Genomic DNA, 57,174 nt, shown 5'->3' on the forward strand with positions numbered 1-57,174 from the left:
TGCGGGTGCCGGAGTACTCGCCGATCTCCTCCTCCGTCAGCGAGGTCCGCTTGACCAGCTCGTGCTTCCACTGCCGGGCCGAGACGGTGTTCGTGACGAGGATCAGCGTGGTCGCCTTGGCCATCGCCATGGCGCCCGCGCCGACCAGCGTCTTGCCGGCGCCGCAGGGCAGCACGACGACACCGGAGCCGCCGTGCCAGAACCCCTCGACGGCCTGCTGCTGGTACGGCCGCAGCGCCCAGCCGTCCTCGACCAGGTCGATGGCGTGCGCCTCGCCGTCCACGTACCCGGCGAGGTCCTCGGCCGGCCAGCCCAGCTTGAGCAGGGTCTGCTTGATCTGCCCGCGCTCGGAGGGGTGCACCGCCACGGTGTCCGGGTCCAGCCGGGCCCCGACCAGGGGGGTGATCCGCTTGGACCGCAGGATCTCCTCCAGCACGGGCCGGTCGGTGCTGGTCAGCACGAGCCCGTGGACGGGGTGCTTGGACAGGGTCAGCCGCCCGTAGCGGGCCATGGTCTCGGCGACGTCGACCAGCAGGGCGTGCGGCACGGGGTAGCGCGAGAACTCCACGAGCGCGTCCACGACCTGCTCGGCGTCGTGCCCGGCGGCGCGGGCGTTCCACAGTCCGAGCGGGGTGATCCGGTAGGTGTGGATGTGCTCGGGGGCACGCTCCAGCTCGGCGAACGGTGCGATGGCGCGGCGCGCGGCTCCGGCCAGCTCGTGGTCGACCTCGAGGAGGAGGGTTTTGTCGCTCTGGACGATGAGAGGCCCGTTCACACGCGTCCCTTTCCTGCGTGGGGTGGACCGCCCGGACGCGGACGGCCAAACCTCCAGTCTGCCGCATCGCCCCGCGGCCCGGGCGGTTCGCGGGTGGCCGGGACGGTCGCTCTACCCGCCGAGGTGGGGGAGGGGGCCGGTCGGGTACGGGGGCTCGGCGGGGAGCAGGGCACGCGCGGCGTCGGTCCGGCCGGACCGGACCAGGCCGTGGATCTCCTGCGCGAGCGGGGTGACGTCGCGGATGGAGACGGTCCAGGCGTCGGCGTAGGCGCGGGACGCCGGGCCGGACAGGCCGAGCTGGAGGGAGCGGTACGGCAGCGGGTTCAGGTGCAGGTCGCGCTCCGGGTCCCACTGCACGCGGACCGGCGAGCGGGTCAGCGCCTGCCGCCACGCCGCGCGGTCGGGGTGGGTGCCGGGCTCGAAGTGGGACAGGCAGGCCCCCGCGAGGGCCCGGTCGAAGCCCTCGCGGGTGATCTCGACGGCCAGCACGGTCTCCTGGTCGGCCTTGGTGGCCCAGCCGCAGCGGTACATCATCCACAGGAACGAGGGCTTGACCCAGGTCATGCGCTCGCGCTTCCAGGCGGCCGGGAACCGCCCGTCCCGGGCCGCCGGCAGCCCGAGGGCGGGCGCGTACGCCTGGTAGACGGTGACGGTGGAGTCGGTGTGGGCAGCGCGGACCGCGCGCCCGGGCTGTACGGACATGGCCCCACAATGCGGGCCGCCGGCCCACGGGGCGAGCGCTTTTCCGCCAGCCCGGCCGACCGGGCTTGCGCACTTCAGCAGCCGTTCCGACGGGTGGACGTGGGACGCCCCGTCCACCGGTGCGACGGCGGCCGGCCCCGGCCATACGGGGCCGTACTACGTCGAAGGGCCCGGCCGGTCGCAGTGGATCGGCGCGGCCGCCACGGCGCGGGAGGCGGTGTCGATCGTCGTCGGGTGGCCGGCGGACAGGGCCCAGGCCCAATACCAGTGACCTAAGTCACCGCGCAGGCGGCCTTTTCCCCTGACCGCCTGGCGGCAGCCCTCATAGACGGGTTGCGCGAGATAGCCCGCCACCCGCTGCCCCTACGCCGACGTCGCTCGAACGCCCGCGTCGGCAAACGCAAGATGTCCGACTTCGGCGCCGAACGCGCCACACGCCGGCTCTGGCCGCAGCCCACACTCGACCCAGTCGAAGCCATAGCCATCGCCCCGCACCACACAACGGCCCGATCAACCCACCAGTGAAAGTCGCACGAGTCTCTGATTCCTAAGTCACTGGCATTGAAGCTAGGGGCGAGAACCCGGCTCCACGCCGGCGCGGCGGCGCGAGACGGCCGACGGGCCGTGCTCCGGCGCACTCCCGGCTGGTCGTGCCGTCCCCACTCAACAACCACGCAGGTCAAAGCCCCCGGAGAAGAGCCGCACCCGTCTGCGAGTGCTGTGTGCCCGGGTCGCCGAGGGGTGCTCACAGCCCCGGCGAGCCGCACCGCCGGGCAGCGGGACGCCGGGCGGCAACCCGGGCCACCCTCAGCAGGGGTGGCCCGGCGGCCAGGCCGGTCCGTACCCTGTGCAGCCCGGCTTTCCCGGGCAGCCGCGATAGCCGGGTGTCCGGGCACTGGGAGGGCCCGGCCTACGCGGGGCGACGCAGACGCGCCTCTTTGGGCCGGGGCCTTGGCTCGGGCACTGCATGGCGTCTTCTGGGCGGCTCTCCTGCTGCCATCCCGGAAGCGTGGTGCTGTGCTGGGCGCCAGGCCTGGGGGTCTGAGGGTGCGCGAAGGCATCATGCCCTGAGGCACGTGCATGGGCCCGGGATACTGGGCGAACAGCGCGGGAACTCCGTAGGCCCACCAGACGATGGGCAATATCCTTCTCCAGGAGATCTCAAGAGAAGGGAAACTACGGAACCCCGAAGCGCTTTCGTTCATCATTCGAACGGAAGCAGTTTATCCCCCCGACGGGGCAGTCCACCCCCCATGGGGCCAGCACACCAGCCGGAGAGCAACCGCACATGTCGTACTCACCCGACGGGCAGTATCAGCCGCCGTACCGGCCGGAAGGACAGTATCCGCAGCAGCCGCAGCCGCCCTACGGTGGACAGCAGCAGGGCCAGCCCCAGCAGGGCCAGCCGCAGTACGGACGGCAGCCCCAGGGCCAGCAGCAGGGCCGCCCGCAGGACCAGACGCAGCCGTACGGCCAGCCGGCCTACGGCCAGCAGCAGGCCCCTCAGCAGTCGTACGGCCAGCAGGCCGGCCGCCCGCCGTACGGGCAGCAGGCCCAGCAGGCCCGCCCGCAGTACGACCAGCCGCGCTACGACCAGCAGGCGTACGACGACCAGGCCACCCTGCCCCACCAGCCCGTGTACCAGCGGCGCTCCCACGAGCAGCCCGCTCAGGGGCAGCCCGCGTACGACCGGGCCGAGCCGCAGTACGAGCACGAGTACGACCAGGAGCCCCCGCGGCGGAAGTCCAAGACCAAGCGCTGGGTGATCGTGGGTGCCACCCTGGCGGCACTCCTGGGCATCACTTCGCTCGTGATGTACCACTTCGAAATACCTCCTTTCACCGACAAGGGCTCGGCGGTGAGCTTCGGCACGCCTCAGCCTGGCGGGGGCGCTGCCAAGCAGGCGGTGAACTCGAAGATGCTGATGCCCACGGGCCCGGCAGCCGAATTCAAGAACGCGAAGACCCTGGACGACGGCACGCATGTCGCCGTCACCACCGTCACCGGCAAGAAGTCCGGCTTCACCGGCAAGGTCTGGGTCTGGGCGCCCAAGGAGTACAACGACCCGAAGTTCGCCAAGAGCGGCTTCCCCGTCATGATCGCCCTGCCCGGCGGCCCTGGCTATCCCGCCAACTACTGGATGGACCCCGGAATGGGCCTCCAGCCGAGCATCAGCAAGTGGTACAGCGAGGGCAAGAGCAAGCCCTTCATCCTGGCCATGCCCGTGCTGAACCCGGGGCCGGACGACAAGGGCATCTACTGGGACGCGTCCGACATCCCGGGCCAGCCCAAGATGGACACCTGGCTGACCGAGGACGTCCCAGACCTGATGAAGGAGAACTTCCGCACGATCAAATCGCGTGACGGCTGGGCCTTCATGGGCTCCTCCACCGGCGGCTTCGCCAGCCTGAAGGCCGTGCTGAAGTACCCGGACAAGTTCAAGGCCGCGATCGCCTCCGGCCCGGACATCGTCCCGGACTCCCCGCTGTGGAAGGGCCACGACAAGGAGAAGAACGAGAACAACCCCAACCTGCTTTCCAAGGCGCTCATCGACAAGAAGGGCGCGCTGGACGTCTACATCGCCTTCCAGGTCGGTGACAACGAGAACAACAAGGACACCCTGCCGAACGTGCAGAAATACATCGCCACGTACGGCAACAAGGGGCCGATCCACACCACACTCAGAATCATCCCGGGCGGCCAGCACAACGCCAAGACCTACGTGCCGAACATGGGCCTGGGCCCGATCGAGTTCATCAGCCAGGTCATGGAAGGCCCGGTCGAATAACCGGACATCCACCTTGATCTTTAAGCTCGCCGGTCACCCGGCTTGCTGATCCTGGTTTGTGACTGAAACAGAAGGGCGGCCGTTTCTTCACGCTTCGAGCATCGAGCAACGTCGCGTGAGGGACGGCCGCTGGCGGAGAGTCTCGCTCCTGAACAGTCCGCTGACACCGGGCTGGGCATCCTGTCCCGCGTTCGCTTCCAGTTCTACGGCTGCCCTTACTCCCGGACGGATGCGCTGTTCAAGGCCGCCGAGCTGACACTGACGGCCGAGCGCCGACACAGGCACGGGCGATGTACGACGCGGTCACGGCTGGCTGGAGCCGCGCGCCGTCTGCGTAGTCTGCCCGCCCCCTCGCCGAAGCGCTCGGCCGCCCCTCACCGAAGCCCTCCGCCGCCCCGGAGAGCGGCCCAGCGAGCCCCGTCGGCTCACCCCGGCCCAGGTCCGCCCGGGGTTGCGGCACTCCGCCCGGAAACCACCCGCCCCGCGGCCGTTCCCCAATCCCGCCAGGCCAGGCCCTCGATGTCCGGCAGCCTCGCGAATCCGCAGGCCGACCGCACCCTGCGAGCTCGGGAGGACCGTGAAACGAGCCGCAACCCTCACCGAACACATCCGCTTGAAGGAACATGATCGTTCTACCGGTCTGGCAGGGTCCCGGAGCCCGAATCGGGCGATGTTGATCACCAAGCGAAACAAGCCCTAGCATCACCCCCGCGACGTCGGAGGTGCCGGCGTCAGGAAAGAGATGACAATGCGCATCCGTAACGTCCTCAGCGCCGCCGCCGTGGCCGGTACCGTTCTGACCGCGGGCCTGGCGACCGCCGGCACGGCCTCGGCCAGCGGCCTGGGCGACTGCCAGGGCTGGAGCCCCGCCGCCGTCTGCCTGTACTACAACTCCAGCTACAACAGCTACGGGGCCGTCTACCACCAGCAGTCGAACATATCGGACTACTCGGGCGTCACGTTCGCAGAGGGCGCCTGGGGCAACGTCGGCGCCGGCACCGTGGTCAAGAACCACGCCGCAGCGGTCGACAGTTACTACGGCGGCACCTTCACCGTCTACTACAACAGCGGCTACAACTGCAGCTACGCCTGCCAGAACATCCCGGCCTACGGCACCGCGAACCTCAACTCGACGATGAAGAACAACAACGCGTCCGGCCAGTTCCGCTGAGTCGGGCTGATTCTCGTCTGAGAAGTGACAGCTGAGAAGTGACAGCGGTCTCCGACCTGTGCACTGGCCGGAGACCGCTGCAGCCAAACCCACGGCAGCCGTCCACGCCCGCCGTCTCGCCGTACAGAGAGAGATCACGCCCGTGTTCAGCCGCTCGCGTCGCTCTACAGCCTTCCTGCTCGCCCTGCCGCTGCTCCTGGCCGGCTGCACGAGCGCCGTCGCGGGCCCGCAACGCGGCACCGACACACCGAGCCGCGTGGTGGTTCCGCCCCCGGCGTCCGCCACGCCCATGCTCGACTCGGCAAACGACCAACCGCTCCCCCTGGACACCTATCTGTTCAATCCGGAGCAGATGTCCACGGTCGCGAAGGCCCAGGCGAAGCTCAGCACGAGCTGCATGGCACGCTTCGGATTCAGCTACGCGCCCCCGGCAGCACCCCAGCCGACTCGCGGCAGCGATGCCCCGACCACGCGCGGGGACGGCCGTTACGGGCCGCAGAATGCCGCCTTGATGGCGAAGTGGGGTTACCACTCGGAGGGCGGCGACGTCGGCGCGGGCTGGTCGCCTCCCAGGCTGGAGATGAGCCAGGAAATGACGACGGCGCTGCTGGGTTCGTCCGACATGAAGCAGAAGTACGGTCCCGGCGGACAGGTCATCAACGGCCAGAGGGTGCCAGACCACGGCTGCATTGGGGAGAGCGTCAAGGAGCTGACCGGCGCGGTGGACGGCAAGGTGGGTGATGCGGAGTTGGCCGAGGACCTCAAGTTCCGTACGCTGCGGGACTCTCAGCAGGACTCCCGGACCCAGGCGGTGTTCGCCCAGTGGTCGAAGTGCATGAAGGAGAGCGGCTTCGGCTACCCGGACCCGGTGGCCGCGATGGGCGACAAGGAGTGGTCGGGCGCCCCCACGCCCACGCCGCACGAGATCCAGGTGGCGACGGCCGACGCGGCCTGTCGGCACAGGACGAACCTGGTCGGCGTCTGGTACACCGTCGACTTCGCCTACCAGCAGCAGGCGATCGCCGAGAACGCCACCGCCATGGCGCAGATCAAAACCGCCCTGCAGGCCCAGGTGAAGGCCGCCACCACGGCGCTGAACGGCTGAGCCTCGCCCCAGCTCACGGGCTGAGGACGGCCCCCGCAGCCGGGATCCCCGGTGGCGGCGAACCGGAGCCAGGCCGCGTGCATTCGCTGGCCAGCGCCTGCGGTGGGCCCGGCCAGCCAGGCGGACCCGGGCACGAAGTTCGCACGTGCGCAGCTTGCGGTCCGCGCCCCATCGGGTCGATCAGGGCTTGGTTTCCGTCGCGCAGGTCGACCGCGCACCACTGGGGCGCCTTGGTGATGGTCCTGGCGGCCCAGGTGCGGTCCGGCACGTCGATGGCCTTGGCCTTGGCCTAGACCTGGTCCTCCGCCAGTTCCGCCACGCCCGTGATGCGGTGGAGGGCGAAGGTGCGGACCTCGTCCGCCGTGTGGTCGTAGCCGGTGACGAAGCCGCCCTCCACCCGGACCGGGGCGATGACCCGCTGGCTCGCCGCGCCCTCCGCGTTCACGTAGCCGATCCAGACCGCCGAGCCGGTCAGCGCGGCCGCCTGGACCGTCGCCAGGGTCTCCGCCGCGCTCGTGCGCGGGAGGTCGCCGGGGGCGCCGCCCGCGGGGGTGGTGGCGGGGTCCTTGCGGACCGCCGTCGCCGCCAGGTCGCCCGCGCGGATCGCCCGTACGGCCGCCCCCAGCAGGGTCGCGTCCGGTACCGGCGGGCCGTCCGGCACCGGGGCGGGCGCCGTGCGCGCCGGGGCGCGGTGCCCGTCGGCCCGGGCCACCAGGACGTCGCCCGTACGGGACTCCGCGGCCGGGGCGTAGCCCATCGCGCGCAGCCCGGCCAGCAGGGCCTTCGGTTCGGCCTGCGCGGCCAGCACCGTCGGGGCGAGCCGCCGCAGCCCCAGCCCGGCGGAGCGCTTGTCGGCCAGGATCTCGTTCAGCATGCCGTCGTCGTCGCAGCGCAGGTACGACGAGGCGGCGCCGACCCGCAGGTGCCCGTGCCGCCGGGCCACGTCGTCGATGAGGTACGACAGCGGCTGCGGGACCGGGGTACGGCTGTGCTCGGCGAGGAAGGCGTGCAGGTCGACGGCGGTGTGCCCGGCGTCCAGGGCCCGGCGCACCGAGCCCGGCGTGAAGCGGTACACCGTCGCGCCGCCCTTGGACTCCACCTCCGCGAGCACCGCCAGGGTGTCGCCGAGCGGCCGTCGCAGCGGGCCGGGGGCCACGGCCGTCAGGTCGGCCTGCAGCAGGACGTGGTCCACCGGCTCCGGCAGCTGGGGAGCGAGCTCCGGCGCCGGGTCGCGGCCCTCCAGCAGGGCGCGGCCGAACGCGCTGAGCGCGCCACGGCCGGTGACGCCGAGGACCTCCGCGTCGGTCAGCGTCCACTGCGCGAGGCGGGCGCGCAGGTCGCTCTTGCCGCGCGGCGGCCGCTCCCACGCCAGCCGGGCGAGCAGCGCGTCCGGGTCGGGGGAGCCGCCCTCGGGCAGTTCGGCGAGGAGGCCGAGGACCCGGTGGCGCACCTCGGGCGCGGCGGAGCGGTCGAGCTCGGGGCCGAGCGCCGACAACGTACGCCCCCTGCTGTCCTGTTCGCCGACGAGCCCGGCCGTGCGGGTGGCCGGCAGCCATGCCCGGGCCAGCGCCGACCAGCGCTCGGCGGGCGGCAGTTCGAGCCAGCCGTCGAAGGCGGGGGTGGGCGCGTACCGCTCGTCCGCCTCGGCGTCACCGGCCACCAGCCCGGCGCCGTAGGCGAGTTCGGCCCAGAACGCCGCCGCCTGCTCGGTGGTGTCCAGGGTCGCCGCCGTCCGCTTGAGGTCCCGTACGGACAGGCCGCCGGCCCGCAGCACGGGGGGACCGGTGTGCTCCCAGGACTTGACGAGCTCCTCGACGGTGGACAGCGCCGCCAGCGCCTGGCCCGCCGCGTTCGCGTCCACAAGCTGTGGACGGTGCTCGCGGTGCAGCCGCACGGCCGGTGCGACGGGCTCCGTCACCCGGTGCGCGAGCCCGCCGCGCAGGTGCAGGGCCACCTCGCGGGGCAGTACGACGGTGCGCGCCGACGCGGGCAGCAGCAGGCCCCGGTCGCGCAGCCAGCGCACCGGCGGCGTCGGGTCGGGGGTCACCTCCCCGTACGGCGGCCCCCACACGAGCCGCCCCAGCACCTGGTGGGCCTCCGCCGGGGCCTCGTCCAGCAGCGCCGACATCCGCTCCGGGTCGGTGAACAGGGCGGTCAGCGCGGACACGGCGGAGACCGGGTCGTGGGTGGCGGGCAGCCCGGCGGTCGCCACGATCTCCTGGATCCGGGTCGGTGACATCCCGGAGGTGGCTTCGGCGACGGTCGGCCCCAGCCCGGTGGGCGAGGGGCGGGCCGGGGACGGGGCGAGCAGCTCCCGGGCGGTGCGGACCAGCCGGATGCGGTCGTCGTCGCCCCACACCAGGGCCTGGTCGCGCAGGGTGCCCAGGGCCCGGGGGAGGGCGGCACGGGCGCCGTTGTCCTCACAAGTGCTGCCGGTGTCGCCGGCCAGCAGCGACTCCAGCGCCGGGTACGGGCAGGGGTCGGGGGCGACAGCGAGGGCCTCGGCCGTCTGGAGGGCGAACCGGTCGAGGCGGTCCAGGGCGCGGACCACGGAGGCGCGGGTCCCGGCCCGGGTGGCCAGCTGCGTGACGTCGCCGGGAACCGGGGTCAGCAGGTCCGGGCGGGCGTGCAGCAGCGCGGCCAGGGCCACGTCGTCGCGGGCGCGCAGCGCCTCGGCGAGGGAGCGCGGGGCGGTCGCCGCGGTGGTGCGGGGTTCCGCGGTGCGGGCCCGGGCGCTGCCTGGCTCCGCGGTGCTTGGGTCGGGCACGGTCGCCTCCTGGTCGCGTCGGCCGGTCCGTCGGCCGGTCCCCATCCGGTCAACGGTATCCGCTGCGGTCTCCGTTGCGCCGCCAGCGGCTCCACGGCGTACGCGCTACCTTCGGGTCAGACGGGACGGGAGGAGGCGGGGCGTGGGGATCGAGAGCGACCAGCTGGTCTACGAATACCTGAGCAGGGTCGGGGACTTGGCGCAGCGGCGGCAGCTGTCGTCGGGGGACCGGATGCGGCTGGTGGCGGGGCTGCGGGACGAGATCGACCGGCGGCGCGCCAAGTACGAGCCGGAGACGCCGGCGGCGGTGCGGCGGATCCTGGAACGGATCGGCACGCCGGAGGAGGTGCTCTCCGCGCTGCCGGGCCCGGCGGGGGAGGCGGCGGGGGCCGCCTGGGCGGCCGGGGCGGCCGGGGCGGCGGCGACCGTGGTGCCGGCGGTGCCGGAGCAGCGCGGCGGGGGCCGCGGGGGCCTGCGGGGGCTGCGCAAGCAGGTGCCGGAGCCGAGGCCGGCGGAGAACGTGCCGCCGCACCTGGCGGGGCTGGACGAGCTCGGCGACGGTGACGGCGCCGAGCCGGACTGGTGGCGGCTGGGGCCCGGCGGGTACGGGGCGGGGCCGCAGGTGGAGGGCTTCGCCGGGGGGATCGAGTTCCCGGACCGGTTCTCGGAGGACGAGGAGGAGCCTGCGGAGGCGGCCCCCGTCGCCGGGACGCCGACGGCTCCGGCGTCCCGGGTGCGGGTGGTCGTACGGGCCCTGCGGGAGCGGCGCGCGGCGGCGGCGGTTCCGGCGCCGGTTCCGGCGTCGGCCGGGGACGTGGTGGTGGCGCCGGTCCGGCCGAAGCCGAACGCGTTCCTGCTGCTGGCGGCGGTGGTGCTGGTCGTGGGGGCGGTGACGGGGTACTGGCTGGTCCTGGCGGCCGGCTTCCTGCTCGCGTACGCGTCCCGGGTGCTCGGGCCGACGGAGCGCAAGGCGGTGGTGTTCGGGGTGCCGGGCGCCGTGTTCGCGGGGGCGGTGGTGTGGCTGTGGGGCCGGCACACCGGGCGGTGGGGGGAGGCGCTGGGGGACCAGGAGCTGGGGGCGGTGTTCCGGGACATGTGGCCGTGGCTCGCGCGGGGGGCGGGGGGGCTGGCCGCCGTTTACCTGGCGTGGCGGGCCCGGCGGGCCTGACGCGGTTCGGCTGCGCCGGGCTTTGCGGGATACCGCCCCGCGCCTCAATCGCCGGCGGGGCTTGATTTGGCGGCCCTGAGGCGGTTGGGCGGCGGTGCCGTTGCGCGGAGCGGCCCCGGCTGCGCCGGGCTTTGCGGGGCTCCGCCCCGCGCCCCGCGCCTCAATCGCCGGCGGGGCTGGATTTGCCCCCGGCGGGGCTAGTTTTTCGGGGGTGGAATTCGGACTTAACGGCTGGTAAGCGGGGGTGGGGTTTCCGGTTAGTTCGACACGGCGTCATGGATCGCTTGAGGCGGCCTATAGCGGTGAGGGGGTTCCGGCATGACAAGGGGGGATATTTCATCCCCCGGCCAGCCGGGGCCAAGGCTGCGTACTCCCCGGTCCGACCCGTCTCGGCACAATGGCTCCCATGAGTTCCGAGACGCCCCCCACCGCACCCCCCGTCCCGCCGTTGACGGTCGGTTTCGACCTCGACATGACTCTCATCGACTCCCGCCCCGGCATCAGAGCCAACTACCTGGCGCTCTCCGCCGAGACCGGCACCTTCATCGACGCCGACGAGGCCGTCACCCGGCTCGGGCCGCCGCTGGAGGAGGAGATCGCCCGGTGGTTCCCCGAGGAGGAGATCCCGGCGATGGCCGACCGGTACCGGGAGATCTACGCGACCCACGCCATCCACACCACCCCCGCGATGCCCGGCGCCCGCGAGGCGATCAAGGCCGTGCAGGGGCTCGGCGGGCGGGCGATCGTCGTGACCGCGAAGAACGAGCCCAACGCCCGCATGCACCTGGAGCACCTCGGCATCGAGCCCGACGCCGTCATCGGCTGGCTGTGGGCCGAGGCGAAGGCGGAGGCCCTGCGCGAGTACGGGGCGCAGGTCTACGTCGGCGACCACGTCGGCGACGTACGCGGCGCGCGCGCCGCCGGTGCGGTGTCGGTGTCCGTGCCGACCGGCCCCTGTCCCGAGCCGGAGCTGCGGGCGGCCGGCGCCGACGTCGTACTGGCGGACCTGACCGCCTTGCCGGAGTGGCTCGCGGAGTACGTCCGTACCCGCGAGGTCTGACCTCAGCCGGCGGCCCGGGACGCCCGGGCCGCCCTGCGCTGTGCGGAGGCGGAGCGGACCACGCCCGCCGCCGCGACGGCGAACCCGACGCCCATCAGCATGCACACCGCCCACGCGTAGGACGGGAACGGGGCGGTGCCGAGGAACAGCGGCGCCATCGTCACGAGCGTGGCGACGGCACCGACGATGAACAGGATGCCGCCGGCCCTGATCAGTCCGTCGCCCGGCCGGGGCGCGTCGTCGTCGTGATCGGTATGAGGAGTAGCAGTCACCTCACCAGGGTAGTTCCCTGGCCGAAGCAGCGGTGCGGGAAGGACCGGGTAACGACTTGTCACCCGTTTCCCGACCATTAGCCTGGAGGTGGCGGGTCAGGGGACCCGCTGCACTGCTGTCCGGAGCCGTCGCACGGCTCTCCGGACCCGACACGTACAAGAACAGAGGACGGACGTGCCTACCGGCAAGGTCAAGTGGTTCAACAGTGAGAAGGGCTTCGGCTTCCTCTCCCGCGACGACGGCGGCGATGTCTTCGTCCACTCGTCGGTGCTCCCCGCCGGGGTGGACGCCCTCAAGCCCGGCCAGCGCGTGGAGTTCGGCGTGGTCGCCGGGCAGCGAGGTGACCAGGCACTCTCGGTGACGGTGCTGGATCCGACACCCTCCGTCGCGGCCGCGCAGCGCCGTAAGCCGGACGAGCTCGCCTCCATCGTGCAGGACCTGACGACCCTGCTGGAGAACATCACTCCGATGCTGGAGCGGGGCCGCTACCCCGACAAGACGCACGGCACGAAGATCGCGGGACTGCTGCGGGCGGTCGCCGACCAGCTCGACGTGTGAGGTGACCCGACGTCCGAGGTGACGTGACGCCGGTGCCCCGCCCCCCGTACGAGGGAGCGGGGCACCGGCGTTCGTGGCTACGGGAAGCGCAACGCGTCGGGCGCGATGGCCGGAACCAGACCCTCCGCGGCGGCCCTGGTCAGCAGCCCGCGGACGGCCGCGTACCCGTCGTCGCCCAGGTCCGCGGTGAATTCGTTGACGTACAGCCCGATGTGCTGGTCGGCGACCTTCGGGTCCAGCTCCTGTGCGTGCGCGCGGACGTACGGCCGGGACGCCTCGGGGTCGTCCCAGGCCATCCGCACCGACGTACGGGCCGCCTCGGCCAGCGCGCGCAGCGCGTCAGCGCCCAGCGAGCGCTTGGCGATGATCGCGCCGAGCGGGATGGGCAGGCCGGTGCTGGACTCCCAGTGGGCGCCCATGTCGGCCAGACAGTGCAGCCCGTAATCCTGATAGGTGAACCGGGCCTCGTGGATGACCAGTCCGGCGTCCACCCGGCCGTCGCGCACCGCCGGCATGATCTCGTGGAACGGCAGGACCACGACCTTGCCGACCGGCGCGGGGAGCACGTCCGCCGCCCACAGCCGGAACAGCAGGTAGGCGGTGGAGCGCTCGCTCGGCACGGCGACCGTCTTCCCGGCGAGGCCGGCGAGGTCCGGGCCGGGCTCGCGGGTGAGCACGAGAGGACCGCAGCCGCGGCCGAGCGCGCCGCCGCAGGGCAGCAGCGCGTACTCCTCCAGCACCCAGGGCAGCACGGCGTAGGACACCTTGAGCACGTCGAGCTCGCCGCGCTCGGCCATGCCGTTGGTGACGTCGATGTCCGCGAAGGTGACGTCGAGGGCGGGCGCGCCGGCCACCCGGCCGTGCGCCCAGGCGTCGAAGACGAAGGTGTCGTTGGGACACGGCGAATAGGCGATGCGCACCGGCCCGCTGCCGACGTCAGTGCTGCCGCTCATGTTCTTCTCCCCAATGGACGAGTACGGGTCCCAGCGCGCGGAAGCCGTCGGCCAGCGCGGCCAGGGCGTCCCCGATCCGCCAGGCGTCCCGGTCGCGGGGCCCGACGGGGTTGGACACCGCGCGGATCTCCAGGACGGGTACCCCGTGCGCGGCGGCGGCCTCGGCCACGCCGAAGCCTTCCATGGCCTCGGCACCGGCGAGGGGGTGTCGGGCGGCGAGCTCGGCGGCCCGGGCGGCGCTGCCGGTGACGGTGGAGACGGTGAGTACGGGTGCGAGCAGCGCGCCGGTGGCCTCGGCGGCCCGGGCGGCGAGCTCGGCGGGCGGCAGGTGCACGCTGCGGCCGAAGCCGAGCGCGTCCACCGGCACGAACCCGGCGGGCGTCTCGGCACCGAGGTCGGCGGCGACGAGCGCGTCGGCGACGACGAGGGAGCCGGGCGGGGCGGCGGGGGCGAACCCGCCGCCGATGCCGGCGGAGATGACGATCGAGTAGGGGGCCAGCGCGAGCGCGGTGGCCGTGGCGGCCGCGACGGCGGCCGGCCCGACGCCGCCGACGAGTACGTCGGCGGCGAGACCGGGCAGGTCCCGGCGGTGGATCGGATAGCCCCCGGGCAGGGTGCGCGGCTCCGGAGTGACCGGGTCCGGATGAGGGGTGAGACCGGCGGTCACGGAGTCTGCCTCCGCGGCCACGGCGGTCACGATGAGCGCGCGCACGGTGCGGCTACTTGAGCTTGACCTTGAAGGTCCAGACGGCGAGCGGCTTGCCGCTCGGGTCGAACTGGACGAAGCCCAGCATCTTCGAGGCGGGGGCCTCGCCCTGGCCGCCGGTGGCGAAGACGTCGGCGCCCTGGAAGCTGCGGTAGGTGTTCGCGGACGGCTCGGTGATCGGCTGTCCGTCGAGGACCGCCTGCCACTTGTTGTCGTCCTTGACGACGTCGGGCTCGACGCCGAGGCGCAGCGTGTCGCCGCGGCCGTACTCGATGGTCTTGGCGTGCTTGAGGTTGGTGAGGCAGTTCTGGACCCTCTCCGCGGAGAGCTCCTCGCCGCTGCCGGGGCGGCAGGCGGCCTCGGAGGACACCGTCGAGCTGCCGACGGTCACGGTCGCGAGCGGCGTCGGCTTGGTGGTGTCGCAGGCCGAGAGGAAGAGGAGGCCGGCGGACACGGCTCCGAGGGCCGCGACGCTGCGGTGGGCCCTACCCGGGAAAAGCGGTGCGGTCATGAGCCGAAGGCTATCGGGCCGGTGGGCTGCGCCGCCGCACGGGGGTATGTGGCGTGGCTCGCGCGACGGGGGCGGGGCTCGGCTGCGGCCCCGTCGCGCGGAGCGGCCCCGGCTGCGCCGGGCTTCCCGGGGCTCCGCCCCGTACCCCGCGCCTCAAACGCCGGCGGGGCTGGATTTGCCCGGCACCCCGCGCCGCAAACGCCGGCGGGGCTGGATTTGCCCGGCACCCCGCGCCGCAAACGCCGGCGGGGCTGGATTTGCCCGGCGGGGCTGGAATGGGACCGGGGCCTTACGCCACCCGGGCGCGGGGGGAGTCCGGGTGGTGGCGGGGGGTGGGGAGGATGCCGCGGAGGGCCATCGTGGTGCCCGACGCGACTATGGCCGCCGCCACCGACATGCCCAGTACGCCGTTCAGCGGCAGCACGATGCCGATCCCGCCGCCCAGCACCCACGCCATCTGGAGCAGCGTCTCCGACCGGGCGAAGGCCGACGTGCGGACCGACTCCGGGACGTCCCGCTGGATCATCGCGTCCAGGGAGAGCTTCGCGAGGGCCTGGCAGAAGCCCGCCGTGGCGCCCAGGACCGCCACGAACAGCCCGCTGAAGAACACCGCCGCCAGCACCGCGACCCCCAGGGTCACCGACAGCACCGCCGCGATGATCGTCTCCGGCGCCCGGGCCCGCAGCCACGCGCCCACCGCCGTACCGCCCGCGTTGCCGACGCCCGCCGCCACGCCGACTATGCCCAGTGACACCGCCGCGCTCTGACCCGCCAGGGGGTGCTCGCGCAGCAGGAACGCTAGGAAGAAGATCAGGAACCCGGAGAGCGCGCGCATCGCCGCGTTCGCCAGCAGCCCGCACAGCACCGGCCGGCTGATCGTCCGCAGCCCCGGCTTGCGCGAGTGCGGCTCGTGGGTGGACAGCCGCGCCCGCCGTTCGCCCTTCGCCTCGTCCACCTTGTGCGGCAGCGTGAACGCCGCGAAGGTCCCCCAGATGAAGATCGCGCACGCCCCGTATAGCGGCCACGGCGGGCCGATGGCCTGGAGCCCGGCCCCCACCGGCGCCGCGGCGCCGGTGGCCAGCAGGCCGGCCAGGGTGACCCGGGAGTTCGCCTTGACGAGTGAGAACTTCGGCGGGAGCAGCCTCGGCACCACCGCGCTGCGCACGACCCCGTACGCCTTCGACGCGACCAGGACGCCCAGCGCCGCCGGGTACAGCTCCAGTCCGCCCGTGGCCACCGCGCCCGACATCATCACCGCCAGCAGCGCCCGGGCCAGCATCGCGCCCGCCATCGCGGCCCGCCGTCCGTGCGGCAGCCGGTCCAGCAGCGGACCGATCACCGGGGCCAGCAGGGTGAAGGGGGCCATGGTGATGGCGAGGTACAGGGCCACCCGGCCGCGTGCCTCGTCCGTGGGGACGGAGAAGAACACCGTCGACGCCAGGGCCACCGTGATCATCACGTCGCCGGCCCCGTTGATGGCGTGCAGCTCGATCAGCTTGCCGAGACCCGATTCGCCCGCCCCGTGCGCGTGCGTGGCCCGCCGGATCCCGCGCGCCGTACCGGTGAAGGGGAGGTGCAGGGCACGACCGACGGCCCGGCCGGCCCGCCTGGCCGGTCCCGGGCCGTCGGCGGACGACCGTACGGGTGCCACCTGGCCATAGTGCCCCACTCGGCCCTCACGGACCCCTCCCGGCGCGTTTCGGGCACCTGGCCGGTCTTGGGTTGTCCGCGAATCGGACCTTGCATGTGGGCCGAAGCCGCCGGAGGAGGTAGCGTGCGTAGCGCGCCACCGGCGGTTGCTCTTGGCCGCGCGCCTCTTCGCGATCCCGCAGAATGGATTGCAGGTAGGTGCGCCCGAGGCCGATCGGGTGCGGACGTCGACGCGGCCCTCTGGTCCGCTCCGCCCGCGCTACGTACGGACAAGACCGACGGGTCGTTGTGGACGACAGTACGGACGGCGCACTCGTGAGACGGCGTAGGAGAGAACGAGACCTGTGAGTGCTGCGACGACGCGAAGCCGTACCCCCGACCGCCTGTGTGCCGAGGCGGTAGACCTCGCCCGTGCGGCGGCCGAGGAGGCCGCCGCCCCCGGAGTGGTGGGCGAGCACGTCTCGGTCGTCTCCGAGGGCGACCGGGTCGTCACCCACTTCTTCGAGTGCAAGGACCCCGCCTACCGGGGCTGGCGGTGGGCCGTCACCGTGACGCGCGCCTCCCGCGCGAAGCTCGTCACCCTCGACGAAACGGTGCTGCTCCCGGGCGACGACGCACTGCTCGCCCCCGAATGGGTGCCGTGGAGCGAGCGGCTGCGGCCGGGCGACCTGGGTCCGGGCGACCTGCTGCCCACCGAGGCCGACGACCTGCGGCTGGAGCCGGGCTGGTCGGGCGAGGACGCGCCGCCGCCGAACTCGGTGGTCTCCGAGGAGATGGCCGAGCTGGTCGAGGCGGAGGACGCGGACGTCACCGACCGGACGGTGGTGCCGGTACGGGGCTCCATCACCTCGGTCGCCGAGGAGCTCGGCATGCGCCGGGCGCGGGTCCTGTCGCGGTACGGGCTGCACAGCGCGGCGGACCGCTGGGACGAGGGGTTCGGGGCGAAGACCCCGATGGCCCAGGCGGCGCCCGCGTCGTGCGTGTCGTGCGGGTTCCTCGTGGCGATCGGCGGGTCGCTGGGTCAGGCCTTCGGGGTCTGCGCGAACGAGTTCGGCCCGGCGGACGGCCGGCTTGTGTCGCTGTCGTACGGCTGCGGCGGCCATTCGGAGGCCGCGGTCATGCCCAAGCCGTTGCGGCCGGCGCCGCCGGTGCTCGACTCGATGGCCTCGGACGAGTTCCTGCTGCGGCCCGCCGAGGACACGGGGTCGGTCCCGGTCTCGGACCTCCCGCCGGCGGACCTGGGCCACTCGTAGCCGGACCTCGGTCCGGGCGGACCGCCCGGACCGAGGTCCGGCCCCGGCCCGCCCGCGAGTGCGGGTCCGGCCGGGGTGGGGCGTGCGGATCGGCGGGTCAGCCTGAGACGGTCTCGGCGGGGACGGCCGGGGACTGCGTCGGCCGGGCCCCGTACGCGGCCGGAGCGGGCTCCGCGGCGACGCTCTGCCGGGCTGCCGGAACGGCCGGCGCGTGCCGCAGCCTCCGTACGAACCAGGGCGTCCAGTTCTTGAGCTTCATCGCCGGCGACTCGATCAGGTGCCAGGACAGGGCCGCCAGCGCCACCGTGCCGGTCATCGCCAGCAGCAGGAAGACGGGTTTGCCGTACTTGGCGTAGCCCAGCATGGCCAGTGCCTGCTCCACGGTGAAGCCGTAGATGTAGATGCCGTACGAGTAGTCGCGCTTGCGCCCGATCTTCTGGAAGGGGCGGGGCAGCCGCACCGCGAGCCACAGCAGCAGGTAGGCGAAGGCGGGGTAGCCGAAGACGAAGACCCCGCCGAAGACCAGTGTGGCGCCCAGGACGAGGACACAGATCAGCGCCAGGCTGTCGTTGACGGGCAGCCGGTCGCGGTACAGCTGGAACGTGGCGCCGATCAGGAACACGAAGAGCAGGTGGACGACGAAGTGCACTGTCATGGTGCCAAGTACCGGTACCTGGACCGTGGAGCCCATGTCGCCGGGGATGCCGCGCAGGGAGGGGGCGGTGAGCCAGTCGCGCAGGATGAGGCTACCGAGCGCCGCGGCCACCAGAGGGATGAACTTCCTGGCCCGGCGCAGGACACCACCCGCCGCCAGCAGGCCCACCATCACATAGCAGAGGATCTCGTACTTCAGCGACCACAGGGCTCCGTTGACGCCCTGGTCGAAGTTGGTCCCCCGAGCCTTGCCTTCGGCGAGCACACCGGATATGTCCCAGTGGGTGCTGATGGAGGTGTTCCACATGCCCTGGAGGTAGCTGAGGGGCCCCTCGGGGTGGTTCCAGTAGCCGTTCGTCGTGCCGTGCAGCCAGTAGTAGAGCGCGGGGATGATGAGCAGTGCGGAGACGAGGAGCGAGCCCCACAGGCCGGGCATGATGCGCAGGGCGCGGTGCCAGGCGTAGCGGCCGGCGGTGGTCCGCGCACCACTGCCGGTGATCATGAAGCCGGACAGGACGAAGAAGCCGATGACGGCCATCTTTCCGACGTCGACCTGGTGTCCGCTGTACCGCCAGAGCGGGTCCAGCGGCCCCCAGCCGATCGGCCACAGGTGCGAGAGCACGACCGACGAGGCGAGGATCAGACGCAGCACGCCGAAGCTGTTGGCCCTCGGTGAGTACAGCTCACCGAGGGTTCCGCGCTGGCCGGGCAGGACAGGTGCGCTGCGTGACATAGGAGGAGTCAGACTTCCTGAGAGGGGGGCGTCGGGGGGACTCGCTCGGCGTGCGGGCCTACGGGATGCCCAAGGATCTTACCGAGGGGACGGCGCCGGCCTCCTGCCGGGACGGTCAGATCCGGGACGTGGAAGCGGCGCCCCACAGTGCGGCGACCGCGTCGCGCAGGCTGCGGACCGGCTTCCAGCCCAGCGCCCGTTCGGTGGCGCTGATGTCGAGCTGGTGCCACTCGGTCTCCGGGCCGGCGCCGTCAGGGGCGGGGACCTCGGTGACGCGCGTCGGTATGCCGCTCTCCTCGATCAGCAGCTCGACCAGCTCCCGGGCGGACGTCGCCCGGCCGAGGCCGAGGTTGAGCACCGTCGGGCAAGGGGCCGCGGGGGCGACGGCGGCGACCATGGCGTCTATCGCGTCCTGGAGGTGGAGGAACTCGCGCTGCGCCGTGAGCGGCATCAGTGACAGCTCGGCGGTGGTGCCGGCAGCCTGCGCGTCGGCGAGCTTGCCGGCCATGACGCCCAGCAGGCTGTGCGCGGGCTGCCCCGCACCGACGACGTTGCCGAGGCGCAGGACGACGGCGTCCAGCCCTTTGTCGCGGACCGCCTCGGCGATGAGGTCGGTGGCCTGCAGCTTGAGCCGGCCGTAGACCGTCGACGGCCACGCGGGGGAGTCCTCGGTATAGGTCTCGCCGACGGGGAAGAGGCCGTACTCGTGGACTGTGCCTATCTGGACCAGCCGCGGCGCCGACGCCATGGTGTCGAATGCCTCAAGCAGCCGGCGGACCACGCCCAGGTTGGCCGGGACCATCTGTTCGTCCGTCAGGCCCCAGCTGCCCCCTGCCGCGTTGATGACCACGTCGATGCGGTGCTTGGTGAGCAGCCCCGCCAGCTCGGCCGGCGGGTCGACGGTGAGGTCGAATGCCTCGAACGCGCCGGGCAGCGCCGCAGAGGGCGTGTTGCGGGCGATGGCGAGCAGGGTGTGGCCGCGCTCGTCGAGCGTGGTGCACAGGGTCCGGCCGATGAAGCCGGTGGCGCCGAGTACGGCCACGCGGGGCAGGGGCGGGCTGGTGACGGACATGGGCGTTGGCTCCCGGCGGTCGGTCGAAGAGTGGGCGGTCGGTGCCTGGGGACGGGGCCCTAGCGGTGGTCGGCGCCGGCGACGTGCCGCAGCAGGGTGCGGGCCCCCTCGCGCTGCTTGTTCTTCAGCGCGCCGGGCAGCATCGTCAGCGCGTGGATCCGCGAGGACAGGTGCAGCCGGGACGCCTTGGCGGCCTTCGCCCAGCCGTGCTCCTCCAGCCGGTCCGCCACCTCCATGAAGAAGCGGTTGGCCTCGGCGAAGCGAACACCGGTGAAGGCCTGCTGAGAGGAGATGCTGACCGCGTGCCGGCGGTACTGGAAGCACAGGGTGTCCGAGACGAGCATCTGCTCACCAGCCTGGAGCAGGTCGATCACGAGAGCCAAGTCCTGGGTGACCTCCAGGTTGTCCCGGAAGCCGACGTTGCGGACGGCGGCGGTGCGCCAGCAGATGGACGGGAAGAAGAGCCAGTTCCCGCGCAGCAGACTGGTGGCGAGCTGCTCGCCGCCCATGAGCAGCTCGCCCTTGAAGCGCGGTGCGTACAGCCGGCGCTTGGACTGGTCGACCAGCCCTTCCGTGGGCCTGCCGTCACTGTCGATCACCTGGACACCGGGCTGCACCATGCCCAGCCTCGGGTGCTTCGCAAGCGCGGTCCGCACCGTGGCCACGTACTCGGGCAGCATGATGTCGTCGGTGCCCATCATGACGAAGTGCTCTTCGCGGACCAGGCCGAGACACTTGCGGAAATTGCCGGTGACGCCGAGGTTCTGCTCGTTGCGCTGGTACGACACGCGCGGGTCGTCGAGCTCTGCGAACCAGCCGGGGACCTCGGGCTCCTTGCCGTCGTCCACGACGGTGAGCCGCCAGTTCGGGTCGCTCTGGGCCAGGACGCTGCGCACCGCGGCCTGCATCAGGGCGACGTTGCCGTAGTAGGGCAGCATGATGTCGAGAGTTTTCATGTGCGGCGCACCAGGTGTTCGGGAGTGACGGAAACGGGCTGGGCTCAGTTGTCGTCGCCGTGGGCGGCGCGCAGCGACCGGCGGTAGCTCAGGCAGTCCTCGTAGTCCGGCAGTAGACCGGACTCGATGGCCTGGGCGAGGGAGGGGGCGGCCGCGTCGCGGGCCGACAGCTGTGCGGCGGCGCCGGCCGGCCAGTCGATGCCCAGGCCGGGGTCGAGCGGGTGCACCGCGTGCTCGGCGGAGGGGTTGAAGGTCTCCGAGCAGACGTAGGACAGCGTCGCGTCGTCCGAAAGCGCGCAGAAGCCGTGCCCCAGGCCCTCGGAGAGGTAGACCGCGCGGCGGTCCATGTCGTCGAGGCGGACGAACTCGTGCGCCCCGAAGGTCGGCGAGCCCACCCGCAGGTCTACGACGACGTCGAGCACGGCGCCGCGCACGCAGGTCACGTACTTGGCCTGGCCGGGCGGGACGTCGGCGAAGTGCACACCGCGCACGACGTCCTTGGCCGACACCGAGAGGTTGGCCTGGGCCAAGCGCAGCGGGTGGCCGACGGCCTCGGCGAGGTGGTCGAAGCGGTACCACTCCATGAACAGCCCGCGGGGGTCGCCGTGCTGCTGCGGGGTGATCTCCCAGGCGCCCTCGATGGAGAGCTCGCGGAACTTCATCGGCCGTTCTCCTCGTCGAGAAGGTCCAGCAGGTACTGGCCGTAGCCGCTCTTCAGGAGCGGCTCGGCGAGCTCGCGCAAGCCTTCGTCGGTCACGAAGCCGGAGCGCCAGGCGGTCTCCTCGATGCAGCCGATCTTGAAGCCCTGACGCTCCTCGATGACCCGGACGAATTCCGAGGCCTGGACCATGGAGACGAAGGTGCCGGTGTCCAGCCACGCCGTTCCCCGGTCCAGGACGGTGACCTGAAGGTCTCCGGACTGCAGGTAGGCGTCGTTGACAGCCGTTATCTCCAGCTCGCCGCGCTCGCTCGGGCGGATGGTCCGGGCGATCTCCACGACGCGGTTGTCGTAGAAGTACAGACCGGGCACCGCGTAGCGGGACTTGGGCTTCTCCGGCTTCTCCTCGATGGAGATGACCTGGCCGTCGGCGTCGAACTCCACCACGCCGTACGCGCTCGGGTCGGCGACCGGGTAGGCGAAGACCATGCCGCCCTTGGGGTCGGTGCGCTGCGCGAGACGCGTGCCGAGGCCGCTGCCGTGGAAGATGTTGTCGCCGAGGATCAGCGCGACCGGCTCGTCCCCGATGAAGTCCGCGCCGAGCACGAACGCCTGGGCGATGCCCTCCGGGCGCTCCTGGACGGCGTACTGGAGGTCGAGGCCGAGCTGCGAGCCGTCACCGAGGAGCCGCTGGAACTGATCCTGGTCCTGCGGCGTCGTGATGATCAGGATCTCGCGGATCCCCGCCATGACCAGGGTGGAAAGCGGGTAGTAGACCATGGGCTTGTCGAAGACGGGAAGAAGCTGCTTCGACACGGCTCGGGTCAAGGGCCAGAGGCGGGAGCCGGTGCCGCCCGCCAGGAGAATTCCACGCATGGGTGCCACCATACGTCGCGCGTCTTGGGGGCCGTTAACCCACAAGGCGTACGGCGGGACGGCCGGGGACCCTGCCGGAGGGCCGGGCGGCCGGCCGGCCCGAACGGCCCAGTAGACTGAAAAACACTATGCGCATTCTCGTGACCGGTGGTGCCGGTTTCATCGGCTCGCAGTTCGTCCGCTCCCTCCTGTCGGAGGATCCCGGGGCCCGGGTGACGGTCTTCGACAAGCTGACGTACTCGGGCGTCGAGGAGAACCTCGCCCCGGTGGCGAGCCACCCCGGCTACGCCTTCGTCCGCGGCGACATCTGCGATGTGGAGGCCGTCGACCAGGTGATGCCCGGCCACGACGCGGTCGTGCACTTCGCCGCCGAGTCCCATGTGGACCGCTCCATCGCCGGCGCGGGGCCCTTCGTCATGACCAATGTGGTCGGCACCCAGGTGCTGCTGGACGCCGCGCGCAAGCACGGCGTCGGCCGCTTCGTGCACGTCTCCACGGACGAGGTTTACGGGTCCATCAGCGAGGGCTCCTGGACCGAGGAATGGCCGCTAGCGCCAAACTCCCCCTACTCCTCCTCCAAGGCGGGCTCCGACCTGCTGGCGTTGGCCTACCACCGCACGCACGGCATGGACGTGGTGGTGACCCGGTGTTCCAACAACTACGGGCCTTACCAGTTCCCCGAGAAGGTCATCCCGCTCTTCACCACCAACCTGATCGACGGAAAGCGCGTCCCGCTCTACGGCGACGGTGGCAACATCCGCGACTGGCTGCACGTGTCGGACCACTGCCGCGGCATCGAGCTGGCGCTGCGCAAGGGCCGCGCCGGCCACGTCTACAACATCGGCGGCGGCGTCGAGCTCACCAACAAGGAGCTCACCGGCCTGCTGCTGGACGCCGCCGGAGTCGGCTGGGACATGGTCGACCGGGTCGAGGACCGCAAGGGCCACGACCTGCGTTACTCGCTCGACATCAGCAAGATCAGCGAGGAGCTCGGCTACGCGCCGCAGGTCACCTTCGAGGAGGGCCTGGCCTCGACGATCGACTGGTACCGCGAGAACCGCTCCTGGTGGGAGCCGCTCAAGGTGAAGGCCGCCCAGCAGTCGTGAACACACCGGATGCCTCGGAGACCGCGAAGAGGTCGCCGCTGGCAAGGCTGCTGAACACCCTGCCGCCGGGGACCCAACTGGTGATCGGCGGCACGGTCGTGCTCGGGGCCGCCTCGTACGTCCACCTCATGGCGGCGGGCCACAGCCTCGACACCGACGGCATGGCCGCGCTGTCGGTGCTGTGGACGATCCTCATGTCGGTCGGCATCGGCCTGTTCTTCCCCGTCGAGCAGGAGCTCACCCGGATCGTCGCGGCGCACCGCGTCGGCGGCCTGGGCGTCTCCGGCGTGCTGCGGCATGTGACGGGCCTCACCTTGGCGATGATCGGCCTGCTGGCCGCATCCATGGCCGTCGCCGCGCGGCCGCTGGCGGACACCTTCTTCAACGGCCGTCTGGACATGGTCCTCGCCTTGGCGCTGGCTTTCGTCACCATGGCGGCGAGCAACGTGGCCCGCGGAGTGCTGGCGGGTCTGGGCCGGTTCGGCCCCTACGGCCTGCAGCTCGGCATCGACGGCGTCCTGCGCATCGGCCTCGCCGTGGTCTTCGCCCTTCTGGGCGTCCGCTCGCCGCTGGCCTTCGCACTGATCCTCGTCGTGGCGCCGCTCGTCTCCGTCCTGGCCACCCTGCGGCCGGTTCGGGCCGGTCTGGAGCGGGGCCCTGCCGACAGCTGGGCGGGACTGCTGGGCGCTCTCGCCCCGCTGGTCGTCTCCACCTTGCTGTCACAGGTCGTCGTCAACGCGGCGGTGGTCAGCACCAAGCTGCTGGAGCCGGCCAACACCGCACTCGTCGGCGGACTGCTGAACGCGATCGTGCTGGCCAGGGTGCCGCTGTTCATCTTCGGCTCGCTCCAGGCGTCGCTGCTCTCCGGGCTGTCCGCGGCTGCAGCGGCGTACGACCGGGCGGGCTTCTCCAAGCTGCTCGGCCGCACCTGCCTGGTGGTCGTCGGTCTCGGGGTGTGCGGCGGCCTTCCCGCCACCGTCCTCGGACCCTGGGCGATCCAGGTGTTCTTCAGGGCCCAGGACGTACTCAGCCGGACCGACTTCTTCTGGATGGCCGCCGGCACCCTCTTCTACATGCTGGCCATGGTGCTCGGACAGGCCCTGATGGTCCTGCACAAGCACCGCCTGCAACTGGCCGGCTGGGTGCTCGCGACCCTGGTCCTCGTCGGGGCCACACTGCTCCCGGGCGATGCCGCCACCCGCGTCTGCCTCGCCTACACGCTCGGCTCGCTCACGGCGGTCCTCGCCATGGCGGCAGCGCTGCGGCTGACCTTCCCGCGCGGACGCCCCTCGGCGGGCACGTCCGACGAAGCCCCGCGCTCCACCCTGGTGGATTCGCCATGAACCCCGCCCCTACCTCGCGGCAGGCCACGGCGAAGGCCGGGTCCCAATCTTCCGCCGGGGTGCGGGCAAGCGCGGACTCGCCCCCGCCGGTGTTGACGGCACCGCGATAAGGGGGCGCCGCCGATGTTGCCGGCGGCGCTCGCCGCGCGGGCGCAGAACGCCGTACGGGGCCTGGGGGCGGCCCTCCCGGTAGGCCGTACGGGGTTACTTCGGGGCGCGGCGGCGGAAAAGGCGCTTCGCGGCGAATACCAAGGCCGAGCCGCCGGCCAGGACAAGGACTCCCTTGCCGAAGCCGCCCACCGGGTCCGGCTTCGCGGGTGCGGCCGGGGAGCCTGGATGCGGTGAGGCGGAGGCCGAGGCGGAAGCCTGGGGGGGCGGTCCCGCCGGGCGGACCGGGACCGCGATGACCCGGCTGTGGACGCCCTCCGAGCCGAACATCAGCGCCGAGCCGTCCGCCGTGTACGTCACCGACTCGGCCTGGCCCTGCCAGGGGGCGGACACGGGCTCGCCCGGGCCCTGCGGGCGCCCGTCCTGCCACGGGTACGTCCGCGCGAAGAAGTAGCCGCGCAGCGTCAGCCGGGAGCCGTCCGGCGAGAACGCCCCGTCCGTCACCCAGGGCACGTCCGCGATCCGCCGGAACACGTTGGTGCCGTCGGCCGAAAGCCGTTCGGGTCCCTCGTACAGGCCGCCCGTCCGCTCGTTCTTGCTCGCGATGTAGACCCGGCCCGTCACCGGATGCACCATCAGCGCCTCCGCGTTGCGCGGGCCGTCCGCGTACCGCACCGTGAACTGTTCCGCCTTGACCGTCACGTCCGCCAACTCCCGCGGCTCCGGGAAGCGGTAGATCCAGACGTGGTCCCAGGTGCCGTCCTTGTTGTCCCCGATGTCCGCGACGTACAGCTGTCCGTCCGGGCCCAGCGAGATCGCCTCGACGTCGCGCGGGCGCCCGATCCCGGTCAGCGTCACCCGTGCCACCGTCCTGCCGGTCGCCGAGTCCACGGCGTACACGTACGGGCCGTCGTCGCTGTCGTTGTGCGTCCAGTAGACGCCCGGGTGGACGCGGCTCGCCGCGAGTCCGCTGGACTCGGTGATGCGCGGGTCCTGGAGGGTGAAGTCCGAAGCTCCGGTGGCGGCGGCGGCCGCCGGGGAGCCGGTGAGGACGGCGGCGGCGGTGAACGCGGTCAAGATCGGCAGCAGGCGCATTCCCCAAGCCTGCCAGGCCGCCCGGCGTGGCGGGCATCACAGCGGCCCGGGTCCGGTGATCCGCGATGATGACCGGATGCGTTTCATGTTCGTCGGCGATTCCATGACCATCGGACGCGCCGGCGACTACACCTGGCGCTACCGGATGTGGCAGCACCTGTGCGCCACCCTGGGCGACTCCTTCCGCATCGTCGGCCCGCGCAGCGCGCTGTACGACACGGCCGCCGGGGCGCCCGTCAGCCACGCGTACGCCGACCCGGCCTTCCCGGAGCACGCGCGGCGCCACCTGGCCGGCTGGGGCGAGGGCTGGCAGCACATGGCCCCGCTGATCGGTCCGGCCGTCGCCGCCGCCGAGCCGGACGTACTGCTGGTCTCGCTCGGGCTGATAGACCTCGGCTTCTACACCGACGCGCCGCAGACCGCCGGCAACGTCCGCCGGTTCATCGCCGGGGCGCGCGCCGCCCGTCCCGGCATCCGGATGGTCCTGCTGCCCGTCATCCCGAACGTCCGGGCCGACTCCGACGCGCCGTTCGCCGCCCAGGTGGCCCGCTTCAACGAGCTGCTCGCCAAGGCGGTGGCGGACCTCTCCACCCCCGCCTCGCCGATCCTGCTGGCCGCCCGCCCGCAGGGGTACGAGCTGCACGCCGACACCTACGACGGCACCCACCCCAACGCCTCCGGCGAGCACCGCCTGGCGGGCGAGTTCGCGGCGGCCCTGCACCAGGCCTGGTCCGTCGGCGGCCCCTACCGGCCGGCCGGCGCCTGACCGGGCGCACCAGGCGCGCGGCGGCCGCCGCCCGTGCCGAACGGGACGACGGCCACCGCGGGCAGGGCCGGCCGGCTACCAGGCGAAGGCCTCCGGGGACGGGCCGGGGCCGGGGAAGATCTCGTCCAGCGCCGTCAGCAGCTCCTCGTCCAGCTCCAGCTCCAGGGCGCGCAGGGCGCTGTCGAGCTGCTCGGCGGTGCGCGGGCCGACGATCGGCCCGGTGACCCCGGGCCGGGTCAGCAGCCAGGCCAGGGCCGTCTCGCCGGGCTCCAGGCCGTGCTTGTCGAGGAGGTCCTCGTACGCCTGTACCTGCGCCCGGACCGCGCTGTCGGCCAGTGCCTCCGCCGGCCGGCCCGAGGCGCGGCGGCCGCCCGTCGCCTGCTTCTTGAGGACCCCGCCGAGCAGGCCTCCGTGCAGCGGGGACCAGGGGATGACGCCGAGGCCGTACTCCCGGGCGGCCGGGATGACCTCCATCTCGGCCCGCCGTTCGGCGAGGTTGTACAGGCACTGTTCGCTGACCAGCCCGACCGACCCGCGCCGGGCGGCGGTTTCGTTGGCCTGGGCGATCTTGTAGCCGGGGAAGTTGGAGGAGCCCGCGTAAAGGATCTTGCCCTGCTGGATCAGGACGTCGACGGCCTGCCAGATCTCCTCGAAGGGCGTCCGGCGGTCGACGTGGTGGAACTGGTAGACGTCGATGTAGTCGGTCTGGAGCCGCTTGAGGCTGGCGTCGACGGCCCGCCGGATGTTGAGGGCCGACAGCTTGTCGTGGTTGGGCCAGGGATCGCCGTCGCCGGCCATGTTCCCGTAGACCTTGGTGGCCAGGACCGTCTTGTCCCGGCGGCCGCCGCCCTGGGCGAACCAGGTTCCGATGATCGCCTCGGTGCGGCCCTTGTTCTCACCCCACCCGTAGACGTTGGCGGTGTCCACGAAATTCAGCCCCGCGTCGATCGCGGCGTCCAGGATGCCGTGGCTGGTCGGTTCGTCTGTCAGCGGACCGAAGTTCATCGTGCCGAGGACGAGTCGGCTGACTTTGAGTCCGGTGCGTCCGAGCTGCGTGTACTTCATGGGACCCAAGCCAACTGCTTCGAGTCGACTCCAGGCAAGAGCGCAGGGGCGCCGAACGGCGGGCGCGGGGCTACTGGCCGACGGCGGCCGCCACGGCGACGACGACGAACATCAGGACGAGCACACCGGCCATGACACGGTTTCTGGTCTTCGGATCCACCCGTCGAGCCTAACGCGGCCGACGGCGGCTCCCGGGCACGGGGGCTGCGAGACCGCTCGCACGGTGACCGTGGAGGGCGTACGGCGGCTCGCGCGCACTGCCCCGTACGGAGGAACACCCGGCCCGGGACCGGGTGAAATTCCGGATCGGCCGGATCGTCTACCTCGCCCGCTCCCGGGAGGGCGGCCCTGGTGGCGGCCGAGACGGCCGCCCTGGCACCCGCGGAGCCGGCGGAGCTGGTCACCGACGCGTGGCGGATGTGCGTACGGCGGGGGTGGCCCGGGGACACTCCGGAGGGCGGGGTGGACGCCGCGCCCGGGATCGCCCGGCTACGGGCCGCCGCCGAGGTGTTCGGGGCCTTCCCCGGGGCGGACCGCAGCTGGCTCGCGCTGCGGGCGGACACCGCGCCGGGACCGGGCCTGGCGCTGCCGGAGCACCGGGAGGCGCTGCACCGGTGGCTGAACTCCTGCGGCTGCCGCCTGCGTTACCCGCGCGACGGCGAGCCGGACCCGCGGGGGGACGGGCTCGCCCGGTGGTGGGCCGGGCCCCGGCCGCCCGTGGGACGGCGCACGCTGGGGCCGACGGCCGCCGGGAAGGCGTTGTTCGCGCTGCGGCCGGACACGGTCGTGCCGTGGGACGCGGCGACCGCCGCGCGGCGGAGCTGGGGCGGCCGGGGCTGCCGCTGGCGGAGCTGCTGGACGAGTACTTCTACCTGACGTACCTCTACGGGGCGGTCACGTACGCGGGGCGCTGACGGCGAGGGGCCAGGCGCCGACGACCTCGTAGCGCGGGCCCTCGCCCGGGACGCCGCTGGTGGGGAGGTGGCTGCGGACGAGGCTGAGGGTGTCGACCTGCCAGGGCGTGCCCTCGAAGGGGGCGAGGGCGTCGAGGTGGGGGCGCAGCGTGCCGCCGTGCGAGCCCCGCGCGAGGGTGAGGTGCGGGGTGTAGCGGCGGTGCTGCTCCATCGGGATCCCGGCCCGGCGGGCGGCGGCGTCGGCGCGCTCGGCGAGGAGCCGCATCCGGTCGAGGTCCCCGGCGGCGCCGGCCCACAGGGCGCTGTCGCCGAAGTGGCCGGAGCCGTGGATGCGGAGGGGGAAGGCCTCGGTACGGGCCGCCGCGCGGGCGAGGCGGGCGTGGAGCTCGGGGAGGAGCGGGTCGCGGACCTCGCCCATGAAGGCGAGGGTGAAGTGCCAGGACGCTTCGGCGGTCCAGCGGAGGTGGGGGGCGGGGGGTGATGCGGCCTGCGCCGTCCGGACGGCCTGGCGGAGTTCCGCGAGGGCGGGGGCGGGGGGCAGCACGGCGGCGAACAGCCTCATGGGGTGACGGTAGCCCCCGGCGGGGGTGCGGGGGCCGGTGCCGGGTCGGCCCCGGTGCCGGTGCGGCGCCGTTGCGCGGAGCGGCCCCGGCTGTGCGGGGCTTCGCAGGGCTCCGCCCCGCACCTCCCCCGGACTCCGTCCGGGGGGACCCCCACGCCTCAAACTCCCCCAGCTACCGCTGGGAGGTGCCCCCACGGGGCGGGGTTGGGCCGGCGGGGGCCCCGGGGCCCGGAGGCCCCGGGGCAGGCGGTCAGGCCGCCTTGACCAGGGTGCGGTGGGTGGGGACGAAGATGACGCCGCGGCGCGACAGGCGGACGCTGAGGTTGCCGACGCGGGAGAGGACCAGGGCGATCGCGAGGGCGGCGGCCAGGGAGACCGCGCCGCCCGCGGCCATGCCGATCCGGGCGCCGTACGTGTCGGTGATCCAGCCCACCAGCGGGGCCCCGAGCGGGGTGCCGCCCGTGAAGACCATCATGAACAGCGCCATTACCCGGCCCCGCATCTCCGGGTCGGTCGCCATCTGCACGCTCGAATTCGCGGTGACGTTGACCGTCAGGCCGAACATCCCGATCGGCACGAGCAGCACCGCGAACAGCCACAGTCCCGGCGCGAACGCCGTCACGACCAGCAGCACGGAGAAGAGCACCGCCGCCGCGACCAGCAGCCGCAGCCGGGAGTGGCCGCGCCGGGCCGCCAGCAGGGCGCCCGCCAGGGAGCCCGCCGCGATCAGGGTGTTGAACAGGCCGTACGTACCGGCGTCCCCGTGGAACACCTTGTTCACGAACGCCGACAGCCAGATCGGGAAGTTGAACCCGAACGTCCCGATGAAGCCGACCAGCACGATGGGCCAGATCAGCTCGGGCCGCCCGGCGACGTACCGCAGGCCCTCCCGCAGCTGGCCCTTCCCGCGCGGCTGCCGCTCCACCGGGTGCAGTTCGCGCGTACGCATCATCAGCAGCGCGGCGATCGGCGCGGCGAAGGACAGTCCGTTCAGCAGGAAGGCCCAGCCGGAGCCGACGGCGGTGATCAGCACACCGGCGATCGCCGGGCCGACCAGCCGCGCGGACTGGAAGTTGGCGGAGTTCAGGCTGACCGCGTTCGCGAGCTGGTCCTTGCCGACCATCTCCGGGACGAACGTCTGGCGCGCCGGGTTGTCCACGACGGTGATCAGGCCGAGCAGGAAGGCGGCGAGGTACACGTGCCAGACCTGGACGTGTCCGGCCAGGGTGAGGGCGGCGAGTGCGACGCCCGTCAGGCCCATGGCGCCCTGGGTGGCCAGCAGCAGCGGCCGCTTGGGCAGCCGGTCGGCGAGTACGCCTCCGTAGAGGCCGAACACCAGCATCGGCAGGAACTGCAGCGCGATGGTGATGCCCACCGCGGAGGCCGATCCGGTGAGGGACAGGACCAGCCAGTCCTGGGCGATGCGCTGCATCCAGGTGCCGGTGTTCGAGACGACCTGTCCCGTGGCGAAGAGCCGGTAGTTCCGGATCTTCAGCGAGCTGAACATGGAGTTCCGGCTCGCGGGTCGCGTAGTGGTGGATGTGTGGCCGGGTGCGGAGTCTGCTCCGGTTCCCGTACTCAAAAGCGTTCGCCTCCTGGCGTCTGACGGTTACAAGTGCGCGAGCTTCTCCAGGACGGGCGCCGCGGCACGCAGCTTGGCCCATTCGTCCTCGGTGAGCTCGGCCGCGAGCCCGGCCAGGAAGGCGTTGCGCTTGCGACGGCTCTCTTCGAGCATCGCTTCGGCTTCCTCCGTCTGGCTGACCACCTTCTGGCGGCGGTCGTCCGGGTGCGGCTCCAGCCGTACCAGTCCCTTGGCCTCCAGCAGCGCGACGATGCGTGTCATCGACGGCGGCTGGACGTGCTCGCGCCGCGCCAGCTCGCCGGGAGTGGCCTGGCCGCAGCGGGCGAGGGTGCCGAGCACCGACATCTCGGTCGGGCTCAGTGACTCGTCGACGCGCTGGTGCTTGAGCCGGCGGCCCAGCCGCATGACGGCGGAGCGGAGGTCGTTCACGGCGGCAGCGTCGTCGCCATGGGAAAGGTCGTGCATGTTCTTTAGAATAACTCATTACTCTCTCTAAAGAACACCGGTTTCCGGGCGTCACACGTCACACCATCGGGCACCGCACGGGTTTCGGCCACTGCAGCGGTTTCGTCACTCGTCCGGGTGAGTCGCTTCCGGAAAGTGACCCGCGTTCAGGGGTGGTGACCCGACTCTGTGCGGCATGGGGACTCATGTGCTGAGCATGCGCATAGACGGGGAGCTGCTCGACCGCCTCCGGACTCATGCCGCCAAACGCGGAATGAGCGTCCAGGACTATGTCGTCCGGACGCTCATTCGCGATGACTTCGACGAGCGCTTCAAGGCGGCCGTCGACGAGACGGAGAAGTTCTACGGGCTCACCTGACCCCCGGCGCCTACGTCAGGCCGAGGGCCGGCATCGCGTAGTAGAAGACGAACACCGCCGCGACCACCCACATGGCAACCGGGACGCCGCGGGCCCGGCCGGTCGTCAGGCGCAGGGTGCAGAAGCTGATGAAGCCGATGCCGATGCCGTTGGTGATCGAGTAGGTGAAGGGCATCATCACCATCGCCAGGAAGGCGGGGACGGCGATGGTGAAGTCGCTCCAGTCGATGTCCCTGACCGAGCCGGCCAGGATCAGGAAGCCCACCGCCACCAGGGCGGGCGTCGCCGCCTGGGAGGGGACCATCGTCGCCAGCGGCGTGAGGAAGAGCGAGACGGTGAACAGGGCGCCGGTCACCACGTTGGCCAGGCCCGTACGGGCTCCCTCGCCGACGCCGGCCGTGGACTCCACGAAGCAGGTGGTGGCCGAGGAGGACGTGGCGCCGCCCGAGGCGACGGCCAGGCCGTCGACGAGCAGGACCCGGTTGATCCCCGGGAAGGTGCCGTCCGGCTTCGTCAGCTTGGCCTCGTCGCCGACGCCGAGGATGGTGCCCATCGCGTCGAAGAAGCAGGACAGCAGCACGGTGAAGACGAACAGGACGCCGGTGAGCACGCCGACCTTGCTGAAGCCGCCGAACGGGCTGACCTGGCCGACGAGCCCGAAGTCGGGAGCGGACACCGGGTTGCCCGGCCACTGCGGCACGGTCAGGCCCCAGGCGGCGGCCGGAAGGCCGGCGACCAGCTGGACGACGACCGCGAGCACGGTCATGGCCACGATGGAGATCAGGATCGCGCCGGGCGTCTTGCGGATCAGCAGGGTCAGCGTGAGCAGCACACCGAGCGCGAAGATCAGCACGGGCCAGCCGTGCAGGTGGCCGCCGGCGCCGAGCTGGAGGGGCACCGTGGTGTGGGCGACGTCGGGGATGCGGGAGACGAAGCCCGAGTCGACCAGGCCGATCAGCATGATGAACAGGCCGATGCCGATCGAGATGCCCTTGCGCAGGCCGAGCGGGACGGCGTTCATGACCCGCTCGCGCAGGCCGGTGGCGACCAGCAGCATCACCACGAAGCCGGCGAGCACGACCATGCCCATGGCGTCGGGCCAGCTCATCCGGGGCGCGAGCTGGAGGGCCACGACGGTGTTGACGCCGAGGCCGGCCGCGAGCGCGATCGGGACGTTGCCGATGACGCCCATGAGGAGGGTGGAGAACGCGGCCGTCAGGACGGTGGCGGTGACGAGCTGGCCGCCGTTCAGCTGGTGGCCGTACATGTCCTTCGCGCTGCCGAGGATGATCGGGTTCAGCACGATGATGTAGGCCATCGCGAAGAACGTCGCGAGGCCGCCGCGGATCTCGCGGGCGACGGTCGAGCCGCGCTCGGAGATCTTGAAGTAGCGGTCCATGGCGTTGGTGGGGGCCGCGGCGGGTGCCGAGGTGCTCATGCGGTCCTCAAAGGGTCATTTGGTTATTCATACGAATAAAACCGGTCGCAGGCAAACCGTTTCAGTATGAACACATGAGGGAAGAGGCGTCCATCTCCGCGCGTAGACCAGGCGGGGGGCGTGGGGGCGGCCTCTCTTCGGCCGGTCCGGCCGGCCCGCCTAGACTGGCCGCATGGCGAAATGGACCGCACAGCACGAGGCCCCCGAGCCCTTGGAGGGCCCCGTCGTCGCGACCGTCGTCGGCGGCACGGTCATCTGGTTCGTCCTCTTCCTCGTTCAGCTCCCCTTCTACGGGTGGTTCGCGGACCGGGACCTGCTGTGGTGGGTCTGGACCCCGGCGGCCGGCACCGCCCTCGGCCTGTTCGGCATCTGGTACGCCCGTGGCCGCGAGGCCGCCATCAAGCGGCACGAGGCACAGCAGGCCGCGGAGGGCGGCGAGGGCGCGGAGGGCGCTGGGCTTCGGCCCGAAGCCTGACGGCGGCCCGTCGCCGGGTCCGTCGGCGGTCGGACGGCGCGGGGCTACCAGGAGACGATTGCGCTCATCCCGAAGTCGGATCTTCCGACCGCTCGGCGGGTGGAGCGGCCGTACGCCCTTTACCGTCGAAAGCATGACGGAGCGGGCGCAGACCGAAACCGACGGACCGGAGCCGGCCGGCAGCGGCAGAAGTGGCGCGCCCGCGTTCGGGACGGCCATCGACGCGGGGGCCGAGCTGGACCCGGTCCACCCGATGCGTCCACCGGCGCCCCGGTTCAAGGCGGACGGCCTGAGCACCGCGGAGGTCGCCGAACGCGTGGCCCGCGGCGACGTCAACGACGTGCCCGTGCGCTCCTCGCGCTCCACCACCGAGATCGTCCGCGCGAACGTCTTCACCCGCTTCAACGCCATCATCGGCGTCCTGTGGGTGATCATGCTGTGCGTCGCACCGATCCAGGACAGCCTGTTCGGCTTCGTGATCATCGCGAACACCGGCATCGGCATCGTCCAGGAACTGCGCGCCAAGAAGACCCTCGACGGCCTGGCCGTCATCGGCGAGGCCAAACCCAGCGTCCGCCGCGACGGCAGGACCGGCGACATCTCCACCTCGGAGATCGTCCTGGGTGACGTCATCGAGCTCGGCCCCGGCGACAAGGTCGTCGTAGACGGCGTCCTCGGCGAGGCCGAAAGCCTGGAGATCGACGAGTCCCTGCTGACCGGCGAGGCCGACCCGGTGCTCAAGCGGCCCGGCGACCCCGTCATGTCGGGCTCCTTCGTGGTCGCCGGCGGCGGCGCGTTCACCGCCACCAAAGTCGGCCGCGAGGCCTACGCAGCCCAGCTCGCCGAAGAGGCCTCCCGCTTCACGCTCGTCCAGTCCGAGCTGCGCACCGGCATCTCCACCATCCTCAAGTACGTCACCTGGATGATGATCCCGACCTCGATCGGCCTCATCGTCAGCCAGCTCACCGTCGAGAACTCCGACGTCAAGGACTCCATCGCGCGGACCGTCGGCGGCATCGTGCCGATGATCCCCGAGGGGCTCGTCCTGCTGACCTCGGTCGCGTTCGCCATCGGGGTCATCCGGCTCGGCCGCAAGCAGTGCCTGGTCCAGGAACTTCCCGCCATCGAGGGCCTCGCCCGCGTCGACGTCGTCTGCCTCGACAAGACCGGCACCCTCACCGAGGGCGGCATGGACGTCAGCGAACTGCGCCCGCTGGGCGGCGAGGACGGCGCGTACGTCGAGAAGGTGCTCGGCGCGCTCGGGGAGTCCGACCCGCGGCCCAACGCCAGCCTCCAGGCCATCATCGACGCCTACCCCGACAGCGCGGAGTGGCGCTGCACCGAATCGCTGCCGTTCTCCTCCGCCCGCAAGTACAGCGGCGCCAGCTTCAGCGAGGGCGACGGCGAGAACCACACCTGGCTGCTCGGCGCCCCGGACGTGCTGCTGCCCGCCGGGGACCCGGCGCTGGAGGAGATCGACGCCCTCAACGAACAGGGGCTACGGGTCCTGCTCCTGGCCCGCTCCGCCCGCGAACTGGACGACCCGGCCGTGGCCGAGGGGGTCACACCCACCGCCCTGGTGGTGCTGGAACAGCGGCTGCGCCCCGACGCCGCCGACACGCTGCGCTACTTCGCGGACCAGGACGTCAAGGCCAAGGTCATCTCCGGGGACAACGCCGTCTCCGTCGGCGCGGTGGCCGGGAAGCTCGGGCTGCCCGGCGCGCAGCACACGGTCGACGCCCGCGAGATGCCGGCCGAGCGGGCGGACATGGCCGAGATCCTGGACGGCAACGCGGTCTTCGGCCGGGTCACCCCGCAGCAGAAGCGGGACATGGTCGCCGCGCTCCAGTCCAAGGGGCACACGGTGGCGATGACGGGCGACGGGGTCAACGACGTCCTCGCCCTCAAGGACGCCGACATCGGGGTCAGCATGGGCTCCGGCTCGGAGGCCACCCGCGCGGTCGCCCAGATCGTGCTGCTGAACAACAGCTTCGCCACCCTGCCCTCGGTGGTCGCCGAGGGCCGCCGGGTCATCGGCAACATCACCAGGGTGGCCACCCTCTTCCTCGTGAAGACCGTCTACTCGGTGCTGCTGGCCATCCTGGTGGTGTGCTGGCAGGTGGAGTACCCGTTCCTGCCGCGCCACCTGACGCTGCTGTCGACGCTGACCATCGGCGTCCCGGCGTTCTTCCTCGCGCTCGCCCCGAACAAGGAGCGGGCCAGGCCGCACTTCGTACGGCGGGTGATGCGGTACGCGATCCCGGGCGGGGTGATCGCGGCGGTCGCCACCTTCGCGACGTACCTGATCGCCCGCCACCACTACACCGGTGCGGACAGCCTCAAGGCCGAGACCAGCGCCGCGACGCTGACACTGTTCCTGACCTCGATGTGGGTGCTGGCGATCATCGCCCGCCCGTACACGTGGTGGCGGATCGCCCTGGTCGCCGCGATGGGCGGGGCGTTCCTCCTGGTCCTGGTCGTGCCCTGGCTCCAGACCTTCTTCCAGCTGCGGCTGGAGGGCGACGTGATGCCGTGGACCGCCGTCGGCATCGCCGCCGCCGCCTCCGTGCTGATCGAGCTCACCTTCCGCTGGGTCGACCGGAGGTTCCCGGCGTAGGACACCTCCAGGTCCGGGCGGAGTCGGCTCAGCCGAAGTTGCACTCGGCGAGGCCGGTGCGCCATGCGTTGGAGTCGTCCGTGTAGGGCGCGTACACCCAGCCGGCGGTGTTGCCGTACCAGCCGCTCGCGTGCCACTCGTTGTCGATGTAGTACCAGACGTTGCCCTGGTTGGCGATGTTCTCGCCGCGCTTCCAGCACAGGACGTCGACGTAGTCCCCGTTGAAGACGTCCGAGGTGACCTTGCCCGACGTCGAGGTGTGGTTGCCGTACACGCCGACCCCGTGCGAGGTGGACAGGCGGGTCCACCCGCTGGTGGCGGAGGCGGTGGTGATCCCCGTGGCCAGCGCGCCTACGGTCAGGGCCGCGACCGTCGCGGCCATGGCGCCGCGGCGCCCGAGCGTGAACTTCATGGGTGTCTCCTGTCGGAAGTCGGCTGACGGGCCCGTCCACCGGGTCCGGCGATGTGGCCAACCATCGGCAGCGGTGCCGGTGTCCGACAAGGCCGTTCGACGTGCTGGGACAAGCCTGGACGGCCCCGGACGGGACGGCTCCCCGGACCCGGCGGAGTTGGCCGGTCGAACGGTTACGGGGCCGGGCGCGCCGCTCGTAGGATCCGGACAGCCGGCCGCCGTGGGACACCCTCGGACGGGCCGGTCCAGGGGGATGGAGCGGGGGGCATGGAGATGCCGGAACGGGAAGGGTTGCGGCGGCCGGAGTCGGTCGCCGATTTCATCGGGGAGCTACGGGGGCTCAAGGCGGTGGCGGGGCTGTCCCTGCGGGAGTTGCAGCGGCGTACGGGGCTGCCCCGGTCCACCATCGCGCACGCCCTGCGGACGGACCGGCCGACGCTGCCGCCGTGGGACCGGATCCTGGCCCTGCTGCGGGCCCTGGGGGTGGCCGAGACCGCGCTGCCGGTGTGGAAGCAGGCGTGGACGGGGCTTCGGCTGGCGGCGGAAGCCGGTGCGCGAGTGGGGTCCACCGCGCAGCCGCGGTCCGCCGCGGCGGATGCCGGGGCCGCGCGGGCGGGGGCAGGGGACCGCGCGAAGGGGTCCGATGCAACACCCGTGGAAGCCGACGGGACACCGGCGGAGGCCGACCGGGCCCCGGCGGAGGCCGACCGGGCCCTGGCGGAGGCCGACCGGGCCCCGGCGGAAGCCGACCGAGCCCCGGCGGAAGCCGACGGAGCCCCGGCGGAAGCCGACGGAGCCCCCGCGGGAGCCGACCGAGCCGCAGTGGACGGGGACTTCGCAGGCGGCGGGGTCGGGTCCGTGGACGGGGCGGCGGCCTCCGTACGGGTATTTCGGCGCGGCCCCTCGCGACAGCGGGTGCTCACGCACGCCGTGAGCCTGCTCCTCGGCGTCTGCATCGGCGTCGCCGCCATGGAGGGCCTGGCCGGCGTGGACACCGCAGGGAGTCCGGCCGGCGTCAAGGCGGGGTTCCCGGTGGAGGAGCAGCCCTGTCCGCCGCCCACCGCCAATCCGGCGCCCATCCTGGCGGGGACCGACGACGCGGGCCCGCCGACCCGGAACGAGCCGGCCGCCTGGGTGGCGCGGGCCGCCGCGGACCAGCAGATCCTGGGCGGTACCGAAGTGGTACTGCCGGTGACCAACGCGGTGACCGCGGGGAACGCGCTCGTCGTCACGATGATGCTGACCGCCACCTGTCCCGGCCCGGTCACGGTGACCGACACCCAGGGGAACGCCTTCCGGATCGTGGCCGACGAGACCGATGCCCGGCTGCACCGGACGCTGGTCCTCGCCGCCTTCCACGTCCGTCCGCTCACCACGGCGGACTCGATCCGGGTGAAGTACCCGCACGCGAGCAAGTACCACGTGGCCGTGGACGAGTTCAGCGGGATCAGCCGGGCCGTCGGGTACGCGCAGGCGCACGGCGAATCCGGCCAGACCGCGTTCAGCACCTCGTCGACCCGGCTCGACTGCGCCGCCGGGGACCTCGTGGTGGGCACGGTCGGCTCCAACAGCGGCACGGCCCCGGCGTTCACCGGCGAGTGGACCGCGCTGCCCGTCCTCAAGCTGTCGTCCTACCGGCTGTCCACGGCGTACCGGATCGTCCCGGCGGCCCAGATGTGCGCCGCCACGGGGACCACCACGTCCCAGTGGGGAGCGGCCGCGGTGGTCTTCCGCTGAGGGGGCGCGGGCGTCAGTCGAACCAGCGGTCGCGGGCCAGTTCCGCGGTGCGGGACGGGTCCTCCAGCAGGGCCGCGACCTCGAAGCGGCGCGGCCACTGGCCCGCCGACCAGGCGAGTCCGGCGGCGACGCCCTCCAGGGTGGCGGCGTGCAGGGTGCCGTCCGGGGTGCGGCGCCAGTCGAGTTCCGTGCCGCCCGCGACGAGTTCCGCGTGTTCGACGTACGTCCGCGGCGTCGCGGGGCCCAGCAGGATCCGTACCGCCTCCGGGACCTCGTGCTCCTCGCCCGGCGTGCTGACCTCCGCCGGGACGGTGTCCGACAGGCGGCGCACCTGGAGCAGCTCCGCGAGGTCGGCGGCCAGCGCGGGGGCGACCGGCAGCAGCGGCAGGCCCGCCGTCAGGGGCAGCAGGTCGGGGGCGTCGGCGATCACCGCGTCGGCCGCGTCCACCACCCGGACCTCGCCGTCCACCACCGCCCGCAGGTCGTCCGGGAGGGTCACCTGCTCGGGGTCCAGCTCGGCCAGCGCCCCGTACAGGGCGTGCAGCTGGCGGTCCGACACCTCCCGGTCGGGGTCGGCGAGGCGGCCCAGGAGCTCGGCCGCGCCGCCGGGCTCGTCCAGCAGGGCGTGCACGGTGGTCCGTACGCCCAGGGCCCGCAGCACCTGCTCGTCCTCGAAGCCGGTGGCGTCGGCGGGCGTGTACAGCCCGGCCAGCAGCGGGTCGCCGCCCGCCGCGCGCAGCCCGGCCGGGCGGCGGCCGTCGAGCACCGGGTGGTCGCGCAGCCACCAGGCGGTGTACGGGCGCACGGAACGGGTGGTGCCGTCGGGGAGCAGCACCCGCACGGGCTGGGTCAGCGCGTCGCGCAGCGGCGGCTGCGCGAGCATGGCCAGGGCCTCGGGCCAGCGGTCGTCGTCGACCAGGTCCAGGTCCCGTACGCCGATCAGTTCGGTGGCCACCGGCGGCAGGGGGGTGTCCGGGAGCTGGTCCAGCAGGTCCTCGCACCACACGTCGACGGCGTCCAGCAGGCCCGCGTCGTCCGGCTCGGCGAAGTCCCCGTCACGGGGCTCCAGTTCGTCGGGGTCCAGGACCACGTCGGTGGCGCGGACCAGCTGGAAGGTGCCCAGCACCCCGACGGCGGTGAGGGTTTCGGCGTCCCACCGCTCGGCGAAGCCCGCGTCGAGGTACGGGATCTCGTCCTCGCGGACCACCGACGCCAGCGGGGACCCGGGCAGCAGCAGTTCGCCCGCCGGGGTCGGTTCGCCGTCCTCGTCGGGCAGCGCGAGGGCGCCCAGCCACGGCTCGTCACCGGGCTCCAGGCCGGCGTCGCGGACCAGGGTGAGGACCATCTCGGCCAGCTCGTCGGCGTCGGGCGCGTCCTCGTCCCAGATCTCGCCCGCGTCCAGGGAGGCCGCGACCGCCGCCCGCACCTGCGGGGTCGTCAGGACCGCGCGCGGGGTCGCCGGGAGCGCGCCGAGCTTCTCCAGCAGCGGGTGGGCGGCGTCGGGGTGCGCCACCTTGAGCCCGAGCCGGGCCAGCCCCTCGGGGGTGTCGGCGCCGGGGAGCAGGATGTGCCGCGGCCCGATCGCGGTACGCCCTCCCCCAGCGCCTCCGGCCTGGGAGGGGTCCCCAGCCAGCGGAACGGGCAGGCCGGAGAGCCGGTCGGGGTCCACCCCGGCGAGGCTGTCGTAGAGCCGGTACCACCACTGCGGGGTGCGCTCGATGCCCGCGATCCGCTCGATGGCGTCGCCCAGCGGAAGCCGGCCGACGCCCAGGTGGCGCAGCTCGGGGCGGCGCTCCAGCCCGGCCGGGAGCAGGGTCGGCAGCACCTCCGCCAGCACCGCCACGGTGTCGGCTCCGGCGCCCTCGACCACCTCCGCTTCGAAGGGGCGCAGCGCCTTCAGCTCCTCGGAGGGTGCGGCGGGCGCGAGGAACGCCGTACGGGGCAGCCGCTGGAGGACGGCGCCGCGCAGGGCCCCGTCGAGCTCGCTCTTGCCGAGCGGGCCCGGTACCAGGTCGACCAGGTCGGTGCTGACCGGCTCCCAGGCGGCGAGGAGTTCGGCGTAGGCGTCGGCGGCGCGCTCCACTAGGAAGTCGGTCAGCGGCCCGGGGGCGGGGTGGCGGCGGCTGGTGTCGAGCGGCAGCGAGGCGATGAGCAGCGCGGGGATGCCCAGCGGCTCGTCGGTCGGGGTCGGCGCGTGGACGACGGGCGCGGTGCGCGGGTAGAGCGGGGCGCCCTCGATGTCGGCGGGCACGGCCCACGTGACGGTCCAGAAGGGCCGCAGCCGCTCCTCCACGGGCCGGTCGGCGAGCAGGGCCGGCTCGATGGGGCCGCTGTGGCGGACGGTGCGCCAGCGGTGCGTGCCGGAGGCGGAGTCCTCGATGACGGTGTACGGGCCTTCGGCGCGCCGGTACAGCACCCGGTGTCCGGCGGCCGGGGTCTCCACGACGACCTCGCGCAGCCCGGGCAGGGTCAGGAGCAGCGCGTCGTCGATCCCGGCCAGCAGCCGCTCCACCAGCTCCTCGGCGGCGGCGTCGCGCAGCGGGAGGACCACGACGGTGTCGTAGCCCTGCGGCGCGGTGCCCTCGGCGGGCAACGGCAGGCGCAGCAGCGGGACGTGGCCGTCGCGGCGGCGCAGTTCGTCGCCGAGGCCGGGGCTGCCGCCGGACGCCTCCCGGGCCAGTTCGCGGGCCTCGGCGAGGGACCAGCGGACTCCGCCGTGGCGGCCGAGCACGGCGGGCTCGTCGGTGACGGCGAGCACGGCGGCGAAGCCGACGCCGAAGCGGCCCACGGTCTCGGCGGAGCCGCCCGGGCCGGCCGGTTCCCGCTTCGCCGAGGCCCGTAGCGTCGACAGCGACTCCACGCCCGCCGCGTCCAGCGGGGCGCCGGTGTTGGCGACGGCGAGCACCGCGTGGCCGGGTTCGCCGTCCCCGGGGTGCAGGGTGAGCCGCAGCCGGCCCGGTACGCCGGCACGGGCGGCCGCGTCGGCGGCGTTCTGGGCCAGCTCGACCACGAGCCGGTCGCGGTAGCCGCCGAGCGCCAGGTCCTCCTCGGCGTTGGCGTCCTCGCGGAACCGGGCCGGGCCCGCGCCCCACGCGTCGAGCACCCCGCGCCGCAACCGGGCCGTGCCGAAGGGGTCCGCGCCGCCCTGGGCCGCCGTCACTCGCACGCTCACGCCGCTGCCTCCACGTTTCACTGGACCCGCGCCCGGGGCACTCGGCCCCGGACCTCTTGAAGGTATCGCGTGCGGGCGGCCTCCCGGCCGGTGAGGTGCCCGCGACGGCATCCGGGCGGGCCGCCGCGGACTCCGCCCGGAAGGACGGAGCCCCCGGCGCCGCGCGGCACCGGGGGCTCCTGCGTACGCCTGCGCGTTACAGCTTCTCGATCACGTAGTCGACGCAGGCGGTGAGCGCCTGCACGTCCGCCGGGTCGATCGCCGGGAACATCGCGACGCGCAGCTGGTTGCGGCCCAGCTTGCGGTAGGGCTCGGTGTCCACGATGCCGTTGGCGCGCAGCGCCTTGGCGACGGCGGCCGCGTCGATGTCGTCGGAGAAGTCGATCGTGCCGATGACGGACGAGCGCTTGGCGGGGTCCGCGACGAACGGGGTCGCGTACTTCGACGCCTCCGCCCAGCCGTACAGGTGGCGGGCGCTGGCCGCGCTGCGGCCGGTGGTGAACTCCAGGCCGCCCTGGCCGTTCATCCACTCCAGCTGCTGGTTCAGCAGGAAGAGGGTGGCGAGCGCCGGGGTGTTGTACGTCTGGTTCTTCAGCGAGTTGTCGATCGCGGTGGGCAGCGAGAAGAACTCGGGGATGTGCCGGCTGCCGGAGGCGTGCACGCGGGCCGCGCGCTCCAGGGCGGCCGGGGAGAACGCCGCCAGCCACAGCCCGCCGTCGGAGGCGAAGGACTTCTGCGGGGCGAAGTAGTAGACGTCGGTCTCGGTGATGTCCACCGGCAGACCGCCGGCGCCCGAGGTCGCGTCCACCAGGACGAGGGACCCGGCGTCGGCGCCCGTGACGCGCTTGATCGGCGCCGCGACGCCCGTCGAGGTCTCGTTGTGGGTGTACGCGTACACGTCCACGCCCGCCTCGGCGACCGGGTCGGGGTGGGTGCCCGGCTCGGAGGAGATCACCGACGGCGCGTCCAGCCACGGCGCGAGCTTCGCGGCGGTGGCGAACTTGGAGGAGAACTCACCGAAGGTCAGGTGCTGCGACTTCTTCTCGATGAGACCGGCGGTCGCGATGTCCCAGAAGGCGGTGGAGCCGCCGTTGCCCAGGATCACCTCGTACCCGTCGGGCAGGGAGAAGAGGTCCCGGAGTCCCTGGCGCACCGAGCCGACCAGGTTCTTGACCGGGGCCTGGCGGTGTGAGGTTCCGAGCAGGGAGGTACCGGTGGCGGCCAGGGCGTCGAGCGCCTCGGTCCGCACCTTGGAGGGGCCCGCGCCGAAGCGTCCGTCGGCGGGCTTGATGTCAGCGGGAATCTGGATCTCAGCCACGAGCGGAGCGTATCGGGTCGCGGTCGCCGTCCCGGGAGCGCGTCCACCCGATGAGACGCACGACACCGGTGGCAGGGTGGAGACCGTGACGGCAACCGGGGAACTCGAACGGGCATTGCGGGCGAACCTGCGCGGGGACGTGGACTTCGGCGCCGCCGCGCGGGCGCTCGTGACCATGGACGCCTCGAACTACCGGCGCGTGCCGGTCGGCGTCGTCGCCCCGCGCGACGCCGCGGACGTGGCGCAGGCGCTGCGGGTGTGCGCCGAAGCCGGGGTCCCGGTCGTGCCGCGCGGCGGCGGCACCTCCATCGCGGGCCAGGCCACCGGCACCGGGGTGGTGCTCGACTTCACCCGCCACATGAACGCCCTGCTGGCGCTGGACCCGGCCGCCGGGACCGCCGTCGTCCAGCCGGGCCTCGTACTGGACCGGCTGCGGGAAGCGGCGCGCCCGCACGGGCTGACCTTCGGGCCCGACCCCTCCACCCACTCGCGCTGCACCCTCGGCGGGATGATCGGCAACAACGCGTGCGGGGCCCACTCGGTGGCCTGGGGCACCACCGCCGACAACGTCACGGAGCTGGCGGTGACCGCGTACGGCGGCGCCTCCCACCGGATCGGCACGGGCTGGGCGGGCGCCCCGCCGGGCCTGCGCGAGCTGGTCTCCCGGAACCTGGCGGTCCTGCGCACGGGCATGGCCGGGGGCTTCTCCCGCCGCATCTCCGGCTACGGCGGCCTCGACGCGCTGCTGCCCGAGCGGGGGGTGGAGCTGGCCCGCGCGTTCTGCGGGAGCGAGGGCACGCTCGGGGTGGTGACGGAGGCGGTGGTGCGCCTGGTGGAGGCGCCGCGTACGCCGGTGCTCGCGGTGCTCGGGTACGCCGACGAGAGCGCCGCGGCCGACGCGGCGGCGGGACTGCTGCCGTACCGCCCGCTGACGGTGGAGGGCATGGCCCGGGACCTGGTCGGCCCGGCGGCGCGGGACCTGCCGCGGGGCGGGGCGTGGCTGTTCGTGGAGCTGCCGGACGAGGGCGCGGCCCGGGCGCTGGTACGGGCCGCCGACGCCGTGGACGCGGCGCTGGTCACCGACCCGGCGGGGCAGCGGGCCCTGTGGCGGATCCGCGAGGACGCGGCGGGCACGGCGACGCGGCTGCCGACCGGGGAGATGGCCTGGCCGGGCTGGGAGGACTGCGCGGTGCCGCCGGTCCGGCTCGGCGCGTACCTGAGGGAGTTCCGGGCGCTGCTGGCGGAGCACGGGCTGCACGGGTCCCCGTACGGGCACTTCGGGGAGGGCTGCGTCCACGTGCGGATCGACTTCGACCTGGTGTCGGCGGCGGGGGTGGCCCGCTTCCGGGAGTTCTCCTCGGCCCTGGCGGACCTCGTCGTCTCCCAAGGCGGCTCCCTGTCGGGCGAGCACGGGGACGGGCAGGCGCGGGCCGAACTGCTGCCGAGGATGTACGGGCCCCGGGTGCTGGAGCTGTTCGGCGCGTACAAGGACGTGTGGGACCCGGCGGGCGGCATGAACCCCGGGATGCTGGTCCGCCCGGCGCGGCTGGACGAGAACCTGCGCTTCGCGGTGCTGCCGGCGACGCCGTTCGCGCGGGAGGTGGCCCGCTGCGTCGGAGTCGCGAAGTGCCGTGGTGCGGAGCCGGCCGGGGCGGAGGTGATGTGTCCCTCGTACCGGGTCACCGGGGAGGAGCGGCACTCCACGCGCGGTCGGGCGCGGCTGCTGCACGAGATGCTGGCCGGGGAGACCGTGCCGGACGGCTGGCGCTCGGCGGAGGTCGCGGAGGCCCTGGACCTGTGCCTGGCCTGCAAGGGGTGCCGCAGCGACTGCCCGGTGGGCGTGGACATGGCCACGTACAAGTCGCAGTTCCTGGAACGCCACTGGGCGGGCCGGATCCGGCCGCTGTCGCACTACACGCTGGGCGGGCTGCCGCAGTGGCTGCGGCTGATCGCCGCGCTGCGGGCGGCGGGTCCGGTGAGCGCCGCGGCCCGCCTGCTGCCGGTGCCGGGGCTGGACCGGCGCCGGCCGCTGCCGCCCCCGGCCCGGGAGCCCTTCACCCGGTGGTGGCGCCGCACCGCACCCCGCCGGCCGGCGGCGGGCCCCGGGGCCGTCACGCTGTGGCCGGACACCTTCACGGAGTACCTGGCCCCGGAGACCGGCCGGGCCGCAGTCCAGGTCCTGGCCGCGGCCGGGCTCGGGGTGTCCCTGCCGCCCGGCCGGGTCTGCTGCGGCCTGACGTACCTCTCCACCGGCCGCCGGGGCCGCGCCCGGCAGGTCCTCACCCGCACCCTGGACACCCTCGGGGAGGCGGCCGGCCCGGTGGTGGTGCTGGAACCCAGCTGCGCGGCGGCCCTGCGCACCGATCTGCCGGCCCTGCTGCCCGACGACCCGCGCGCCGCGCGCCTGGCGGCGGCCGTCCGGACCTTCGCCGAGGCGCTGGAGGAGTACGCCCCGCAGTGGCGGCCGCCGCGCCTGGACCGCCCGGTGGCGGGCCAGACGCACTGCCACCAGCACGCCGTACTGGGCGACGCGGCGGACCGCCGGCTGCGTGAGCGGGCCGGGCTCACCGGGGCGCTCAGCGGCGGCTGCTGCGGCCTGGCGGGCGACTTCGGCCTCCAGCCCGGCCACCACGAGGTGTCCGTGGCCTGCGCGGAGGAACAGCTCCTGCCCGCGCTGCGGGCCGCGCCGCCCGGGGCCCTGTTCCTGGCCGACGGCTTCTCCTGCCGGACCCAGATCGCCCAGCTGGGCGGCGGCCGCCGGGCCCGCCACCTTGCGGAGGTGCTCGCGGAGGAGCTGTAGGGGGTGTGCCTGATGTAAGGCAGAACACGGCATGACACCCGTTACGTACCCCTTAGCCTGGTGGAATGACCCCGTCCTCCCCGAGCTCCTCGGCTTCCGCCACCGTGCCCGCGCCCCTCGACAGCGCCGCCGTCCTCGACAGCGCCGCCCTGGACGCGGCGCCGCCCGCCGGCGGGGCCCGGGCGCGGTTCGGACCGGTCGCGCTGGTGGTCTCGGCGGGGATCTCGGTGCAGTTCGGCGCCGCCCTCGCGGTCATGGTGATGCCCCGGACCGGCGCGGCGGGCGTGGTCACCCTGCGGCTCGCGGCGGCGGCCCTGGTGCTGCTGCTGGTGTGCCGGCCCAAGGTGCGCGGCTACGCGCGGGCGGACTGGGTCACCGTGTTCTGGTTCGGCGTGACCATGGCCGGCATGAACGGCCTGTTCTACCAGGCCATCGACCGCATCCCGCTCGGCCCCGCCGTCACCCTGGAGGTGCTCGGCCCGCTCGCCCTGTCGGTGATCGCGTCCCGGCGGCTGATGAACCTGCTGTGGGCCGTCCTCGCCCTGGCCGGAGTGACCCTGCTCGCCGGGCACGGCGGGGGCGGCGGGTTCGGCGGCCTCGACCCGCTGGGCGCCGCGTTCGCGGTCGGGGCGGGCGCGATGTGGGCGGCGTACATCGTGTTCAGCGCGCGTACCGGCCGCCGCTTCCCGCAGGCGGACGGCCTGGCCCTGGCGATGGCCGTCGCCGCGGTCATCTCGCTGCCGCTCGGGGTGGTCGAGGCGGGCTCCGACCTCGTGGTCCCGAGCACCCTGGCGCTGGGCCTGGGCGTCGCCGTCCTGTCCTCCGTCCTGCCGTACACGCTGGAACTGCTGGCCCTGCGCCGGCTGCCCGCCCCGACCTTCGCGATCCTGATGAGCCTGGAACCGGCCATCGCGGCGAGCGCCGGCTTCCTGGTCCTGCACCAGGCCCTGTCCCTCGTGGACGCCCTCGCGATCGCCCTCGTCATCGCGGCGAGCATGGGCGCGGTCCGCTCCCAGATCGGCGGCCGCCCGAGGGGCCCGTCGGGCGCCCCGGCCGCTTAGGCCCGGGCGGGCTCAGCCCAGCGGCAGCTCCAGGTAGGAGGGGGTGGCCTCCGGGGAGGTGAAGGAGAGCGTCGCGCGCGGCAGGTTGGGGTCCGCGTAGAACGGGTCGCGGGCGTCGATCACCAGCAGGACGCGGTGCCCGCGCGGGACGTCGTACGCCGTCGCCTGGAGGTCGATGTCCGCGCTGATCAGGCTGTCGGGCGGGGAGCCGAGGTCGCTGTACGGGGCGTGCGTGATGATGTGCGCCGTCCCGTCGGGTGCGGTGTCCAGCAGGTACGCGACGAAGCCGGACCCCGGGTTCGCGGCCCGGTACGTCACCCGCAGCCGGGGCGTGCCGCGCAGCCGTAGGCCCGCTTCCTCGGGCGCCGTCGCCCAGACGGCGGCCACGCCGCGGTCGATGTCGCCGGTCGGGTAGGCCTTCGGCCGGCCCGCGATCTCCGCGTAGCCGGAGCGGACGATCCGGTCGGCGACGGTCGCCGGGGTGTCGATGCCGCAGACGACGGTCGCGGTCCAGCCCGCCTCGGGCTTGTCGGCCAGCTCCCCGCCGCCCGCGAGGTGCACCCGGCGCCGGCGCCCGGTGAGGGCGTCCCAGGTGGGACTGGCTTCGAGGGCCTTGCTCCACATCACCTCGGCGACCACCTGCCCCTCGGCGGCGATGCCGTTGTCGATGCCCTTGAGGTGGTGGTCGAACCAGCGGTGCGCGTCGGTCCAGATCCGGTTCGGCAGCCCGAGCATGCCCGGCGCTTCGGGGCCCGAGTGGTCGCCGATGGAGAGGTCGAGGCGCTTGGGGCCGGTGAGTTCGTTGAACATCTTCACGGTCTGGTTGCCCGGGAAGAGCGTCTCGTGCCAGGCCTGTGCGAACAGGACGGGAACCTGGCGGCGGTTGAGTTCCTTGACGTGGGTGAAGGGCGAGCGCGGCTCCGCCCACCGCAGGGTGCCCTCGATGTCCCGGTTGGCCAGGACGTTCTCGAAGACGCTCTCCGTCTGCGGGCTGAGCCGGGCCCGCGCCGCCGCGCCCAGCAGGGCCTGCACGGCGGCGACGTGCCGGGTGGAGTTCTCCAGGAACGCCTCGCCCAGGTCGCCCCAGGTGCTCATCGCCACGACGGCGTCCACCCGGGTGTCGTGCGCGGCGACGAGCTGGCTGATCCCGGAGCCGTACGAGTCCCCGATGAAGCCGATCTTCGTCACGGGCCCGGAGGTGCGCTCGATGAGGTGGTCCAGGGCCCGGCTGCCGTCGGCGACGTCGAGCGGCCCGGCGACCTCCACCTGTCCCTCCGAGGCGCCGAACCCGCGCGCGGTGTAGGCGAGGACGTCGTACCCGCGGGCGGCGAAGAGGCCGGCCTGGACGGCGTACGCGAGCCAGCCGAGGTCCGTCCACGGCGAGGGCATCACGATCACCGGGCGGGGCTGCGGCCCGGTGTGCCGCCACAGCGCGGCGTCGAGCAGCGCGCCGCCGGCGCCGGTCACCTTGCCGCGGCTGAACACGACGAGCGCGCGCACCTCGGCCACCTCGGAGGCGCGGGCGGGGGACAGCCCGGTGACGTCTCCGGTTTCCAGTGCGGTGACGAAGGCGGCCAGGGCGCTGGAGTCGAGTTCGGGGTAGAGGGAGAAGTCGGCTGGGTTCGCGTACGTCACGTCGGTTCGTCCTCTTCGTCGAATGCCTCACGTGCCAGGACAGGAACGGGTGTCCGCGCATCGCCGCAGTCGTTCCGGGCGGCGGGGATTCAGTATCGGCGCGACATCGCAGACGTTCCGCGAGTTTCCGGCGTACGGCCGAAATCGCCCCCGTGCCGGCGGGCGGCGCGGCGCCGCCACGGCCCATGCCGGGCCGGGGGACGCCGCAATTCGCCTGTGGGGTAGTCCAGTTGTCTCCGGTGGCGGGAACGCGACAGCGTTGCGGCAAATCATGCAAGCATGCTTGATTGTTTTCTGCTCCCCTGCCAGGCTTCCCCCCACGCCGAGAAGGGGAGCGCACCGTGCCCGATCCGTCCGCTGTCGCCGTCTTCGCCGATCTCCGCGCGGAGGGGGCCGAACTCGACTCGCTGGTAGGGGAGTTGCCCGAGGGCGGGTGGGCGGCGCCCACGCCCGCCGCCGGGTGGACCGTGGCCCATCAGATCGCCCACCTGCACTGGACCGACCGGGCCTCGCTGCTCGCCCTCACCGACGCCCAGGGCTTCGCGGTCATGGCCGAGGAGGCGGGGAAGGCCCCCGACACCTTCGTGGACGAGGGCGCCGCCGAGGGGGCGCTGCTGGGCGCCGCCGAGCTGCTGGCCCGCTGGCGCGCGGGGCGGGCCGCGCTCGACCTGACCCTCGCCGCCGCCGACCCCGGGGCCCGCTTCCCCTGGTACGGGCCGCCGATGAAGGCCGCGTCGATGGCGAGCGCCCGGCTGATGGAGACCTGGGCGCACGGGCAGGACGTCGCCGACGCGCTGGGCGTACGGCGCACCCCGACGGCCCGGCTGCGGCACGTCGCACGGATCGGGGTGCGGGCGCGCGACTACGCGTACGCGGTACGGGGCCTGCCCGCGCCGGACGGGCAGTTCCGGGTGGAACTGCACGCCCCGGACACCACCGGGACCTGGGTGTTCGGCCCGGAGGACGCCGGTCAGCGGGTCACCGGGCCGGCGCTGGACTTCTGCCTGCTGGTCACCCGGCGGGCCCACCGCGCCGACCTCGCGCTGACGGCCACCGGCCCCGACGCCGACCGCTGGCTGGACCTCGCCCAGGCCTTCGCCGGCCCGCCGGGCCCCGGCCGCGAGCCCTCGGCGGCCGGCCGGGAGGGCTCCCGGTGACCGGGCGCCGGCCGCTGCGGATCGGCAACGCCTCCGGCTTCTACGGGGACCGCTTCGAAGCGGTGCGCGAGATGCTGACCGGCGGCCCGCTGGACGTCCTGACCGGGGACTACCTGGCCGAGCTGACCATGCTGATCCTCGGCCGCGACCGCTTGAAGGACCCGGACCTCGGCTACGCGAAGACCTTCCTGCGCCAGTTAGAGGAGAACCTGGGCCTCGCGCACGAGCGGGGCGTCCGGATCGTCACCAACGCGGGCGGCCTCAACCCGGCCGCCCTGGCCGGCGCGATCCGCGAGCTGGCCGCGAAGGCGGGCGTCCCGGTGGCGGTGGCGCACGTCGAGGGCGACGACCTGACGCCGTACGCGTCCGGGCGCGGGGACGCCCTGACCGCCAACGCCTATCTCGGCGGGGCGGGGATCGCAGCCTGTCTGCGGGCGGGCGCGGACGTGGTCGTCACCGGCCGGGTCACGGACGCGGCGCTGGTCAGCGGGCCGGCCGCCTGGTGGTTCGACTGGGCGCCGGGCGACTTCGACCGGCTGGCGGGGGCGGTGGTGGCGGGACACGTCCTGGAGTGCGGGACGCAGGCCACCGGCGGCAACTACGCCTTCTTCACCCGGCACGACGTGGGCCGGCCCGGGTTCCCGCTCGCGGAGGTCGCCGAAGACGGCTCGTCGGTGATCACGAAGCACCCGGGGACGGGCGGGGCCGTCACCCCCGGCACCGTCACGGCGCAGCTCCTCTACGAGACCCACGGCGTGCGCTACCCCGGCCCGGACGTGACGGCCCGGCTGGACACCGTCCGGCTGGAGCCGGCCGGCCCGGACCGGGTGCGGATCTCGGGCGTCCTGGGGGAGCCGCCGCCGGACACCCTCAAGGTGGGGGTGACCCGGGTGGGGGGCTGGCGCAACGAGGTGGTGTTCGTACTGACCGGCCTCGACATCGAGGAGAAGGCCGAGCTGGTCCGGGCGCAACTCGCGGACGCCCTGAGCGAGGTGTCCGTCGTGGAGTGGACCCTGTCCCGCACGGACCACGTGGACGCGCCGACCCAGGAGACGGCGAGTGCGCTGCTGCGCCTGGTGGTGCGGGACCCGTCCCCTGACCGGGTGGGCCGGTCGCTGACCTCGGCGGCCGTCGAGCTGGCGCTGGGCAGTTACCCGGGCTTCCACGTCACGGCGCCGCCGGCGCCGGCCCAGCCGTACGGCGTCTTCACCGCGGACTCCGTACCGGCCGCCGAGGTCCCGCACACGGCGGTCCTCCCGGACGGCACCCGCGTCCGCGTCCCGGCCGCCCCCGCGCACCCCGCATCCCCCGGGGTGCCGCCGGAGCCGGACGGGCTCGGGCCCGAGCCGCCGGCGCCCGCATCCCCCGGGGTGCCGCCGGAGCCGGACGGGCTCGGGCCCGAGCCGCCGGCGTGGGCCGGGTCCACCACCAGGGCGCCGCTCGGGCGGGTGGCCGGCGCGCGCAGCGGGGACAAGGGCGGGGACGCCAACATCGGGGTCTGGGCCGAGAGCGACGACGCCTGGGCCTGGCTGCGGCGCACGCTGACCACCGGGGCGCTGCGGGCGCTGCTGCCCGAGACCGCGGACCTGCCCGTCACCCGGCACGTCCTGCCCGCACTCCGCGCCCTCAACTTCACGATCATCGGCATCCTCGGCGAAGGCGTCGCCTCCGCCCACCGCTTCGACCCCCAGGGCAAGGCGCTCGGCGAATGGCTGCGCGCCCGCCACCTCGACATACCGGACCACCTGCTGTCCGCCCCGGAGGGGACCGGCTCATGACCCGCCTGACCACGACCGTCGACCCGAACGCCGCCGAGCACACCGCGGCCCGCGCCGCCGCGCTGGCCCGGCTGGCCGAGCTCGACACGGAACACGCCCACGCCCTGCGCGGCGGCGGCGAGAAGTACACCGCCCGCCACCTCGGCCGCGGCAAACTCCTGGCCCGCCAGCGCGTCGAGCTGCTGCTGGACCCCGACACGCCGTTCCTCGAACTGTCCCCGCTCGCCGCCTGGGGCAGTGACTACCCGGTCGGCGCCTCGATGGTCACCGGCATCGGCACCGTGGCGGGCGTCGAGTGCCTGATCACCGCCAACGACCCCACCGTCCGCGGCGGCGCCAGTAACCCCTGGACCCTCAAGAAGGCCCTGCGGGCCAACGAGATCGCCCGGCAGAACCGGCTGCCCTGCGTCAGCCTGGTCGAGTCCGGCGGCGCCGACCTGCCCTCCCAGAAGGAGATCTTCATCCCGGGCGGCGCCGTCTTCCGCGACATCACCCGGCTGTCGGCCGAGGGCATCCCCACGGTCGCCGTCGTCTTCGGCAACTCCACCGCCGGGGGCGCCTACATCCCCGGGATGTCCGACCACACCGTCATGATCAAGGACCGTTCGAAGGTGTTCCTCGGCGGCCCGCCCCTGGTGAAGATGGCCACCGGTGAGGAGAGCGACGACGAGTCCCTCGGCGGGGCCGACATGCACGCGCGGACCTCCGGCCTCGCCGACCACTACGCCCTGGACGAGCACGACGCCATCCGTCAGGCCCGCCGGATCGTCGCCCGGCTCAACCACCGCAAGCCGCACCAGGACCCGCCGGCCGCCCCCGAGCCGCTGTACGACCCGGAGGAGCTCCTCGGCATCGTCCCCGCGGACCTGCGGACCCCCTTCGACCCGCGCGAGGTCATCGCCCGGATCGTGGACGCCTCCGACTTCGACGAGTTCAAGCCCCTCTACGGCACCAGCCTGGTCACCGGCTGGGCCACCCTGCACGGCTATCCGGTCGGCATCCTCGCCAACGCCCAAGGGGTCCTGTTCAGCGCGGAGTCGCAGAAGGCGGCCCAGTTCATCCAGCTCGCCAACCAGCGCGACATCCCGCTGCTGTTCCTCCACAACACCACCGGTTACATGGTCGGCAAGGAGTACGAGCAGGGCGGCATCGTCAAGCACGGCTCGATGATGATCAACGCGGTCTCCAACTCCCGGGTCCCGCACCTGTCCGTGCTCATCGGGGCCAGCTACGGCGCCGGCCACTACGGCATGTGCGGCCGGGCCTACGAGCCCCGGTTCCTCTTCGCCTGGCCCAGCGCCAAGTCGGCCGTCATGGGACCCGCGCAGCTGGCGGGGGTGCTGTCGATCGTGGCCCGGCAGTCGGCCGCCGCCAAGGGGCAGCCCTACGACGAGGAGGCCGACGCCGGGATGCGCGCCTTCGTGGAGGCGCAGATCGAGTCCGAGTCCCTGCCGATGTTCCTGTCCGGGCGGCTGTACGACGACGGGGTCATCGACCCGCGCGACACCCGTACCGTCCTCGGCCTGTGCCTGTCGGCCGTCCACAACGCCCCCGTCGAGGGCGCCCGTGGCGGCTTCGGCGTCTTCCGGATGTGAGCCCGCAGATGACCCTGACCCTGACGTCCGTCCTCGTCGCCAACCGGGGCGAGATAGCCGTACGGATCTTCCGTACCGCCCGCGCCCTGGGCCTCGCCACCGTCGCCGTCCACTCCGACGCCGACACCGACGCCCTGCACGTGCGCAGCGCCGACGCGGCCGTACGGCTGCCCGGCACCGCCCCCGCCGACACCTATCTGCGCGCCGACCTGATCGTTGCGGCGGCCCTCGCCGCGGGCGCCGACGCCGTCCACCCCGGCTACGGGTTCCTCTCCGAGAACGCCGGCTTCGCCCGCGCCGTCCGCGACGCCGGGCTGACCTGGATCGGCCCGCCCCCCGAGGCGATCGAGGCCATGGCCTCCAAGACCCGGGCCAAGGAACTCATGCGCGCCGCCGGGGTACCGCTCCTGGATCCCGTCGACCCGGCCGGCGCCACCGCGACCGACCTGCCCCTGCTGCTGAAGGCCGCGGCGGGCGGCGGCGGCCGCGGGATGCGCGTCGTACGGGACCCGGACCGGCTCAAGGAGGAGCTGGAGGCCGCCCGCGCCGAGGCCCGCTCCGCCTTCGGTGACGACGAGGTGTTCGCCGAGCCCTACATCGAGCAGGGCCGCCACGTGGAGGTGCAGATCCTGGCCGACGCCCACGGCACCGTCTGGGCGCTCGGCACCCGCGACTGCTCCCTCCAGCGGCGCCACCAGAAGGTCATCGAGGAGGCGCCCGCGCCCGGCCTGCCGCAATCCCTGCGCGAGCGCCTCCACCAGGCCGCCGTGGCCGCCGCCCGGGCCGTCTCCTACCGGGGCGCGGGCACCGTCGAGTTCCTCGTCACCGCCGACGGGCGCCCGTACTTCCTGGAGATGAACACCCGACTCCAGGTGGAACACCCCGTCACCGAGGCCGTCTTCGGGCTCGACCTCGTCGCCCTCCAGCTGCGGATCGCCGAGGGCACCGCGCTGGCGCCGCAGCCCCCCGAGCCCGCGGGACACGCCGTCGAAGCCCGCCTGTACGCGGAGGATCCCGCCCGGGACTGGCGGCCGCAGACCGGGGTGCTGCACACCCTCGCCGTGCCCGGCGAGGTCCGCGTGGACACCGGGTTCGCGGACGGGGACGGCGTCGGCGTGCACTACGACCCGATGCTGGCCAAGGTCGTCGCCCACGCCCCGACCCGGGCCGAGGCCGTCCGCACCCTCGCCCACGCCCTCGCCGGAGCGCGGATCCACGGCCTGACCACCAACCGGGAGCTCCTCGTACGGTCCCTGCGGCATCCGGAGTTCACCGCCGGACGGCTCGACACCGGGTTCTACGGACGCCACCTCGCGGCCCTCACCGAGCCCGCCCCGGGTGCGGAGCGGGCCGCCTCCGTGGCCGCGATCGCCGCCGCCCTCTCCGACGCGGCCCCGGCCCCGGACGCCCCGCTCGCGGGCCGCCTCGGGGGCTGGCGCAACCTGCGCTCGCAGCCGCAGGTGCGGCGCTACGCCGTGGACGGCGCCGAGTACGAGGTCCGGTACCACCCGGCCCGCAGCGGGCCGCCGGAGCCCGTCGACCATCCCGGGGTCCGCGTCCTGGCCGTGGAGCCGGGGCTCGTCACCCTCGAAGTGGACGGTGTCCGGGGCGTGTTCCACGTGAAACACAAATCGAACAAGGGGGGTGTCGGGGCCGCGGAGGTCTACGTGGACGGAGCGCTGGGCGCCCACACCCTGACCCGGCTGCCCCGGTTCGCGGACCCCGAGGACCGCACCGAACCCGGCTCCCTGCTCGCCCCCATGCCCGGCACCGTCGTCCGCGTCGCCGAGGGCCTCGCCCCCGGTTGCGCCGTCACCGCCGGACAGCCCCTGCTCTGGCTGGAGGCCATGAAGATGGAACACCGCATCGTCGCGCCCGCCTCCGGCACGCTCACCGCGCTCCACGCCGCAACCGGCCAACAGGTCGAATTCGGCGCCCTGCTCGCCGTAGTCCAGGAGGAAACGCCAGCATGAGCAACCCCGTTGTGGAATCCGAAGAGCACCAGGCGCTGCGCGCCGCCGTCGCCGCCCTCGGGCAGCGCTACGGCCGCGAGTACCTGGCCCGCACCGCCCGCGAGGGCCGGCACCCCGACGAACTGTGGGCCGACGCGGCCAAGCTCGGCTACCTGGGGGTCAGTCTTCCCGAGGAATACGGCGGCGGGGGCGGCGGCATCACCGAGCTCTCCATCGTCCTGGAAGAGCTGGGCGCCGCCGGCTGTCCGCTGCTGATGATGGTCGTCTCGCCCGCCATCTGCGGCACGGTGATAGCCCGCTTCGGCACCGGGGCCCAGAAGCGGGCCTGGCTCCCCGGTCTCGCCGACGGCACCCGCACCATGGCCTTCGGCATCACCGAACCCGACGCCGGGTCCAACTCCCACCGCATCACCACCACCGCCCGCCGGGACGGGGACTCGTGGGTGCTGAGCGGCCGCAAGGTCTTCATCTCGGGCGTGGACATCGCGGACGCCACCTTGATCGTCGGCCGCACCGAGGACGCCAGGACCGGCCGGCTCAAGCCCTGCCTGTTCATCGTGCCCCGGGACACGCCCGGCTTCTCCCGCTCCGTCATCGACATGGAACTCCAGGCGGCGGAGAAGCAGTTCGAGCTGGTGCTGGACGAGGTCCGGCTGCCCGCCGAGGCGCTGGTCGGCGAAGAGGACGCGGGGCTGCTCCAACTCTTCGCCGGGCTCAACCCGGAGCGGATCATGACGGCCGCGTTCGCGATCGGCATGGGCCGGTACGCCCTCGCCAAAGCGGTGGACTACGCCAAGACCCGTCAGGTGTGGAAGGAGCCCATCGGCGCCCACCAGGCCGTCGCCCACCCGCTGGCCCAGTCGCACATCGAACTGGAACTGGCCGGCCTGATGATGCGCAAGGCCGCGCTGCTGTATGACGCGGGCGACGACATGGGCGCGGGCGAGGCGGCCAACATGGCCAAGTACGCCGCCGCCGAGGCCTGCGTACGGGCGGTGGACCAGTCCGTGCACACCCTGGGCGGCAACGGCCTCACCCGCGAGTACGGCCTGGCCTCCCTCATCACCGCTTCCCGGGTGGCCCGGATCGCCCCGGTCAGCCGGGAGATGATCCTCAACTTCGTCTCCCACCAGACCCTGGGCCTGCCCAAGTCCTACTGACGCCGCCGCACACGCGACCCGTCGCGCGCCCGCGTGCCCGGCCGGTCCGGACGGCCGGTCCGTACGGCACCCCGGCCGGGGTGGCGGCCAGTCCGTCGGCCGTGACCGGGTTCCACCGGCGTGCACGCGTGCCCCGCACGCCGCAACGGGCGGCCGCTGCTGTACGCCACCCCGGCCGGGGTGGCGGCCGGCGGCAACTGCGGCCGGTGGTCCGCCACGGCGCCCCACCCCGCAGGGGTGGAGCCGTGGCATGCGGGCGAGCCGCCCAGTGGCCGGCGCCGGTCGGTACCGGGGCGGCCGGTTGGCGCACCCCGTTCCCGTTTTCGGCTTGTGCCGGTCCGCGACTGGTCGGTGCCGGGGCGGCCGGTTCGCGCACTCCGTTCCCGTTTTCGGCTTGTGCCGGTCCGCGACTGGTCGGTGCCGGGGCGGCCGGTTCGCGCACTCCGTTCCCGGTTCCGGCTTGTGCCGGTCCGCGACCGGTCCGTGCCGGGGCGGTCCCGGCCCGCGCACTCCGTTCCCGTTCCCGGCTCGTGCCGGTCCGCGACCGGTCCGTGCCGGGGCGGCCGGTCCGGGCCCGGCCCGCCGCTCCGGGTCGCGCGCGGCCAGCCGCAACCCCCAGCCCGCCACCGGCTTCGCCGGGGCTGGCTTGGCGGGCAGGGGGCGGGGCCGCATACCCTCCCACCGGGGAGGACCCCCGACCGGCCCAGCCCCTCCGGAGGAGACATGGCCCCACTCGTGCACGCCGGCCAGGCGACCGGCATCACCACGCTCACCCTCGACTCCCCGGCCAACCGCAACGCGCTCTCCGCCGCCCTCGTCGGCGAGCTGCGCGCGGCCCTCGCCGGGGCGGCCGCGGACCCGGCGGTCCGCGCCGTCGTCCTCACCCACACCGGCACCACCTTCTGCTCCGGCGCCGACCTCAAGTCCCCCTGCGACCCGGCCGACTTCCTGGCGTTGCTCCAGGAGGTCGCGGAGCTCCCCAAACCCGTCGTGGGGCGCGTTGACGGACACGTCCGGGCGGGCGGCCTCGGGCTGCTCGGCGCCTGCGACATCGCCGCCGCCGGGCCGAACTCCACGTACGCCTTCACCGAGA

General features: G+C 73.4%; 47 protein-coding genes (2 of these 47 cut by a window edge). 23 read left to right on the top strand and 24 right to left on the bottom strand.

Annotation, left to right across the window (positions count from 1 at the left end):
- The 3 genes from ACZ4M3_RS28280 to ACZ4M3_RS28290 form a co-directional block, all read right to left on the bottom strand.
- Positions 1–775 carry the beginning of a DNA repair helicase XPB gene (locus ACZ4M3_RS28280; protein WP_467737279.1) on the bottom strand. The gene continues 869 nt to the left of window position 1, outside the view, so only the first 775 of its 1,644 coding nucleotides appear in the window; it begins with the start codon at positions 773–775; the stop codon falls past the left edge of the window.
- A gap of 111 nt (positions 776–886) precedes the next feature.
- Positions 887–1,477 (bottom strand): DUF4291 domain-containing protein, encoded by a 591-nt coding sequence (locus tag ACZ4M3_RS28285; protein WP_467737281.1) that lies wholly within the window; start codon positions 1,475–1,477, stop codon positions 887–889.
- 1,297 nt (positions 1,478–2,774) lie between these two features.
- Complete coding sequence (locus ACZ4M3_RS28290) at positions 2,775–3,134, bottom strand: hypothetical protein (RefSeq protein ID WP_467737283.1); 360 nt, start codon at positions 3,132–3,134, stop codon at positions 2,775–2,777.
- Between ACZ4M3_RS28290 and ACZ4M3_RS28295 the strand changes: the two genes are divergently transcribed.
- From ACZ4M3_RS28295 to ACZ4M3_RS28305, 3 genes are all read left to right on the top strand, one after another.
- Entirely contained in the window at positions 3,114–4,265 is a 1,152-nt protein-coding gene (locus ACZ4M3_RS28295; RefSeq protein WP_467737285.1) for an alpha/beta hydrolase, read from the top strand. The two genes, ACZ4M3_RS28290 and ACZ4M3_RS28295, sit on opposite strands and share 21 nt — an antisense overlap.
- A 748-nt stretch (positions 4,266–5,013) precedes the next feature.
- On the top strand, positions 5,014–5,436 hold the full coding sequence (locus ACZ4M3_RS28300) for a hypothetical protein (protein ID WP_467737287.1): 423 nt from the start codon (positions 5,014–5,016) through the stop codon (positions 5,434–5,436).
- A gap of 142 nt (positions 5,437–5,578) precedes the next feature.
- The gene (locus ACZ4M3_RS28305) at positions 5,579–6,541 is read left to right on the top strand and encodes a hypothetical protein (RefSeq protein ID WP_467737289.1); all 963 of its coding nucleotides are present in this window, start codon (positions 5,579–5,581) and stop codon (positions 6,539–6,541) included.
- A 289-nt stretch (positions 6,542–6,830) separates the two neighbouring features.
- Here the strand turns inward: ACZ4M3_RS28305 and ACZ4M3_RS28310 are convergent, their stop codons facing one another.
- Positions 6,831–9,308, bottom strand: a complete 2,478-nt coding sequence (locus ACZ4M3_RS28310; protein ID WP_467737291.1) for a helicase-associated domain-containing protein — start codon at positions 9,306–9,308, stop codon at positions 6,831–6,833.
- Positions 9,309–9,450: 142 nt separating this feature from the next.
- Between ACZ4M3_RS28310 and ACZ4M3_RS28315 the strand changes: the two genes are divergently transcribed.
- Both ACZ4M3_RS28315 and ACZ4M3_RS28320 read left to right on the top strand, forming a co-directional pair.
- Entirely contained in the window at positions 9,451–10,476 is a 1,026-nt protein-coding gene (locus ACZ4M3_RS28315) for a hypothetical protein (protein ID WP_467737293.1), read from the top strand.
- 397 nt (positions 10,477–10,873) lie between these two features.
- Positions 10,874–11,536, top strand: a complete 663-nt coding sequence (locus ACZ4M3_RS28320) for an HAD family hydrolase (RefSeq protein WP_467737295.1) — start codon at positions 10,874–10,876, stop codon at positions 11,534–11,536.
- 2 nt (positions 11,537–11,538) lie between these two features.
- Here ACZ4M3_RS28320 and ACZ4M3_RS28325 read toward each other — a convergent pair whose 3' ends face one another.
- A complete protein-coding gene (locus ACZ4M3_RS28325; RefSeq protein ID WP_467737297.1) occupies positions 11,539–11,808 on the bottom strand; it encodes a hypothetical protein in 270 nt (89 codons plus the stop codon).
- Positions 11,809–11,983: 175 nt separating this feature from the next.
- On the opposite strand from ACZ4M3_RS28325, the gene ACZ4M3_RS28330 reads away from it, so the two are divergent.
- Positions 11,984–12,367 carry a cold-shock protein gene (locus ACZ4M3_RS28330; RefSeq protein WP_467737299.1) on the top strand — a complete coding sequence of 128 codons (384 nt, stop codon included), beginning with the start codon at positions 11,984–11,986 and terminating at the stop codon, positions 12,365–12,367.
- Between the two features lie 77 nt (positions 12,368–12,444).
- On the opposite strand, the gene ACZ4M3_RS28335 is transcribed toward ACZ4M3_RS28330, so the two are convergent.
- The 4 genes from ACZ4M3_RS28335 to ACZ4M3_RS28350 all read right to left on the bottom strand — a co-directional run bounded on the left by ACZ4M3_RS28335 (position 12,445) and on the right by ACZ4M3_RS28350 (position 16,206).
- A complete protein-coding gene (locus tag ACZ4M3_RS28335) occupies positions 12,445–13,320 on the bottom strand; it encodes a 1,4-dihydroxy-6-naphthoate synthase (protein ID WP_467737301.1) in 876 nt (291 codons plus the stop codon).
- Positions 13,304–14,032, bottom strand: a complete 729-nt coding sequence (locus ACZ4M3_RS28340) for a futalosine hydrolase (protein ID WP_467737303.1) — start codon at positions 14,030–14,032, stop codon at positions 13,304–13,306. The genes ACZ4M3_RS28335 and ACZ4M3_RS28340 overlap by 17 nt, the downstream gene beginning before the upstream one ends.
- A gap of 7 nt (positions 14,033–14,039) precedes the next feature.
- Entirely contained in the window at positions 14,040–14,537 is a 498-nt protein-coding gene (locus ACZ4M3_RS28345) for a DUF2771 domain-containing protein (protein ID WP_467737305.1), read from the bottom strand.
- Positions 14,538–14,826: 289 nt separating this feature from the next.
- Entirely contained in the window at positions 14,827–16,206 is a 1,380-nt protein-coding gene (locus ACZ4M3_RS28350) for an MFS transporter (RefSeq protein ID WP_467737307.1), read from the bottom strand.
- Positions 16,207–16,531: 325 nt separating this feature from the next.
- Between ACZ4M3_RS28350 and ACZ4M3_RS28355 the strand changes: the two genes are divergently transcribed.
- Positions 16,532–17,440: a DUF3027 domain-containing protein gene (locus tag ACZ4M3_RS28355; protein WP_467737309.1), complete on the top strand. Its 909-nt coding sequence runs from the start codon at positions 16,532–16,534 to the stop codon at positions 17,438–17,440.
- Positions 17,441–17,537: 97 nt separating this feature from the next.
- Here ACZ4M3_RS28355 and ACZ4M3_RS28360 read toward each other — a convergent pair whose 3' ends face one another.
- From ACZ4M3_RS28360 to rfbA, 5 genes are all read right to left on the bottom strand, one after another.
- Positions 17,538–18,827 (bottom strand): acyltransferase family protein, encoded by a 1,290-nt coding sequence (locus ACZ4M3_RS28360; RefSeq protein ID WP_467737311.1) that lies wholly within the window; start codon positions 18,825–18,827, stop codon positions 17,538–17,540.
- A gap of 115 nt (positions 18,828–18,942) precedes the next feature.
- A complete protein-coding gene (locus tag ACZ4M3_RS28365; protein WP_467737313.1) occupies positions 18,943–19,899 on the bottom strand; it encodes an NAD-dependent epimerase/dehydratase family protein in 957 nt (318 codons plus the stop codon).
- Positions 19,900–19,958: 59 nt separating this feature from the next.
- A complete protein-coding gene (locus ACZ4M3_RS28370) occupies positions 19,959–20,855 on the bottom strand; it encodes a glycosyltransferase family 2 protein (RefSeq protein WP_467737315.1) in 897 nt (298 codons plus the stop codon).
- Between the two features lie 44 nt (positions 20,856–20,899).
- On the bottom strand, positions 20,900–21,517 hold the full coding sequence (locus tag ACZ4M3_RS28375) for a dTDP-4-dehydrorhamnose 3,5-epimerase family protein (RefSeq protein WP_467737317.1): 618 nt from the start codon (positions 21,515–21,517) through the stop codon (positions 20,900–20,902).
- Positions 21,514–22,389, bottom strand: coding sequence for a glucose-1-phosphate thymidylyltransferase RfbA (gene rfbA / locus ACZ4M3_RS28380; RefSeq protein ID WP_467737319.1), 876 nt, complete (start codon positions 22,387–22,389; stop codon positions 21,514–21,516). The genes ACZ4M3_RS28375 and rfbA overlap by 4 nt, the downstream gene beginning before the upstream one ends.
- 128 nt (positions 22,390–22,517) lie before the next feature.
- Here rfbA and rfbB point away from each other — a divergent pair, with 128 nt between their 5' ends.
- Positions 22,518–23,495, top strand: coding sequence for a dTDP-glucose 4,6-dehydratase (gene rfbB / locus ACZ4M3_RS28385; RefSeq protein ID WP_467737321.1), 978 nt, complete (start codon positions 22,518–22,520; stop codon positions 23,493–23,495).
- Complete coding sequence (locus ACZ4M3_RS28390) at positions 23,492–24,838, top strand: lipopolysaccharide biosynthesis protein (protein ID WP_467737323.1); 1,347 nt, start codon at positions 23,492–23,494, stop codon at positions 24,836–24,838. Before rfbB ends, ACZ4M3_RS28390 begins: the two co-directional genes overlap by 4 nt.
- Before the next feature lie 204 nt (positions 24,839–25,042).
- Here ACZ4M3_RS28390 and ACZ4M3_RS28395 read toward each other — a convergent pair whose 3' ends face one another.
- On the bottom strand, positions 25,043–26,041 hold the full coding sequence (locus ACZ4M3_RS28395) for a YncE family protein (protein WP_467737325.1): 999 nt from the start codon (positions 26,039–26,041) through the stop codon (positions 25,043–25,045).
- Between the two features lie 76 nt (positions 26,042–26,117).
- On the opposite strand from ACZ4M3_RS28395, the gene ACZ4M3_RS28400 reads away from it, so the two are divergent.
- Positions 26,118–26,807, top strand: coding sequence for a GDSL-type esterase/lipase family protein (locus tag ACZ4M3_RS28400; protein WP_467737327.1), 690 nt, complete (start codon positions 26,118–26,120; stop codon positions 26,805–26,807).
- Between the two features lie 75 nt (positions 26,808–26,882).
- On the opposite strand, the gene ACZ4M3_RS28405 is transcribed toward ACZ4M3_RS28400, so the two are convergent.
- On the bottom strand, positions 26,883–27,872 hold the full coding sequence (locus ACZ4M3_RS28405) for an aldo/keto reductase (protein ID WP_467737329.1): 990 nt from the start codon (positions 27,870–27,872) through the stop codon (positions 26,883–26,885).
- A gap of 351 nt (positions 27,873–28,223) precedes the next feature.
- Between ACZ4M3_RS28405 and ACZ4M3_RS28410 the strand changes: the two genes are divergently transcribed.
- The gene (locus ACZ4M3_RS28410; RefSeq protein ID WP_467737331.1) at positions 28,224–28,748 is read left to right on the top strand and encodes a hypothetical protein; all 525 of its coding nucleotides are present in this window, start codon (positions 28,224–28,226) and stop codon (positions 28,746–28,748) included.
- A gap of 18 nt (positions 28,749–28,766) precedes the next feature.
- On the opposite strand, the gene thpR is transcribed toward ACZ4M3_RS28410, so the two are convergent.
- The 3 genes from thpR to ACZ4M3_RS28425 form a co-directional block, all read right to left on the bottom strand.
- Complete coding sequence (thpR, locus tag ACZ4M3_RS28415) at positions 28,767–29,348, bottom strand: RNA 2',3'-cyclic phosphodiesterase (RefSeq protein ID WP_467737333.1); 582 nt, start codon at positions 29,346–29,348, stop codon at positions 28,767–28,769.
- Positions 29,349–29,598: 250 nt separating this feature from the next.
- A complete protein-coding gene (locus ACZ4M3_RS28420; protein WP_467737335.1) occupies positions 29,599–30,930 on the bottom strand; it encodes an MFS transporter in 1,332 nt (443 codons plus the stop codon).
- A gap of 27 nt (positions 30,931–30,957) precedes the next feature.
- The gene (locus ACZ4M3_RS28425; protein ID WP_190182830.1) at positions 30,958–31,395 is read right to left on the bottom strand and encodes a MarR family winged helix-turn-helix transcriptional regulator; all 438 of its coding nucleotides are present in this window, start codon (positions 31,393–31,395) and stop codon (positions 30,958–30,960) included.
- Positions 31,396–31,570: 175 nt separating this feature from the next.
- Here ACZ4M3_RS28425 and ACZ4M3_RS28430 point away from each other — a divergent pair, with 175 nt between their 5' ends.
- Complete coding sequence (locus tag ACZ4M3_RS28430; RefSeq protein WP_030156886.1) at positions 31,571–31,753, top strand: hypothetical protein; 183 nt, start codon at positions 31,571–31,573, stop codon at positions 31,751–31,753.
- 10 nt (positions 31,754–31,763) lie between these two features.
- Here the strand turns inward: ACZ4M3_RS28430 and ACZ4M3_RS28435 are convergent, their stop codons facing one another.
- Positions 31,764–33,191, bottom strand: a complete 1,428-nt coding sequence (locus tag ACZ4M3_RS28435) for an NCS2 family permease (protein WP_467737338.1) — start codon at positions 33,189–33,191, stop codon at positions 31,764–31,766.
- Between the two features lie 172 nt (positions 33,192–33,363).
- Here ACZ4M3_RS28435 and ACZ4M3_RS28440 point away from each other — a divergent pair, with 172 nt between their 5' ends.
- Together ACZ4M3_RS28440 and ACZ4M3_RS28445 are read left to right on the top strand one after the other, a co-directional pair.
- Positions 33,364–33,666 (top strand): DUF2530 domain-containing protein, encoded by a 303-nt coding sequence (locus ACZ4M3_RS28440; protein WP_467737340.1) that lies wholly within the window; start codon positions 33,364–33,366, stop codon positions 33,664–33,666.
- 133 nt (positions 33,667–33,799) lie between these two features.
- Positions 33,800–36,283, top strand: coding sequence for a cation-translocating P-type ATPase (locus ACZ4M3_RS28445; RefSeq protein WP_467737342.1), 2,484 nt, complete (start codon positions 33,800–33,802; stop codon positions 36,281–36,283).
- 28 nt (positions 36,284–36,311) lie between these two features.
- Here the strand turns inward: ACZ4M3_RS28445 and ACZ4M3_RS28450 are convergent, their stop codons facing one another.
- A complete protein-coding gene (locus ACZ4M3_RS28450; RefSeq protein ID WP_467737343.1) occupies positions 36,312–36,695 on the bottom strand; it encodes a hypothetical protein in 384 nt (127 codons plus the stop codon).
- Positions 36,696–36,962: 267 nt separating this feature from the next.
- Here ACZ4M3_RS28450 and ACZ4M3_RS28455 point away from each other — a divergent pair, with 267 nt between their 5' ends.
- Positions 36,963–38,432 (top strand): helix-turn-helix domain-containing protein, encoded by a 1,470-nt coding sequence (locus ACZ4M3_RS28455; RefSeq protein ID WP_467737345.1) that lies wholly within the window; start codon positions 36,963–36,965, stop codon positions 38,430–38,432.
- A gap of 13 nt (positions 38,433–38,445) precedes the next feature.
- Here ACZ4M3_RS28455 and ACZ4M3_RS28460 read toward each other — a convergent pair whose 3' ends face one another.
- Together ACZ4M3_RS28460 and serC are read right to left on the bottom strand one after the other, a co-directional pair.
- Entirely contained in the window at positions 38,446–41,604 is a 3,159-nt protein-coding gene (locus ACZ4M3_RS28460; RefSeq protein ID WP_467737347.1) for a sacsin N-terminal ATP-binding-like domain-containing protein, read from the bottom strand.
- Between the two features lie 196 nt (positions 41,605–41,800).
- A complete protein-coding gene (gene serC / locus ACZ4M3_RS28465; RefSeq protein WP_467737349.1) occupies positions 41,801–42,922 on the bottom strand; it encodes a phosphoserine transaminase in 1,122 nt (373 codons plus the stop codon).
- Positions 42,923–43,007: 85 nt separating this feature from the next.
- Between serC and ACZ4M3_RS28470 the strand changes: the two genes are divergently transcribed.
- On the top strand, positions 43,008–45,722 hold the full coding sequence (locus tag ACZ4M3_RS28470; protein WP_467737351.1) for an FAD-binding and (Fe-S)-binding domain-containing protein: 2,715 nt from the start codon (positions 43,008–43,010) through the stop codon (positions 45,720–45,722).
- A 65-nt stretch (positions 45,723–45,787) separates the two neighbouring features.
- Positions 45,788–46,783, top strand: a complete 996-nt coding sequence (locus tag ACZ4M3_RS28475; RefSeq protein WP_467737353.1) for an EamA family transporter — start codon at positions 45,788–45,790, stop codon at positions 46,781–46,783.
- Positions 46,784–46,795: 12 nt separating this feature from the next.
- Here the strand turns inward: ACZ4M3_RS28475 and ACZ4M3_RS28480 are convergent, their stop codons facing one another.
- The gene (locus ACZ4M3_RS28480) at positions 46,796–48,418 is read right to left on the bottom strand and encodes an alpha/beta fold hydrolase (RefSeq protein ID WP_467737355.1); all 1,623 of its coding nucleotides are present in this window, start codon (positions 48,416–48,418) and stop codon (positions 46,796–46,798) included.
- 341 nt (positions 48,419–48,759) lie between these two features.
- Here ACZ4M3_RS28480 and ACZ4M3_RS28485 point away from each other — a divergent pair, with 341 nt between their 5' ends.
- The 6 genes from ACZ4M3_RS28485 to ACZ4M3_RS28510 form a co-directional block, all read left to right on the top strand.
- Positions 48,760–49,575, top strand: coding sequence for a TIGR03084 family metal-binding protein (locus tag ACZ4M3_RS28485; protein ID WP_467737357.1), 816 nt, complete (start codon positions 48,760–48,762; stop codon positions 49,573–49,575).
- Positions 49,572–51,353: an acyclic terpene utilization AtuA family protein gene (locus ACZ4M3_RS28490; RefSeq protein ID WP_467737359.1), complete on the top strand. Its 1,782-nt coding sequence runs from the start codon at positions 49,572–49,574 to the stop codon at positions 51,351–51,353. The genes ACZ4M3_RS28485 and ACZ4M3_RS28490 overlap by 4 nt, the downstream gene beginning before the upstream one ends.
- Positions 51,350–52,948: an acyl-CoA carboxylase subunit beta gene (locus tag ACZ4M3_RS28495; protein ID WP_467737361.1), complete on the top strand. Its 1,599-nt coding sequence runs from the start codon at positions 51,350–51,352 to the stop codon at positions 52,946–52,948. The genes ACZ4M3_RS28490 and ACZ4M3_RS28495 overlap by 4 nt, the downstream gene beginning before the upstream one ends.
- Positions 52,949–52,956: 8 nt before the next feature.
- Positions 52,957–54,921 (top strand): acetyl/propionyl/methylcrotonyl-CoA carboxylase subunit alpha, encoded by a 1,965-nt coding sequence (locus tag ACZ4M3_RS28500; protein ID WP_467737363.1) that lies wholly within the window; start codon positions 52,957–52,959, stop codon positions 54,919–54,921.
- Positions 54,918–56,081 (top strand): acyl-CoA dehydrogenase family protein, encoded by a 1,164-nt coding sequence (locus tag ACZ4M3_RS28505; protein WP_467737365.1) that lies wholly within the window; start codon positions 54,918–54,920, stop codon positions 56,079–56,081. The genes ACZ4M3_RS28500 and ACZ4M3_RS28505 overlap by 4 nt, the downstream gene beginning before the upstream one ends.
- Positions 56,082–56,804: 723 nt before the next feature.
- Positions 56,805–57,174, top strand: the 5' portion of a protein-coding gene (locus ACZ4M3_RS28510; protein ID WP_467737367.1) for an enoyl-CoA hydratase family protein. It continues 368 nt past the right edge of the window; only the first 370 of its 738 coding nucleotides appear in the window; its start codon is at positions 56,805–56,807; its stop codon lies beyond the right edge, outside the window.

Source organism: Streptomyces sp. NPDC026522 (assembly GCF_055567555.1).

Excerpts from the sequence above, each read along its gene's own strand:
- ACZ4M3_RS28425 (WP_190182830.1), bottom strand. The coding sequence starts at position 31,395 with ATGCACGACCTTTCCCATGGCGACGACGCTGCCGCCGTGAACGACCTC.
- ACZ4M3_RS28455 (WP_467737345.1), top strand. The coding sequence starts at position 36,963 with ATGGAGATGCCGGAACGGGAAGGGTTGCGGCGGCCGGAGTCGGTCGCC.
- ACZ4M3_RS28475 (WP_467737353.1), top strand. The coding sequence starts at position 45,788 with ATGACCCCGTCCTCCCCGAGCTCCTCGGCTTCCGCCACCGTGCCCGCG.
- thpR (WP_467737333.1), bottom strand. The coding sequence starts at position 29,348 with ATGAGGCTGTTCGCCGCCGTGCTGCCCCCCGCCCCCGCCCTCGCGGAA.
- ACZ4M3_RS28435 (WP_467737338.1), bottom strand. The coding sequence starts at position 33,191 with ATGAGCACCTCGGCACCCGCCGCGGCCCCCACCAACGCCATGGACCGC.
- ACZ4M3_RS28440 (WP_467737340.1), top strand. The coding sequence starts at position 33,364 with ATGGCGAAATGGACCGCACAGCACGAGGCCCCCGAGCCCTTGGAGGGC.
- ACZ4M3_RS28320 (WP_467737295.1), top strand. The coding sequence starts at position 10,874 with ATGGCTCCCATGAGTTCCGAGACGCCCCCCACCGCACCCCCCGTCCCG.
- ACZ4M3_RS28450 (WP_467737343.1), bottom strand. The coding sequence starts at position 36,695 with ATGAAGTTCACGCTCGGGCGCCGCGGCGCCATGGCCGCGACGGTCGCG.
- ACZ4M3_RS28365 (WP_467737313.1), bottom strand. The coding sequence starts at position 19,899 with ATGTCCGTCACCAGCCCGCCCCTGCCCCGCGTGGCCGTACTCGGCGCC.
- rfbA (WP_467737319.1), bottom strand. The coding sequence starts at position 22,389 with ATGCGTGGAATTCTCCTGGCGGGCGGCACCGGCTCCCGCCTCTGGCCC.
- ACZ4M3_RS28405 (WP_467737329.1), bottom strand. The coding sequence starts at position 27,872 with ATGAAGTACACGCAGCTCGGACGCACCGGACTCAAAGTCAGCCGACTC.
- ACZ4M3_RS28500 (WP_467737363.1), top strand. The coding sequence starts at position 52,957 with ATGACCCTGACCCTGACGTCCGTCCTCGTCGCCAACCGGGGCGAGATA.
- ACZ4M3_RS28285 (WP_467737281.1), bottom strand. The coding sequence starts at position 1,477 with ATGTCCGTACAGCCCGGGCGCGCGGTCCGCGCTGCCCACACCGACTCC.
- ACZ4M3_RS28370 (WP_467737315.1), bottom strand. The coding sequence starts at position 20,855 with ATGAAAACTCTCGACATCATGCTGCCCTACTACGGCAACGTCGCCCTG.
- ACZ4M3_RS28345 (WP_467737305.1), bottom strand. The coding sequence starts at position 14,537 with ATGACCGCACCGCTTTTCCCGGGTAGGGCCCACCGCAGCGTCGCGGCC.
- ACZ4M3_RS28430 (WP_030156886.1), top strand. The coding sequence starts at position 31,571 with ATGGGGACTCATGTGCTGAGCATGCGCATAGACGGGGAGCTGCTCGAC.
- ACZ4M3_RS28505 (WP_467737365.1), top strand. The coding sequence starts at position 54,918 with ATGAGCAACCCCGTTGTGGAATCCGAAGAGCACCAGGCGCTGCGCGCC.
- ACZ4M3_RS28375 (WP_467737317.1), bottom strand. The coding sequence starts at position 21,517 with ATGAAGTTCCGCGAGCTCTCCATCGAGGGCGCCTGGGAGATCACCCCG.
- ACZ4M3_RS28400 (WP_467737327.1), top strand. The coding sequence starts at position 26,118 with ATGCGTTTCATGTTCGTCGGCGATTCCATGACCATCGGACGCGCCGGC.
- ACZ4M3_RS28300 (WP_467737287.1), top strand. The coding sequence starts at position 5,014 with ATGCGCATCCGTAACGTCCTCAGCGCCGCCGCCGTGGCCGGTACCGTT.
- rfbB (WP_467737321.1), top strand. The coding sequence starts at position 22,518 with ATGCGCATTCTCGTGACCGGTGGTGCCGGTTTCATCGGCTCGCAGTTC.
- ACZ4M3_RS28335 (WP_467737301.1), bottom strand. The coding sequence starts at position 13,320 with ATGAGCGGCAGCACTGACGTCGGCAGCGGGCCGGTGCGCATCGCCTAT.
- ACZ4M3_RS28495 (WP_467737361.1), top strand. The coding sequence starts at position 51,350 with ATGACCCGCCTGACCACGACCGTCGACCCGAACGCCGCCGAGCACACC.
- ACZ4M3_RS28445 (WP_467737342.1), top strand. The coding sequence starts at position 33,800 with ATGACGGAGCGGGCGCAGACCGAAACCGACGGACCGGAGCCGGCCGGC.
- ACZ4M3_RS28360 (WP_467737311.1), bottom strand. The coding sequence starts at position 18,827 with ATGTCACGCAGCGCACCTGTCCTGCCCGGCCAGCGCGGAACCCTCGGT.
- ACZ4M3_RS28395 (WP_467737325.1), bottom strand. The coding sequence starts at position 26,041 with ATGCGCCTGCTGCCGATCTTGACCGCGTTCACCGCCGCCGCCGTCCTC.